This is a genomic window from Neolewinella agarilytica (assembly GCF_900110645.1).
Classification (GTDB): Bacteria; Bacteroidota; Bacteroidia; order Chitinophagales; family Saprospiraceae; genus Neolewinella; species Neolewinella agarilytica.
The window spans coordinates 1-53,331 of the sequence record NZ_FOFB01000036.1; the positions used below are offsets into that span (position 1 = coordinate 1).

45 protein-coding genes and 2 tRNA genes are annotated in these 53,331 nt (G+C 53.6%); 14 read left to right on the forward strand and 33 right to left on the reverse strand.

Annotation, left to right across the window (positions count from 1 at the left end; all coding sequences use genetic code 11):
• Positions 1-257 precede the first annotated feature (257 nt).
• Positions 258-1,892: a M28 family metallopeptidase gene (locus BM123_RS21815; protein WP_090172914.1), complete on the forward strand. Its 1,635-nt coding sequence runs from the start codon at positions 258-260 to the stop codon at positions 1,890-1,892.
• Between the two features lie 127 nt (positions 1,893-2,019).
• On the opposite strand, the gene BM123_RS21820 is transcribed toward BM123_RS21815, so the two are convergent.
• Positions 2,020-2,478: a YbjN domain-containing protein gene (locus BM123_RS21820; protein WP_090172916.1), complete on the reverse strand. Its 459-nt coding sequence runs from the start codon at positions 2,476-2,478 to the stop codon at positions 2,020-2,022.
• Positions 2,479-3,020: 542 nt separating this feature from the next.
• Between BM123_RS21820 and BM123_RS21825 the strand changes: the two genes are divergently transcribed.
• Positions 3,021-4,508 (forward strand): hypothetical protein, encoded by a 1,488-nt coding sequence (locus BM123_RS21825; protein ID WP_090172918.1) that lies wholly within the window; start codon positions 3,021-3,023, stop codon positions 4,506-4,508.
• 224 nt (positions 4,509-4,732) lie between these two features.
• Here the strand turns inward: BM123_RS21825 and BM123_RS21830 are convergent, their stop codons facing one another.
• Together BM123_RS21830 and BM123_RS21835 are read right to left on the reverse strand one after the other, a co-directional pair.
• A complete protein-coding gene (locus tag BM123_RS21830; RefSeq protein ID WP_245748651.1) occupies positions 4,733-5,926 on the reverse strand; it encodes a S1C family serine protease in 1,194 nt (397 codons plus the stop codon).
• A 215-nt stretch (positions 5,927-6,141) separates the two neighbouring features.
• Positions 6,142-8,634 (reverse strand): TonB-dependent receptor, encoded by a 2,493-nt coding sequence (locus BM123_RS21835; RefSeq protein ID WP_090172922.1) that lies wholly within the window; start codon positions 8,632-8,634, stop codon positions 6,142-6,144.
• 731 nt (positions 8,635-9,365) lie between these two features.
• Between BM123_RS21835 and BM123_RS21840 the strand changes: the two genes are divergently transcribed.
• The 4 genes from BM123_RS21840 (at position 9,366) to BM123_RS21855 (ending at position 12,351) form a co-directional block, all read left to right on the forward strand.
• Positions 9,366-10,394, forward strand: a complete 1,029-nt coding sequence (locus BM123_RS21840; RefSeq protein ID WP_090172924.1) for a DUF2279 domain-containing protein — start codon at positions 9,366-9,368, stop codon at positions 10,392-10,394.
• 212 nt (positions 10,395-10,606) lie between these two features.
• A complete protein-coding gene (locus tag BM123_RS21845) occupies positions 10,607-11,044 on the forward strand; it encodes a hypothetical protein (RefSeq protein WP_090172925.1) in 438 nt (145 codons plus the stop codon).
• The gene (gene dinB / locus BM123_RS21850) at positions 11,004-12,122 is read left to right on the forward strand and encodes a DNA polymerase IV (protein WP_090172927.1); all 1,119 of its coding nucleotides are present in this window, start codon (positions 11,004-11,006) and stop codon (positions 12,120-12,122) included. Before BM123_RS21845 ends, dinB begins: the two co-directional genes overlap by 41 nt.
• Positions 12,123-12,277: 155 nt before the next feature.
• A tRNA-Lys gene (locus BM123_RS21855) sits at positions 12,278-12,351 on the forward strand.
• A gap of 305 nt (positions 12,352-12,656) precedes the next feature.
• Here the strand turns inward: BM123_RS21855 and rpsO are convergent.
• The 5 genes from rpsO to dnaE all read right to left on the reverse strand — a co-directional run bounded on the left by rpsO (position 12,657) and on the right by dnaE (position 18,778).
• Positions 12,657-12,932, reverse strand: coding sequence for a 30S ribosomal protein S15 (gene rpsO / locus BM123_RS21860; protein ID WP_090172995.1), 276 nt, complete (start codon positions 12,930-12,932; stop codon positions 12,657-12,659).
• A 217-nt stretch (positions 12,933-13,149) separates the two neighbouring features.
• Positions 13,150-13,770 (reverse strand): chromophore lyase CpcT/CpeT, encoded by a 621-nt coding sequence (locus BM123_RS21865; RefSeq protein WP_090172929.1) that lies wholly within the window; start codon positions 13,768-13,770, stop codon positions 13,150-13,152.
• 102 nt (positions 13,771-13,872) lie between these two features.
• On the reverse strand, positions 13,873-14,340 hold the full coding sequence (locus tag BM123_RS21870; RefSeq protein WP_090172931.1) for a hypothetical protein: 468 nt from the start codon (positions 14,338-14,340) through the stop codon (positions 13,873-13,875).
• 106 nt (positions 14,341-14,446) lie between these two features.
• The gene (locus BM123_RS21875; RefSeq protein ID WP_090172932.1) at positions 14,447-15,100 is read right to left on the reverse strand and encodes an RluA family pseudouridine synthase; all 654 of its coding nucleotides are present in this window, start codon (positions 15,098-15,100) and stop codon (positions 14,447-14,449) included.
• Between the two features lie 105 nt (positions 15,101-15,205).
• Complete coding sequence (dnaE, locus tag BM123_RS21880; protein ID WP_090172934.1) at positions 15,206-18,778, reverse strand: DNA polymerase III subunit alpha; 3,573 nt, start codon at positions 18,776-18,778, stop codon at positions 15,206-15,208.
• A gap of 537 nt (positions 18,779-19,315) precedes the next feature.
• Between dnaE and BM123_RS21885 the strand changes: the two genes are divergently transcribed.
• Complete coding sequence (locus tag BM123_RS21885) at positions 19,316-19,513, forward strand: hypothetical protein (RefSeq protein ID WP_090172936.1); 198 nt, start codon at positions 19,316-19,318, stop codon at positions 19,511-19,513.
• A gap of 93 nt (positions 19,514-19,606) precedes the next feature.
• On the opposite strand, the gene BM123_RS21890 is transcribed toward BM123_RS21885, so the two are convergent.
• From BM123_RS21890 to BM123_RS21920, 7 genes are read right to left on the reverse strand one after another with little or no spacing between them, the layout of a single operon-like run.
• Positions 19,607-21,622 carry a TonB-dependent receptor plug domain-containing protein gene (locus BM123_RS21890; protein ID WP_090172938.1) on the reverse strand — a complete coding sequence of 672 codons (2,016 nt, stop codon included), beginning with the start codon at positions 21,620-21,622 and terminating at the stop codon, positions 19,607-19,609.
• A gap of 10 nt (positions 21,623-21,632) precedes the next feature.
• The gene (locus tag BM123_RS21895; protein WP_090172940.1) at positions 21,633-21,965 is read right to left on the reverse strand and encodes a DUF6686 family protein; all 333 of its coding nucleotides are present in this window, start codon (positions 21,963-21,965) and stop codon (positions 21,633-21,635) included.
• Between the two features lie 6 nt (positions 21,966-21,971).
• Positions 21,972-23,021, reverse strand: coding sequence for a hemin-degrading factor (locus tag BM123_RS21900; protein WP_090172941.1), 1,050 nt, complete (start codon positions 23,019-23,021; stop codon positions 21,972-21,974).
• Positions 23,009-23,863, reverse strand: a complete 855-nt coding sequence (locus tag BM123_RS21905) for an ATP-binding cassette domain-containing protein (RefSeq protein ID WP_090172942.1) — start codon at positions 23,861-23,863, stop codon at positions 23,009-23,011. The genes BM123_RS21900 and BM123_RS21905 overlap by 13 nt, the downstream gene beginning before the upstream one ends.
• A complete protein-coding gene (locus BM123_RS21910) occupies positions 23,860-24,882 on the reverse strand; it encodes a FecCD family ABC transporter permease (protein WP_245748653.1) in 1,023 nt (340 codons plus the stop codon). The genes BM123_RS21905 and BM123_RS21910 overlap by 4 nt, the downstream gene beginning before the upstream one ends.
• Before the next feature lie 4 nt (positions 24,883-24,886).
• Positions 24,887-25,777: a heme/hemin ABC transporter substrate-binding protein gene (locus BM123_RS21915; protein ID WP_090172944.1), complete on the reverse strand. Its 891-nt coding sequence runs from the start codon at positions 25,775-25,777 to the stop codon at positions 24,887-24,889.
• 2 nt (positions 25,778-25,779) lie between these two features.
• Entirely contained in the window at positions 25,780-27,048 is a 1,269-nt protein-coding gene (locus tag BM123_RS21920) for a T9SS type A sorting domain-containing protein (protein ID WP_090172946.1), read from the reverse strand.
• A gap of 280 nt (positions 27,049-27,328) precedes the next feature.
• Here BM123_RS21920 and BM123_RS21925 point away from each other — a divergent pair, with 280 nt between their 5' ends.
• Both BM123_RS21925 and BM123_RS21930 read left to right on the forward strand, forming a co-directional pair.
• The gene (locus BM123_RS21925; protein WP_090172948.1) at positions 27,329-27,862 is read left to right on the forward strand and encodes a TlpA disulfide reductase family protein; all 534 of its coding nucleotides are present in this window, start codon (positions 27,329-27,331) and stop codon (positions 27,860-27,862) included.
• A gap of 233 nt (positions 27,863-28,095) precedes the next feature.
• Positions 28,096-28,680 carry a hypothetical protein gene (locus tag BM123_RS21930; protein ID WP_090172950.1) on the forward strand — a complete coding sequence of 195 codons (585 nt, stop codon included), beginning with the start codon at positions 28,096-28,098 and terminating at the stop codon, positions 28,678-28,680.
• A gap of 138 nt (positions 28,681-28,818) precedes the next feature.
• On the opposite strand, the gene BM123_RS21935 is transcribed toward BM123_RS21930, so the two are convergent.
• From BM123_RS21935 to BM123_RS21960, 6 genes are all read right to left on the reverse strand, one after another.
• Positions 28,819-29,193 carry a hypothetical protein gene (locus BM123_RS21935; RefSeq protein WP_090172951.1) on the reverse strand — a complete coding sequence of 125 codons (375 nt, stop codon included), beginning with the start codon at positions 29,191-29,193 and terminating at the stop codon, positions 28,819-28,821.
• A gap of 156 nt (positions 29,194-29,349) precedes the next feature.
• Entirely contained in the window at positions 29,350-29,811 is a 462-nt protein-coding gene (locus tag BM123_RS21940; protein WP_090172954.1) for a hypothetical protein, read from the reverse strand.
• A gap of 94 nt (positions 29,812-29,905) precedes the next feature.
• Positions 29,906-32,218 carry a TonB-dependent receptor gene (locus BM123_RS21945; protein ID WP_090172956.1) on the reverse strand — a complete coding sequence of 771 codons (2,313 nt, stop codon included), beginning with the start codon at positions 32,216-32,218 and terminating at the stop codon, positions 29,906-29,908.
• Positions 32,219-32,779, reverse strand: a complete 561-nt coding sequence (locus BM123_RS21950; RefSeq protein WP_090172957.1) for a hypothetical protein — start codon at positions 32,777-32,779, stop codon at positions 32,219-32,221.
• A gap of 206 nt (positions 32,780-32,985) precedes the next feature.
• Positions 32,986-33,963: a serine hydrolase gene (locus BM123_RS21955; protein ID WP_245748654.1), complete on the reverse strand. Its 978-nt coding sequence runs from the start codon at positions 33,961-33,963 to the stop codon at positions 32,986-32,988.
• A gap of 332 nt (positions 33,964-34,295) precedes the next feature.
• Positions 34,296-35,882 (reverse strand): peptide chain release factor 3, encoded by a 1,587-nt coding sequence (locus BM123_RS21960; RefSeq protein WP_090172959.1) that lies wholly within the window; start codon positions 35,880-35,882, stop codon positions 34,296-34,298.
• A gap of 367 nt (positions 35,883-36,249) precedes the next feature.
• Between BM123_RS21960 and BM123_RS21965 the strand changes: the two genes are divergently transcribed.
• Positions 36,250-36,322: transfer RNA gene (locus BM123_RS21965), tRNA-Thr, on the forward strand.
• A 60-nt stretch (positions 36,323-36,382) separates the two neighbouring features.
• Here BM123_RS21965 and BM123_RS21970 read toward each other — a convergent pair.
• Together BM123_RS21970 and BM123_RS21975 are read right to left on the reverse strand one after the other, a co-directional pair.
• Entirely contained in the window at positions 36,383-36,628 is a 246-nt protein-coding gene (locus BM123_RS21970) for a hypothetical protein (RefSeq protein ID WP_090172961.1), read from the reverse strand.
• Positions 36,629-36,730: 102 nt separating this feature from the next.
• Positions 36,731-36,895 carry a DUF1328 family protein gene (locus BM123_RS21975; protein WP_090172963.1) on the reverse strand — a complete coding sequence of 55 codons (165 nt, stop codon included), beginning with the start codon at positions 36,893-36,895 and terminating at the stop codon, positions 36,731-36,733.
• Between the two features lie 140 nt (positions 36,896-37,035).
• Here BM123_RS21975 and BM123_RS21980 point away from each other — a divergent pair, with 140 nt between their 5' ends.
• Positions 37,036-37,629 (forward strand): M48 family metalloprotease, encoded by a 594-nt coding sequence (locus BM123_RS21980; protein WP_217642204.1) that lies wholly within the window; start codon positions 37,036-37,038, stop codon positions 37,627-37,629.
• A gap of 52 nt (positions 37,630-37,681) precedes the next feature.
• A complete protein-coding gene (locus BM123_RS21985) occupies positions 37,682-38,197 on the forward strand; it encodes a PepSY domain-containing protein (RefSeq protein ID WP_090172968.1) in 516 nt (171 codons plus the stop codon).
• A gap of 152 nt (positions 38,198-38,349) precedes the next feature.
• On the opposite strand, the gene BM123_RS21990 is transcribed toward BM123_RS21985, so the two are convergent.
• Together BM123_RS21990 and BM123_RS21995 are read right to left on the reverse strand one after the other, a co-directional pair.
• Entirely contained in the window at positions 38,350-39,678 is a 1,329-nt protein-coding gene (locus tag BM123_RS21990) for an ABC transporter permease (protein ID WP_090172970.1), read from the reverse strand.
• A 60-nt stretch (positions 39,679-39,738) separates the two neighbouring features.
• Complete coding sequence (locus tag BM123_RS21995) at positions 39,739-40,683, reverse strand: ABC transporter ATP-binding protein (protein WP_090172971.1); 945 nt, start codon at positions 40,681-40,683, stop codon at positions 39,739-39,741.
• Between the two features lie 137 nt (positions 40,684-40,820).
• Here BM123_RS21995 and BM123_RS22000 point away from each other — a divergent pair, with 137 nt between their 5' ends.
• Together BM123_RS22000 and BM123_RS22005 are read left to right on the forward strand one after the other, a co-directional pair.
• On the forward strand, positions 40,821-42,098 hold the full coding sequence (locus BM123_RS22000) for a diacylglycerol/lipid kinase family protein (RefSeq protein WP_090172973.1): 1,278 nt from the start codon (positions 40,821-40,823) through the stop codon (positions 42,096-42,098).
• Positions 42,099-42,236: 138 nt separating this feature from the next.
• Complete coding sequence (locus BM123_RS22005; protein ID WP_090172974.1) at positions 42,237-42,455, forward strand: DUF4177 domain-containing protein; 219 nt, start codon at positions 42,237-42,239, stop codon at positions 42,453-42,455.
• A 153-nt stretch (positions 42,456-42,608) separates the two neighbouring features.
• Here BM123_RS22005 and BM123_RS22010 read toward each other — a convergent pair whose 3' ends face one another.
• The 8 genes from BM123_RS22010 to BM123_RS22045 all read right to left on the reverse strand — a co-directional run bounded on the left by BM123_RS22010 (position 42,609) and on the right by BM123_RS22045 (position 53,076).
• Positions 42,609-44,435, reverse strand: a complete 1,827-nt coding sequence (locus tag BM123_RS22010) for a M61 family metallopeptidase (RefSeq protein ID WP_090172976.1) — start codon at positions 44,433-44,435, stop codon at positions 42,609-42,611.
• A gap of 108 nt (positions 44,436-44,543) precedes the next feature.
• On the reverse strand, positions 44,544-44,867 hold the full coding sequence (locus BM123_RS22015; RefSeq protein WP_090172978.1) for a hypothetical protein: 324 nt from the start codon (positions 44,865-44,867) through the stop codon (positions 44,544-44,546).
• An 81-nt stretch (positions 44,868-44,948) separates the two neighbouring features.
• The gene (locus tag BM123_RS22020; protein WP_175489509.1) at positions 44,949-46,925 is read right to left on the reverse strand and encodes a S8 family serine peptidase; all 1,977 of its coding nucleotides are present in this window, start codon (positions 46,923-46,925) and stop codon (positions 44,949-44,951) included.
• A 447-nt stretch (positions 46,926-47,372) separates the two neighbouring features.
• On the reverse strand, positions 47,373-47,735 hold the full coding sequence (locus tag BM123_RS22025; protein WP_139212038.1) for a hypothetical protein: 363 nt from the start codon (positions 47,733-47,735) through the stop codon (positions 47,373-47,375).
• Between the two features lie 5 nt (positions 47,736-47,740).
• Positions 47,741-48,004: a hypothetical protein gene (locus tag BM123_RS22030; RefSeq protein ID WP_090172984.1), complete on the reverse strand. Its 264-nt coding sequence runs from the start codon at positions 48,002-48,004 to the stop codon at positions 47,741-47,743.
• Positions 48,005-48,130: 126 nt separating this feature from the next.
• Positions 48,131-50,488 carry a beta-N-acetylhexosaminidase gene (locus BM123_RS22035; RefSeq protein WP_175489510.1) on the reverse strand — a complete coding sequence of 786 codons (2,358 nt, stop codon included), beginning with the start codon at positions 50,486-50,488 and terminating at the stop codon, positions 48,131-48,133.
• A gap of 563 nt (positions 50,489-51,051) precedes the next feature.
• Positions 51,052-51,387: a hypothetical protein gene (locus BM123_RS22040; RefSeq protein WP_139212040.1), complete on the reverse strand. Its 336-nt coding sequence runs from the start codon at positions 51,385-51,387 to the stop codon at positions 51,052-51,054.
• A gap of 225 nt (positions 51,388-51,612) precedes the next feature.
• Positions 51,613-53,076 carry a type 1 glutamine amidotransferase family protein gene (locus tag BM123_RS22045; protein ID WP_139212042.1) on the reverse strand — a complete coding sequence of 488 codons (1,464 nt, stop codon included), beginning with the start codon at positions 53,074-53,076 and terminating at the stop codon, positions 51,613-51,615.
• Positions 53,077-53,331 lie beyond the last annotated feature (255 nt).

Below are 53,331 nucleotides of genomic sequence, written 5' to 3' on the forward strand. Positions count from 1 at the left end.
AGTACGGGATCATCCTAGTCTCGTTGTAAATCTAAAAATAAGTCGGCAGATGCTTGCTTGTTATCAGTATAACTTCGCTGAGCCCTTCGGGGTTCTTGATTTGCTACCGCAAGTGACAGCTCACTGCGTTCGATCGAAACAAAAATCAACTATTAGATTACAGTTTTAGATTTGATGCGTTTGCCCTGGAGAAGAGGAGCGGGAGGAGAGACCATCAGTCACAAAACTGTACCTTAAGCTCCCAAATTAAAGTAACCATGCTGAAGCTCGCTTTCCCTTGCTTTCTCATTCTCCTCCTTGCATCCTGCGGCCCCGCGCCCGAAAACAGCTCGGCCACGGATGCTACGATCATCGACTCCGCCACCATCGACCGCCACCTGGCCGAACTGGCCAGCGATCGCTACGGCGGCCGCCTCCCCTTCAGCGAGGGCGAAACCCTAACGCTGAACTACCTCGAAAAAGAGCTCAAAGCCCTGGGCCTTAGCCCGGGAAACGGGAACAGTTATCGGCAGGAAGTGCCCATGGTAGAAATCACCGGAACACCGGCGGAAAGTATTGGGCTAAAAACCCGCAATGGCAATCTGTTGTGGGCCCTTGGCTCCGACTACGTCACCTACAGCGAAAAAGCACAGGAAGAAAACATGGTCGCCCAGTCTGACCTCGTCTTCGCCGGTTTCGGCATCGTTGCCCCGGAGTACGGCTGGAACGACTATGCGGGGATGGACGTGACGGGCAAAACCGTCGTCGTGATGGTCAACGACCCCGGCTACTACACCGAAGACACGACGCTCTTCAAGGGGAAAGAGATGACTTACTACGGCCGCTGGGATTACAAGTTCGCCGAAGCCGCCCGGCAGGGCGCGGCCGCCTGCCTGATCATTCACGAGAAAGGTGCGGCGGGCTACCCCTGGTTTGTGGTCGAGAGCTCCTGGTCGGGCACCCGGCTGACGCTGGAAGACGACGGCAGCCCGAAACTCGACGTTGCCGGTTGGATTTCCCTTGACGCGGCGAAGAAGATGTTTACCGCCACCCGACCGGACATAAGCGGCTGGTTCGGGCTGGCGACAAAGACTGACTTCAAGGCCATCCCCCTGAATACCCAGCTCAACACTCGGGTGAAAAACGAGCTTCGCCGCGATAAATCTTACAACATCATTGCGACCCTACCCGGCGCGGAGCGGCCGGAAGAATACATCGTCTACACCGCCCACTGGGACCACATCGGCGTAGGCCCCGCCGTCAATGGAGACTCGATCTATAACGGTGCGCTGGACAATGCCTCCGGCACCGCCCAGCTCCTGTCCATTGCCGAAGCCTACAGCCAATTACCGGAACCCCCCGCCCGGTCCGTCGTTTTTCTCTTCGTCACCGCCGAAGAACAGGGGCTCTGGGGCAGCGATTATTACGTCAAGAACCCCGTGTATCCACTAGCCAATACGGTAGCTAATATTAACATCGACGGCATTAACCCCATCGGCCCGGCGAAGGACCTGACCATTACCGGACTGGGGCATTCAGAAATGGATGCTCTGGCGGGCGCAGAAGCGGAGGCCCAGGGGCGCTACGTTCAGGCCGACCCCGAACCGGAAAAAGGTTATTTCTATCGCTCGGATCACTTCAACTTTGCCAAAGCGGGCATTCCCGTACTCTATGCTACCGGCGGCTACGAGCATGCGACGCTGGGTCAGGCCTACGCCAAAAAGCAACAGGATGAGTTCGTCGCTAACCGCTACCATCAGCCATCGGACCAATACGCGCCCGGCGAATGGCCGCTGGGTGGGGCCGTTCAGGACGGAGAATTACTCTTCAACATTGGTTGGAAGCTCGCCACTGGCGAGCGCTGGCCGGCCTGGGATAAGGGGTCAGAGTTTTTTGTGGAGCGGGGGCGGTAGGGAGTAGATGGTAGTGCGGTAGACGGTAGTGCGGTAGACGGTAGATTGTAGACGGTAGGGCTGTAGATGGTATACGCCTACAATTCTCCAGCCTACCGTCTACCGCTCTACCGACTACAGTACTCCCTTACTGCATCTCGTCCACGAACAACTCAATGGATTGCTCGATCACGTTGAGGTGGCGCTCGAGCTGTCCGATGAACTCATCGGGCTTATTGATAAAGAGTTCGACGGCAATCCAGACGTTGTCGTTCACAACGTAGGCTTTCGCGACCTTCTTGGTCATGTTTACGGTATTGACGGCTTTGAGCACGCTCAGGCGCTCCAGCTCTGACTCAATAGGCCAGATGTTTGGGATAACAAGGCGGTAGAATTCCGTATCGTCTTCGTTTACTTCGAAGAAATAAGAATGTTCTTCGTATTCGAAGGTTACATCGCCGTCACCGTCTACCTCGCTGTCCAGACCAATTTGCTTCAACACTCCCTGATAGAGTTCCTGTAATTCCGTTTCGCTTTGAGCGCTGACGGAGGTACTGGCCGAGAACAGGATGGCAATAAGGAGGAAGGAGGAATAGAGGAACTTCATGGTAAAGCGGGAGTATGGTTAAAAATTTCAGAGTGTTAATGCATCCTGCCCGCGTAAAATTGCGGTGAAGAGCAAAAAAGCCCCGGACGGGGCATAAATATAACCAAATCGTAAAAGCTGTGCGCTGGTGGATAATTAAGAATAAGCGAAACAGCGTATTCACTTACCGGCTTCAGTCCTCCTGCTGACTCTAGTTACAGCAGCGTTTTTCGGCAGAGCAATAACAGCTCGGACAGAGCTTATGTGCGGGGGACTCAAGACGTCAGTACCGCATAGCTAACACCACGTACTTACACCTGCTTTAATGCGATTAAACACCCGTTTAAATCGCTTTAAATTCCTTTTCAACCAAAAAGGCGCTTTTTTCACAGAACATTAAACGCCCCTATCCACAACGAAACACATAACCTTTTCACTTTGGTTGATCGCAGAAGGAATCTGTGAATTCCATCAGCAGGCTCCGGGGGAAACTCTTTTGGATTTTAAAGCTGGTTCCCTGCTGAGGTCTTTTACTACAACCATCAAAAAAAACGTATTACGCTATGCATTATCTAAAGTCAATTTCTCTTCTCTTCTTTTTCTTACTGGCGCTTGGAGCGGGCCTCCAGGCTCAGGATGACGCCAGGCCCACCTTATTCTATCAGGTGGTGAAGCTGGATGACCCCAATGGTGGCCTCATGGACGCTGAGCGCAAGATTATGCTCCCTTACTTTCAGGAGCGGGTCAACCGCGGCGAAATCATCTGGCACGGAATGTACCGCGTCAGATACCCAATGACCGGGCAGCAGGGCTACGACTACGTGTCCGTTGCGCTCACTGATAAGTTCGCCAGCCTCAACCTGAACAACGAGGACGAAGTGCTACAGGCAGCCCTACCCGATGCTTCCACCGCTCAAATGTGGAAAAAGGTACGCGCGGAATCAGACATTCACAGTAGTGAAATCTTCATCGGCGTCGACGGGCTCTCCCCCACTACGAATGAAGTGGAAAAATTTATTCAGGTAAACTTCATGACGGTCAAGCCGGACCAGACAGAAGAATACGTTAAAACGGAGTCTGGTATCTGGAAGCCCATCCACGCCGCCCTACTCAAAAAGAATGTCTTGGCATCCTGGTTGTTGGGACAACGCATCATGCCGGGTGGCTCAGACTTTGGTCCGAATTATGTTACCGTAGACGGTTTTACCGACTGGCCGCAAATCGAGAAGTTCAACCGGGAACTGTTTCCCGCCGCGGAAAGCGTTTATCCTGGGGAAGACCTGGAAAAAAAGCTGGGTGGTATAGTAGACCTGCGCACCAACAACCGGAGTGAGATCTGGGAGTTGGTTGCCTCGACGACCCTGCCCGTTAAAGATAAAGAAGTGATCTCCGTAACGGAAAAAGGTAGCGGACCTACCCCCATGCGGGGCCAGCAGGTGTCCTTTGATGTCAACGTTATGACAAAGGACGGCGCGCTCGTATATGATAACCAGAAAATGCTGGGTATTCCCATGGAAATGGTGTTGGGCAGTGACCCTTACGACGCCTATTTAACAAGCCACCTTAGCCAGGTTGGCACGGGTGGAAAAGTTACCGTTTCCGTCCCGGTCGCCGCTCAGAATATGGAAATGCGCGGATGGTCCGGCAATCAGGACGTGACCCTGAAGTACCACCTCCGGGAGGTGGGCCCACCTGCTATGGACGGGGTAAGTAAGCTAAGAGACAAGATTCACGAGAAAGGTTTATCCGCAGCTAAAGCCTGGCACAAAAAAGTAAGCAGCGAGATGGCGGATAAATATGCCTTCCATGAATTTACCATGAACGCGCTGGGCTACGATCTGATGGAAAGCGGCCTCCTGGAGGAAGCGCTGTACGTAATGGCCGAAAATCAGCGGGCGAATCCGGAATCGTTCAATGCTCACGACAGTCTTGCCGATGCTTACAGTGCTATGGGTAACGAAGTTATGGCGGCCAAGCACTACGGCCGGGCGGTTAAGATCAACCCTGCAGCTTCGGCCTCCAAGGAAAAGCTGGCGGCGTTGAAGAAGTAGAAATGCTTGAGTGGCAGCCCAGGCGCTCCCTTAACCGTGCCTGCACCTGCGACCGCGCCCCAATCGTAAGGACAATGAAAGTCTTATGCTGTTGGCTCACTTACTGAATAAAAGGTGTGCTTTTATAACAGAACTGGTTCCCGGGGATTTACCCCGTGGAACCAGTTTTTCTTATCGCCAGCCATAGATCATCCTCTGGCGTTCGCTACGAGGCTGGAGCCCATTTATTCCACTGTACTCCCCAACTGAACCTCAACTTTAACTTCCCGCTCATCCCGCAGCAGGTTGAGCGTAACATATTCTCCGGGGTCATACTTTTCCATTTCCAGGAAATACTCGGTGTTGTTAGTGATTGATTTCCCGTTGATACCTACCAGCACGTCTCCGAGCACCCAGTTACCCCGATTGTCCCGGCTAAGGCCACGGATGCCAGCCTTCTGGCCAGGCCCGTTGGCGGTTACGTCGTAGACCATCAGTCCGCCTCCGCGGCGAAGCTGTCGGAACTCGACGCCAACCGTTGCCCGTCGTACTTCACCATATCGAATCAGGTCGGGTACTACGTAACGAACCACGTCCACCGGAATACTGAATCCGATACCCGCCGATGCGCCGGAAGGGCTGTAAATAGCGGTGTTCACCCCAATCAACAGGCCTTTGCTATCCAGCAGCGGCCCTCCGGAGTTACCGGGGTTAATGGCAGCATCTGACTGAATGACACCTTTGATGGGAACGTTCGCCTGGCTGTTGATTTCCCGGTCGAGCGCAGAAACAATGCCCGTCGTGAGGGTTTGATCCAGGCCAAAGGGGTTACCGATAGCGTACACCGCCTGCCCGACCCGAATCCCTTCGGAGGAACCAACGGGAATGGGGATCAGCTCTCTTTCGGAGGCTTCGATTTTCAAAACCGCCAGGTCTTTCTCTTTGGCAACCCCCACCAGGCTGGCCTGATAACTTTCTCCGTTAGCCAGCGTGACTACCGCCTGGGTAGCACCACGAATGACGTGATAGTTGGTAATGATGTGGCCGTCTTCATCCCAGACAAAGCCGGAGCCAGAGCCGGAAGGCACCTCCGAAACATCCCTTGACCAAAAGCTCCGTTGCCGTGTCTTCGTGGTAATGTAACAAACCGAAGGAGAGGCATCCTCAAAGAGCCGGATGGTGTGTAGCTCGGTGTCGGTATAGGCCGTTGCTTCTTCATCCGTCAGACTTTCAGCAGCCAGCGCACTCGTTTGTTGAATCACTGGTGATTCCGTTGCAGAGACCGTTTGCTCAGCAGCTACTTCAGCAGGCGTTGACACTTCGGCGGGCTTAGCGGAATCCGCAGGTGCAAGGGAAAACACCGGAGAAGCAGGGAAAAGGTATCGACCAGCGGCAAAGGCCACCAGAATGATCAGGAAGGAAAGAAGAAAATTTTTCACGCTACGATTCATTTGGGATGTCCAAAAGTAACGCATTTGCCATGGGGCTTGGTTTACAAAAGCTCCGGGATATTACAAAACCGGGGGCTTCGGCACCGGAACGCTTGAAGGTCGCTTCGCAACGCTACAAGGTCCTTGCCATTTCTACGCAGGGACCTTGTAGCGTCCTGAAAGGACCTGCAAGCGTTCCGGGTTCTCTCCGAATCGAGGTTACATCAGAAATCTAAGCCCAGACCAACTAATACGTTTCGACCCGCCTGTGGGTACATACCCTTGAGCAGGGTTTCTTCACCAGCAAAGTTATAGCGATAGCTCCAGCCATTGGAGACGTATAGCTGATCGGTCAGGTTTCTGACCAGCAGGGTCAGGCGTAATTTCGGCCCCCGCTTGGCGGGCATCGTCCGGTCTGCGCCCGGGTTCATGGGTGACTCCGGTAGGGCGACATCACGGCGTGCGCCAAAGTCGAAGCTGTAGCTGAGGCGCAGGTCGGTGTAGTTATAGGCTTCGAGGGCGGCACCTTCGGTGCCGCTGTTGTCCACGAATCGTTCGCCGACGTACTTAGTCTGCAAGCCAGCCTCCAGCTTGTGCAGTCGGGTATTCACCATCCGGTAGTTCAGGTCGAGTGCACCCACAACGGAAGGGCTGAAGGCCAGCGGGGTGTCTTCCCGTTCTACGGCATCCTGACCGAGCCAGCCGAAGTTTTCGTCGTAGCTGTCCAGAAATTCCGTGTAAGCTTTCACCCGGTTGCGGCTCAGGGCCAGGTTACCGCCAATGGTAAAATCGTCAGATACACGGTAGCCGCCCTGCAGTTCCAGCCCGAGGCGGAAGCTCTCCGCTACGTTGGTCCGCACCAGCTCACCGACGTCGTTAAGTTCGCCGGTCACGACCAGTTGATCCTGGTAAGCCATGTGGTAAAAGTTGACGCCGTAGTTCAGATTTCCCTGCTGACGACGGATACCAATCTCCGTGTTGAGTAGTTTTTCAGGGCGGGGGCGGACTGATGCCGGGCTTTCGGTGAAGTCGTTTCGGTTGGGCTCTCGCTGGGCCACACCAAAGCTGGCGTAAGCCTGCCCGCCGCCGGGAAGTTGATAGAGCAGTCCGGCTTTGGGGTTAAAGAAGGTGTGGGTGGCCGTCTCGTCAATCCGGCTCAGGTCATTGGCGAAGCCAAGGAACTCGTAGCTGACGTGACGAACCTGAAGGTCGACGTAGGCGGAGAGGCCGTTGGCGACCTGGTAGTTGGTCCGCAGGTAATTGCTGAAGTCCCGCTTAGTGGCGTCGTTGTCGTAGTAACGGTCGCGGATTTCGGAGTCTCCGGCTTCCCGGGCCCAGATTACTTCGCCGTAGTGACCGCCCAGGTACTCATTGGCGGAGCCACCGAAGGTGATGTCCAGCAATGACGAGGGGCGATAGCGAAGGCTGTATACCGTACCGTAGAAGTGGTTATCGAGCCAGCGGCGGCGGATGAGGTCGGAGGTGTTGTTCATAGTGCCCGAGATGCCGTAATCGGCCAAATCCTCATCCGCCTTATATTGCTCGAAGTAGCCCAGGCCACGGGTGTAATGCCCGCTCAGCCCGAGGCTCCACTTGCCGCCGAATTCGTTGTTGTAGTGTAATTGGTAGTGGTTTTGGCGGTAGTTATCGACTTCGTTGTCGTAGGGTTCGCCTTCTTTTTCGGTACCGACGGAGTTGTAGGTCCGGCCGAACTCATTGATCTCGTCCTGGGTTACCCCGTTCCAGCTCTGGTAGGTGACTTCATTGCCGCCGAAGGCGTTAAACCGCCACACGGCACCTGCGTCCGCGCCCACATACGTCAGGCCGGCGTAGTATCCCTGCAGGTCCGCCGAAGCCCGATCCACGTAGCCATCAGAATAGGTCTTGCTGAAGCGGGCATCGATCTTCAGACCATTGCCCAGTAAGCCCGAAGTGTAGTTTACCGAACCCCGCCGGGTGCCGAAGCTGCCCAGGCTACCGTCCAGGCTAAGTTTGGGCTCTTCGCCGATTTGATTGGTATTGAAGTCGATGGTTGCCCCGAAGGCCCCCGCACCATTCGTGCTCGTTCCTACCCCGCGCTGAATCTGGATGTTGTCGGCCGAGCTGGAAAAGTCAGGGAGGTTCACCCAGAAGACACCCTGGCTCTCGCTGTCATTATAAGGTATGCCATTGATCGTCACGTTAGTCCGCGTCGGGTCGCTGCCCCGGATCCAGATGCCGGTGTAGCCCGTCCCCGTACCAGCGTCGGAGTTGACGACCACGGAGGGCGTCCACTTCAGCAGATAAGGCGCGTCCTGACCGAGGTTGCGCTTTTGGATTTCTTCTTTGGTAACGTTGGTGTAGGTGACGGGAGTTAATGAGGTTGCTCGCGTAGCGGTTACGGTTACTTCATCCACGGCATAGAAGGGCACTAAGCCTGCTTCGGTCCACTGAAGCGTTAAAACCTGCCCATCCAGAAACGAGCTTATGGCTATTCTACTAGGCGAATAGCCCGTATTGATGGATAAGAAGCCTGACAATTGATCCTGTGGCACGGTCATCGTAAACCTGCCGTCTATGTCAGTAGTGGTAGCAATATTCGTATTTTCAATGAGGACTGACAAGCCAAACATAGGGTCACCTTCATCTGAAAACACAATACCGTTAATCGTCTTTTGCCCCATCAGCCCACCGCAGCAAGCCAGCGCCAGGGCGGCGCAGAATAGAAATCGCATCATCGCGAGAATATTTTTCCCTTCCCGGCATTACCCGGGCAGGTTCCTGATTAAAAAAATCTAAAGGGTATAATCTCAGCCGTTCCGGAAGGACTCCGGAGTGGGCACCCCTGTTATCGGCGGCGAAGGTAAGAAGAGATTTTGAAAAAAAGACTGGAGCTTTGTCCAGAGCAAGTCAGATTCGATACAGCGGTACCCCTGCTTTTCCCGTACCTTACGGCGTAAACAAAAGAAACCGGTCAGCGATTGGCCGACCGGTTCGAAAAAAGAGCTTTGAGAGGCTATCTACATACCAAATTTCTGGAGGGCTAATCCTCCGTTGTCGTTATTTCTATGAGATTACGGCTTGTGCCTAAAATGAATTCGCTTTCCTTTTCTGAGATTACGGCTAGTTTGTGCCATTGTTACAAGTAATTCGCTTTATGTTATGTCGTCTGAGATTAAGGCTGTTTGTGCCTGAAAAATGTCGTTGAATAGCTCCTCTGAATCTTTAATGGGAGTAGAATTGTAAGTGGTGTCGTGGGCGTTTCCCCCTTTCGACATTACAAATGTGCAACCATAATCAAGTGATTCCATGTACAAACGCAAACTTTTTTGGACAAAAAAACACTACTCGTTTTTTCATAAAAAGTTGAAAATCAATTTTTTAAACAAAAATCAAACCTCTCAAAATAAATAAAAAAGGCCATGAACATATTGAAAAAACCTACTTTTCAGGGGTAAAAAACTTCACTTTGAAGGAAAAAATATTCTTTCAGACAGCAACCGTACGTTTAATCTGCTTTCTCTTCCTCTTTGGCGGCAGCCAAAGTCTGGTGCATGGCCAACTGACAGATTTCACCTTACGGGACCCACTGGCCCACACGGCGCAGGACAACTGGCTGCGGCCCGACTCTACTTTTAACCGATCGCGCTTCCGCATTGCCGCCGGCACGGGTACTGCGCTTTATGGTGTGGCTTCCATCGGGCTGTACCAAACCTGGTATTCAGATTTTGACATGACCGGCCTCCACAGCTTTAATGACTGGCCCCAATGGAACCAGATGGATAAAGCCGGCCATATGTTTACCGCCTATATGTTCACCCGCTATTCTTTCTCTGGCCTGCGTTGGGCCGGGCTTAAGCGGCCTGCAGCCCGCTATACGGCTATGGGGGTCGGCAATTTGCTCCAGGCAACGATTGAGGTCATGGACGGCTATTCCGCCGAATGGGGTTTCAGCTGGTCGGATCTAGGCGCTAACCTGACGGGTACGGTCGTTTTTGCAGCTCAGGATGCCTTATGGCACGAGCAACGCATCCTCATCAAGGTATCCAGTGATCTTCGCCAACACCCCGACATCCCCATTATTAACCAAAACGGGGCAATGTCTAATCTTGGGGACATCAGCCGGGAGCGATTTGGAACCAATTTTTTCGAAAAATACCTGAAAGACTATAACGCTCAAACCTATTGGTTGAGCGCTAACCCCAGATCTTTTTTGCCCAAAAGCAAGATCCCCCATTGGCTCAACATTTCTCTCGGCTATGGCGTAGAGAATGTTTATGGTGCTTACGGTAATACCTGGGCAAGAGGCAGGGAGCGCTTCAATTATCCCAACCAGCGGTACCGCCAGTGGTATTTGAGCCCTGACATCTACTTCAGCCGCATCCCTACCAAAAAAAGGGGCGTCAGACTTCTGCTGGGCATTCTGGACTCCTTTAAGCTTCCGGCACCCGCGCTTGAATTTAGCCAGGGCAGGTTTCGGGCGCATTGGTTGCAGTAACTATTTGAGGCGCGGGACCGCAGGTGCGAGGGAGAGTTGGATGTAGCATCGCTTTGTCGAAAAGAGAAAGGGTTTTCATTCGTTCCGCAGTCTTCCACCAAATTAAAAAGAATGCAGAAAGGAATCGGGTGGCTATTGGGCATTGCCCAAAAAGTAAAGCCCTTGACGCTGCAGCCCAAAACCTCTTATCTTAGCTCCTAAACTTTTGCAGCATGATAAAGACATTATTAAAACTTGGAGTTCTGGTCGTTCTCGGCTTATTGGGCTACAACTATATGTTCGGGGATGCCGAAGAGAAAGCCCAGAGCCGGGAAATCGTCGGCAAAGCCAGGGATCTCGGTCGGGATGCCTGGGACCTGCTCAAAAGCGAGCGCGACAAACTCAAAGAAGGCAAGTACGACAATGCCATCGAGAAACTGGACGGCCTCTACTCCACCCTGAAAGAAAAAGCCAACGCTCTCCGCGATTCCGACGCTCTCCAGCAACTTCGTGAGCTGGACGACCGCCGAACTGCCCTCGAAGAGTTACTCAACTCAAGTGAAGGTGAACCCTCCGCCGAGGCCAAGCGTAAACTAGATGACCTCACGGCTGACACCGAGGAGCTGATGAATGAAATGGAAGCGAAAGGCCAACCGGCTCCCCCCCAATAAAGCAAGAAAGATCATCCATGTCGACATGGATGCCTTCTTCGCTAGTGTGGAGCAGCGGGACAACCCCGAGCTGCGCGGAAAGCCCATTGCCGTAGGTGGCAGCAAAATGCGGGGAGTCGTCGCTGCAGCCAGCTACGAGGCCCGCGTATTCGGCGTACGCTCCGCCATGCCCAGCGTTACGGCTAAACGCCTTTGCCCACACCTCATCTTCGTAAAGCACAATTTTGAACGCTACAAAGAAGTCTCCCACCAGATACGGGAGATATTTCTGTCTTACACCGACCTTGTAGAACCACTTAGTCTGGACGAAGCCTTCCTGGACGTCACGGAGCCCAAACGCGGTCCGGCCAGCGCCACCCTCATCGCTAAAGCCATCCGCCAGGAGATCTACGAAACCACTCAGCTCACCGCCTCCGCCGGGGTAAGCTTTAATAAGTTCCTGGCCAAGGTGGCCAGTGACATCAATAAGCCCAATGGCATGAAGGTCATCACCCGGGAAGAAGCCCCTGCTTTCCTGGCCAGCCTCCCCGTCAAAGACTTCCACGGAGTGGGCAAAAAAACCGCTGAGCGAATGGGGCGGATGGGCTTCCGCAGCGGAGCCGACCTGATGGCGCTCTCGGAGTTAGAAATGGCCAGTCGCTTCGGCAAAATGGGACGTCACCTCTACAAAATTGTCAACGGGCTGGATGATCGCCCCGTCAACCCCAACCGCATCCGCAAAAGTGTCGGGGCGGAGCGGACCTACTCTGAGGATGTCTCCACCCGCGCCATCATGCGCGGCAAACTGGACTGGCTGGCCGAAAAAATTTTCTCCTACCTCAAGGAGCGCGATAATTACGGCCGGACGATCACCCTCAAGATGAAATCTCCCGACTTCATCATCCACACCCGCAGCAAAAGCTTCTCCGGAGAAGTACGCAGCCTCTCCGCTCTTAAAGAAATTGCCTACCAACTCCTGGACGAAAACATTGAAGATGTCCCCGTCGTCCGCCTCCTTGGCCTCAACGTTTCCAATCTCGAGCGGGAAAATCCCGACGGCGTACAGCTACTGATTCCCTTCGATGGGGAAGAAGAATAGATTTTTGGCCCGGCACACCATAATTTTCGCAACCTTTAGGCTAATCGAGCCGTTGAACCCCCGCAAAGAAATATTTGCTGTAATTAATTTGTCAACTGCTTGCACAGGTTTAATGACCGACTTACCTTTGCGTCGCTTTTGTAGAAAAGCACTTTGATCCTTTAGCTCAGTTGGTTAGAGCATCTCACTTTTAATGAGAGGGTCCTGGGTTCGAGCCCCAGAGGGATCACGCAGAAAAAGCCTCCTTCACTTCGGTGAGGGAGGCTTTTCTCGTTGGGGTAGGTTGCAGGGGTTCAAGTTGCAGGGGTTCAGGTTGCAGGGGTTCAGGTTGCAGGTTGCAGGTTTCAAGTTGCAGGTTTCAAGTTGCAGGGGTTCAGGTTGCAGGTTGCAGGTTTCAGGTTGCAGGGGTACCTGTACCTCCCAACTTGCAACTCACGCGCAACCTGCAACGTGCCCCCCCTGCAACTCGCAACCAAAAAAAGCCCCATCACGAGTATCGCGATGAGGCTTTTTAATTGTCTTTGCAGACCTTGATTACTTACGGATGCCGAGTTCTGCGATCAACTTACGGTAACCCATCAGGTCTTTTTTCTGCAGGTAGGCCAGGTGGCGACGACGCTTACCTACGAGGGTAAGGAGTGCCTTCCGGCTGCTGTGGTCTTTGCGGTGAAGCTGCAGGTGGTTGCTGAGCTCCTGGATACGGAAAGTGAAAAGTGCGATTTGCGCTTCGGTAGAACCGGTGTTCTTAGCGGTGCCGCCGTACTTAGCGAAAATTTCTTCTTTCTTTTCTTTGGGGAGATAAACTGCCATAATATAATAGCCTTTAAGGATCTCTTGGATCGGGTAAAGCAAAATTTGCGGCTGCAAAGGTAAGACTTTCCTGGATAGGGAACAAATTTAGTGTGGTAGTCGGTAGACGGTAGAAAATAAATCTGTGGCCTACCGCTCTACAAGCTACCGCCTACAGCACTACCGCTCTACCGACTACAGTCTACCGTCTACCGATTACCATCTACCGTTCTACCGTCTACTTCTTAAAAAACATATATCCTCCCTCCGTAGCGCCCCACACTTGCTCGTCGGCATCATTAAAGCCCTGGTCCCAACTCTGGACAAAAGAGCCCGTGATGGAGACCCGGCTGGTGGCGTAGGTAGCCCCGCGAAGCGTACTTTTGCAACGTTTTTTCTTGGTGCTTCCCCGGTAGATTCCGGGGCCATCCGGCTTGAGGTAAACGGCACAGCCCTTACGTTCAATAAGATCTTCGGGGGAGATGGCGTTGAGCCTGGAAGGATCCTCATGAGCGCCGATGAAACGGTCCGGGTCGGGTAGTTCATACACGCGGCTAATGAAGCCCCTCCCCTTCTGCTCCAGACCATAAATACGCTGGCGGTAGGGTTTATCGGCGGCGTCCGCTACGGCTTGCTCTACGTAAAGATATTTCCCCGGCCTGTCCGTCCACACCGGCTCCATGTGCAGTAAAATGTTGTAGTAACTATCATCGGAGCTCGCCTGTGCAGAGCTGTCGAAGCTGCCGGTCATGGCTGCTTGTAGTTCATCAAGGCCGTTTTTTCCGTCACTCGTTACGGGCCGGGTACAGGCACTGAAGAAGAAGAGGAGGCTAAAAAGAAGAGAAAGACGTACGGGCATATCGGAGAGTTTAAGACTTACTAAGATAAGGGCGCCGGGGCGCAGGTGCACACCTGGCTTTTCAAAGAGCAGGGGTTGCGACCGGACGGACCTCCCGGACCATTAGTCCGCCAGGCGGACTTCAACACCCGCCATATCCGCTGCCCGCTTCATCCAGGTAGGATGGGTGATGCCCTGAAAGGAATCCAGTGCATCTTTATCTCCAAGGATAACAGCTACCGTAACATCCCGATCCTCGGTCGTCTTGTAGAACGTTTTGACGAGGCTGAGCTTAAGAATATCCTGACAAATCCGCCGTTTCACCCCTGAATTAAGCGGTCCGGGCTTCGGGTGAATATCGAAAGCAAAGCCAGCCGCTGCGTTCATCGCCCCGACCTTTACCAATGATTCATCGATCCGGAACTGCGTCGGGTCCAGTTGGCACTTATGCTTCGCGGACAGCTTACTGACGATGGCCGTCGTCAACTCATTTTCATTCAACGAACCTGGCTGTGGGCCACGGTCCTTCGCCTGCGGTGCAATGGGTTTACGGACCGTGCGGGCACGGCGCTTTTTGGGGGAGTCTTCCATGGCGGCGAAGGTACGCCTAATTGTTCTCTGGCAATCGGATGATTTCCTCATCCGTTACATCTTTTGACCTGACGAAGTCGGGCAAAAGTCCATCCGATGGGTAAAATCACCACTCCGGCACATCCACTTCCACCGTTATCTTTCCCGGAGCATTAGGATCAGGGAAAACGAGCTTTCGGGCATGAAGGCAAATGCAGTTCGGCTGAAAGATGCGCCCGGAGCCGTAAGTCGAATCTCCGATGATCGGCGCACCCGCCGTAGCCAGCTGCACCCGAATCTGATGGAAGCGGCCGGTGATGGGCCTGATCTCCCAGAGGTAGCGGTCAGCGTGCCCTTCGAGCAATCGGTATTCCAACACGGCTTCTTTGGCACCGGGTATGGGCCGGGTAGCGGCGATGGCCTTCCGACCGAATTTATCCCGGGCGATGAAGTGTTTCAGCTTGCCGGCCTCCGCCGGCAGTGGCCGCTCCGTCAGTGCCCAATACGTTTTGTCCACCTTCTTTTCTTCAAAGGCCTTGTTCAGAAATACGAGCGTAGACTTGTTTTTGGCCAGTAACAAACATCCACTCACCGGCCGGTCCAGCCGGTGAACAATGCCCACAAATGCCTGCTTTACGCTTCGCGGTCTCTTCCATTGCACCTGCGCGCGCGCCTCCACTGTGTCATTGTTGAAGTTCCGTTCCGTGGCAATGCCCGCCGGCTTGTTAATGACGACGTAGCCGCGGCCTTCGTGAAGGATGTCCAGAGGTTGAAAGTTCATGGAACAAAGGTAATCGGTAGTTCGGTAGACGCTGCTACCTCCGGGCGCTGTTGTCTTGAATTTCAGCGCAGCACCATCTCAGAAACTAAATCATCTGCTTCAAACCTAAGCCCCTTCCAACCGGTACTTAATGCCCATTTTTTCGATTTCTTTGACGAAGTCCGTATCGGCCAGCACCATGCGCTTAAGCGAGAACATTTTGAGTTTAGAGTCTTGCTCGCGGTCATAAAAGACCATCCGGAGTTTGGCATCGCCCTGGAAGCGCTGACAGAGTTCATCCAGCGCCACCACCTTGGCCGTTGTTAGCTCTTCGAGCGGCATTTTCAGAATGATGGCCTTGGTCAATTCCTCCCCGACGCCTTCGAGTAGCTTGATCTCGGAAATTTTAAGTTCCAGCTCTTCACTCTGCCATTTCTTCTGGAAGGTAGCCGTCAGGAACAAAGCTGTGCCCTGAATGAGCACGTGCTTGAACTTGAGGTAATCATCTCCGAAGAGTTTAAACTCAATGGTGTCATCGTAGTCTCCCAGCTCGAAGATGCCCCAGCCATTGCCGTTCTTACTCACCAGGTGGCGGGCGCCAACGATCATACCGGCCAGCTTGACCGTACTGCGACCGTACTTGCGCGGATCCAGGTCCGCCAGACCGCAGGTGACGTAGTTATCAATTTCCAGCTTGTAGCCATCGAGCGGGTGGCCGGAAACGTAGATACCGGTTACATCCTTCTCTCTGGCCAGTTTTTCGGGTAACAGGTAAGGTTTTGCGTCCGGCGCCTTAGGGGGCTCTACGGCAATTTCATCCTGCACTTCAGCAAAGAGACTACTGGCGGCTTCCGCCTGCCGGGCCAGGGTTCCGTTGGCCGTTTTAACGGCGTCTTCCAGGTAGGAGTCGAACTTGTCCGTAGGAGCGTAGTACTGCGCCCGGTGCATATCTTCGAAGCAGTCGAATCCACCGGCGTCCACCAGGGCTTCCAGCACCCGCTTGTTAACCGAGCCGGGCTCGATGCGCAGCAGCATATCGAAGACCGACTCAAAGTCTCCCTCCTTACGGGCATCCAGAATAGCTTCCACCGGGCCTTCCCCTACCCCCTTCAGGGCGGTCATCCCGATGCGGATAGCACCGTCTTTGTTTACCGAAAAGTCAGCCTGGCTCTCATTGATGTCAGGCTGCAGCACCGGTACATCCATCCGTTTACACTCCCGCAGGAAGAAGCTCATTTTTCCCTGATCTGACTTGTTATGCGTCAGTACGGAAGCCATGTACTCCGCCGGATAGTGCGCTTTGAGGTAAGCCGTGTGGTAAGCCACCAGCGCATAGCAGGTAGAGTGAGATTTGTTGAAGGCGTAGGAGGCGAAGGCTTCCCAGTCTTTCCAGATTTTGCCCAGTTTCTCTTCGGGGTGGCCGTTGGCCGTTCCGCCTTCGACGAACTTGGGATACATCTTATCCAGAACGTCCTTTTTCTTCTTACCCATGGCCTTCCGCAGCACGTCGGCCTGGCCTTTGGAGAAATTGGCGATGGACTGCGAGAGCAACATAATCTGCTCCTGATAGACGTAAATACCGAAGGTCTCCTTCAGGTATTGTTCCTCGGCATCCAGCGTATACACGATCGGCTTCCGCCCATGCTTCCGCTCAATGAACTCCGGGATGTACTCCAGCGGGCCGGGGCGGTAAAGGGCGTTCATGGCAATCAAGTCGTCGAAGGTCGTCGGCTTGAGGTTCTTCATGTGCTTCTGCATCCCGCCGGACTCGTACTGGAAGATACCGTTCGTCTCTCCGCGCTGGAAGAGCTCGTAGGTCTTCTCATCGTCCAGTGGCAACTCATCGACGTCGATATCGACGCCATGGTTTTCTTTGATCATCCGGAGGGCGTCCTTGATGATGGTCAGGGTTTTGAGGCCCAGGAAGTCCATCTTCAGCAGACCGGCGTCTTCGGCGACGGAGTTGTCGAACTGAGAGACGTACATCCCCGTGTCCTTGTCGGCCGTAACGGGCACGTAGTCGGTTACGTCGTCGGGGGTGATCACCACGCCACAGGCGTGGATGCCCGTATTGCGGATGGAGCCTTCCAGCTTCTTGGCCATCCGGATCATCTCCCCGATCTGATCGGGCTGTTCGGCCAGTTCCCGGAAGGCGTAGGCTTTATCCACGTCTTCGCCGTTCATCTTGCCCTTCAGCTTGGGGCTAATGTCGCCATCAGCCAGTACATCGCGCAGCGAGGCACCGAGCTGCTGGGGGAAAGATTTGGCTACGCGGTCTACTTCGCTGAGCGGTACGTCCATTACCCTGCCAACATCGCGCAGGGAAGACTTAGCCGCCATCGTGCCGTAAGTGATGATCTGGGCAACCTGTTCCTGGCCGTATTTATCGATCACGTAGTCGATCACCTTCTGGCGGCCGACGTCGTCGAAGTCAATATCAATATCGGGCATCGACACCCGCTCCGGATTGAGGAATCTCTCAAACAGGAGGTCGTATTTAATCGGGTCCACGTTCGTAATCCCGACACAATAGGCCACGGCAGAGCCCGCGGCCGAGCCCCTTCCCGGGCCTACGCTCACGCCCATTTCCCGGGCGGCGGTAGTAAAGTCCTGCACGATCAGGAAGTAACCGGGGTAGCCGGAAGCCTTGATGACGTCGAGCTCAAAGTCGAGCCGTTCGCGGGTTACTTCGTTGATTTCACCGTAGCGTTTCCTCGCCCCTTCGTAGGTGAGGTGGCGCAGGTAATCATCCTGGGTAGCGAACTCCGGCGGCATGGGGAAGTTGGGCAGCAGTACGTCCTGTGCCAGGGTGAGCACTTCAATCTTATCGTAAACCTCCATCGTGTTGGCCACGCTCTCCGGATGATCGTGGAAGAGGTTAGCCATCTCGATCTGCTTCTTGAAGTAGAAGTCAGAGCTGGGGAAGCTGAACCGCTTCGGGTCTTCCTTCAGGGAGCCGGTGTTGACGCAGAGCAGCAGGTCGTGCGGCTGATAATCTTCTTCTTCGACGTAGTGACTGTCGTTCGTACAGATCACCTTCACGTTGTGCTTCATGGCCAGGGCCATGAGTTTCACGTTGATGTCCTCCTGGCTTTTGCCGGAATAGATCGTGCGCCCCTCACGGTCTTTGCCGAGGTCAATATCATCAATGCCCCGGTGCCGCTGAATCTCGATGTAGTAATCGTCCTCGAAAATGTTGAGCCACCACTTCAGCGCCTCTTCGGCCTCCTCGTCCTTACCCGCAATCAGCAGCTGGGGGATTTCGGCACCGATGCAGCAACTCGTCACGATCAGCCCTTCGTGGTACTTCTCGATCAGCTCCTTATCGATTCGGGGGTACTTGCCGTATAGCCCTTCGATGTAGCCGATGGAGCAGAGCTTACAAAGGTTCTGGTAGCCCTTTTTGTTCTTGGCCAGCATCAGCTGGTGGTAGCGCTTGTCCTTCTCGCCCGCCGCCCGGCTGAAGGCTTTTTTATGGCGGTCTTCCACCAGGTAAAACTCACAGCCGATCATCGGTTTGATGTTCCGTTTGCGCGCTTCATTGACAAACTTGAAGGCCCCGAACATATTACCGTGGTCGGTCAGCGCCACGCCCTTCATACCGTCGGCCACCGCTTTGTCCATCATCGTCCCGATCTCCGACGCACCGTCGAGCAAAGAGTACTGAGTGTGGCAATGGAGGTGGCAAAATTCTGGCATAGGGGATAGCTTACTGGATCGTTTTCACAAGGTACAAAGGAGACGCCTTTTTCCAACAAATAGTTTTCCACAGTTTAGTCAAACAGTCAGGCAGTCAAGGAGTCAAGCAGTAGCTACCGCAGGGGATGTTCGCTTCGCTCGTAGGGAAGCACTGCTTGACTGCTTGACTATTTGACTTTCAGACTGCCTGACTGCCTGACTATTTAACTAATCGTACATATGGGTGAACTTAGTAACTATCCCCCTCAACAAGCTCTTCCCTGCTTCCCACGGACTTCCCCTTGCACCTGCGTGCGCGCCGCTGAAGTATTCACTCTTCTCACACCGCTTGCCGTCAATTCTCCACGATACTCGTTTATGGACAGGAAGCAGCTATTCCCGCCACATTCGACAAACAATAATTTGGCAATTCACCCCACAAACCTATTTAGTCTTTTTACAAATTAGATGAATGCCGCAGATAAACTAAACCTTCACCTCATTTCCCCACTTTAAATAGCAGTTCTAATTTTTATAACAATTAAAATCTTAGCTATTATGGAGTCCACCTGTAAATCATGTAACCACTGGGAAAACGATGCGCCTGCTGTTCAGAATCAGGACAACTTCGGCGAATGCGAAGTGCTCACCGATAGTGGTATGAAGTTCGTACTTCCCGTTATCCAGAACCCCTCCGCGCAGAGCACCGGAATTATTACGAGTGCCGACTTTGGTTGCAATCAGTTTGCTGCTTAAAAAGAGTAGTGCTGTAAAACAGAAGCCCCTGCTTACATCGGTAAGCAGGGGCTTCTGTGCTTCTGCTAACTACCGCCACTTTTTATGGATGCCTTACCAACGGACGGTGAGCCCCAGGAAAGCACTTCTTCCAAAATCAATCAACTGCCCCGCCGAACCACCGGTATGGGCATCACCGCCCGTGCCACCAGTAACGGGCACCCGGTCTCGGTTTAGGAGGTTTTTCACGCCAGCGGTCAGCTGAATTCGGTTATTCAGAAAGCCCTTATTCAAGCTGACGTGCAACAGGTGATAATCACCGATGAACCCCTGGCTGAGTTGGCCATCAGCTCCGGCCTGATAACGGTCTTGCCGGCCCACGTAGCGGTGATCTAAGCGGATACTCAGGTGAGCCTTTGGCAAACGGTAGCTTAGCTGATTGTTTGCTTCGCCCAGCGATAAAAATTCTGGAGATTCGTTCTCGGGAGTAGCCAGTGTATTGAGCAGTCTGGTCATGGCATCACCAGTGGTGATTGTCCACCGTTCGTTAGGTGTATACACAAACTGCACGGTAGCACCGTGCGTCCGGTACTCTTCCAGATTTACGTAGGAGAAGCGGCCGTCGGCTACGTCCGCCAGGGTGATCCGGTCACTGATGCGATTGTAGAAAATGGCTCCACTAATGGCCAGCGGCCATTTCTTGTTGCCAGACCACTCCCCATTCAGGCGGAAGTTATGACTGCGCTCAGCGGTGAGTTCCTGGCTACCGATGATGTAGTGGTTGACATCAATGAAACTGAAGAAAAGCTCCTGAATAGCCGGCGCTCTGAAACCAGCAGCATAGCCAAGTCTCCATCGCCAGGCGGGAGAAGGTTTCCACAGCAGGTGAAAGGCGGGAACGAAGGGGTGTCCGTAGCGACTGTTATACCCTGCCCTGACGGTTGCCTCGGCCGTCCAGTCGCGTTGCAGGCGATAGCGAAGCCCGATCCACGCAGCCAGATTATTGATGGCCGGTTCATTCGATAAAGAAGCCGTATCTAGGATTCTTCCTCCTGCGCCGGACTCTCTCCGGTACTCCAGCCCAATCTGTCCGCTTAATTTACCCCGCATACCGTCTTTTGCAGACAAACTCAGCCTGAGCAGACTACCGGTATAGCGAGTCGTGTCCTGTCCGTCAATGACCAGACTGGTCGTGTCGGGCTCCAGGTCGCGGCGTTGCGTCTGTTTGTGGCGATCAAAAGTGTTCCAGCCGGCCGTAAGGTCGGCGTTGAGCTTCGGAGAGAGGCGATAGTTGACGGACAGGGCGTGATCTTCCCTCCAGGTGTCAAATATCTGATCCACAACGTAAGGGAGAAATTCCGGGCGACGCACCTCCCCATACAAAGTCAGGGTCTCTGAGAAGGATCGATAGCCATACCGGAGGCTGAGGGAATCAGAGGGCTGGTACCGGAGGTTAATATCATAGCCAAACTGGTCTTTAGGGTTCCACGTGGAGGCTCCTGCCCGCAGGCTGTCAACCGAGCCGAAACGGGCACTGTACCGATCTAATCCGCCATAGATTTGAAAACTCCCCAGCTGCCTGCCCAGTCGCAGAAACTGCCGGTCAAGATCAACTGTTTCGTACCTGCCTCCGGCTTCCGCTTTCCACTTATCGGCTTGCTCCCTGGCGGTAACCAGGTTAATGACGCCGCCAGCAGCATCACTGCCGTAGCGGGCAGAAAGCGCCCCGGCAATCACTTCCACCCGGCTGAACCGCGCCAGATTGAGCTGCGTCAGATCAATCTCTCCCCCCAGCCGGCCAATCACGGGCACGCCGTCGATCATAACCTGTATGTTCTGCCCGCCAAGCCCCTGTATCGACAGCCCGTTACCGAGAATAGGGTCTGGGCTTACGCGCATCGTGAGTTGCCGTTGCAGTAATTCCGACAAATCACTTATCCCCTGTTCACGCCATTCTTTTTGGGTCAGCACCGTCACTTTGTGGATGGCGTTTCGGGCCTCCGTTGGTGCGTACTCAGCCGTCACAACGATGTCCTTCAGGTTGACGGACAAAAGGAGGCTATCCGCTTGTGCTCCGATGACGGACACGGCGGCTCCCGAAAAGAATAAGCATAAAATAAGCTGCTTCATGGAGGAGTAGCTATTGTTGTGAAATGCGATCTCTGGCTTGCACAATCAGCAGCCCGTTCTGAAGCATTGTATTGAGCCGCTCCAGGTCTTCGGAAGAAAGCAGTATGCCAAATCCGGCATAAGGCGTTTCGAGATAGACATCCCGTCTCTTTCGATCCTTACGAAGCCCGTACTTGTGGTAATAGCGGTTGACCGTGCTGGTGAAAGACTCCATATCCTCCAGGCTTTGGTTGAGAAAAAAGGTACCGTAAGCAATCTGAAAACCATAGCACTTAGGGCAGTAGACCAGGTAGCCGTACTGATCCTTATGGAGTATGGTTGCTTGATGATCGTGGTGAGCCATAACAGATTATTTAGTGGATGCCGAAAGCGAAGAAATTGCGAGTTCCTCGAGAGTATCCGTCCAGCCTTCCAGCTCCGGTTGCCCGGGCTTACGGGCGCCAAAGAAATAAGTGATCATCTGGCCTTCAGCGTCGAATAATTCCAGGCTGGTGACAATGCCGTCATCCGTTGGTTTCCGTACGACGTAAGCCGAAGAAATAGCCTCCGTATCGAGATGCAGATTGAAAGCAGGGTCTAACACATTAAACCATTTGCCCATCCATTTCAATTGCTTAACCGGCCCGCTATGGATCTGAATACATCCAGCACTATGCACAAAACACATAATCGGTATGGCGCGCTCCGCGGCGGTATTCAAGACAAACTCTACGGAAAGATTATCCACCGCCGTCACCATGCCTTCCGGTGCCAGCCTTAGTGCCTGGGTACGGCTCAGGCCGTATTTCCGGAGCATGCCGAAGAACTGATGGGTATCTTTCAGGTCGAGCCAATCCTGTTGAAAGGCTGACTCATCTACCTCCGAGTCGGGCTGTTCCGGGTCCGGGACGGGGCGGCTACGGTCCGTGATCATGATGGGTTCCTGAGCACCGCGGTATTTCTCCACCAGATAGGCCCACCCCTGCATATCGCTTTTCGGTGTACTGTAAATTTTATGGACGGCTTCTCCCCGTGCATTGAAAAACTGCAGGCCGTGCAAGTCTCCTCCCTTTTCCCGATGTAGAATTACCGCTAGTGCATACACCCATTCATTCATGAACAGGCGCAGGTCAATATCGGGGTTTACGGCCACGCCCATATTGTGCGCTCCTCCGTAGAAAGTCAGGTTGTCATAAACTCCTTTCCGCTCGTGGACGACGTGGTCGTTACGGGTGAGGGCCATCACGTAGCCCATCCGTTTTACGTCTTTGAGCAGTTCTTTGAAGTCCCCCTCAAGCCGGATGACATTTTCACCTAAGCCCAGGCTTAGCAGTTCGGCTTCACTGACGCCCAGGCGTTCGGCCTGGTCCCGCGCACGAAGGCGAGGCTCTTCAGTTCGTAGTTTCTTCAAGGCGCGCACGCAGGTGCGATGTTTGGTTTTCCATAAGGCAAAGTGGTGATGAGTGGGCAGTTGAAACAGGGGTGAGGCTGAATCAGGCAGTCCACGTTGAAGGTTGCTTGAATGATGGTTTTGGTTAAAACCTCAGCAGGAGGCCCGGAGGCGACGGTCTTACCATCCCGAAGGAATAGCAGATGGTCGGCGAAGCGCGCCGCGAGGTTAAGATCGTGAAGAACGGCCAGTACCCCCAGGCCCCGTTCCCGGGCCAGGCGGGTGGCCAGGTCGACAAAGCGGTACTGTTGCTCCAGGTCAAGGGCTGCGGTGGGTTCATCGAGTAACAAATAGCGGTTCGTGGTCAGGTTGGGGTTTTCAGCGTCGAGCTGAAGCAGGCATTTTGCCAGTAAGACCCGTTTTTGCTCTCCTCCAGAGAGGGTGAGAAATGACCGGTCCCGCAGCGGATTAAGATCGAGCAGGTCGAGGTAATTGTCTACCGCTTGCTTTCGTTGCAGCGCCGTTAGCTGGTGGTAGCGGCCGTAGCAACCCAGTTCAACGACTTCGGCTACGGGCAGTGGAAACCCGAGTTGCACCGACTGTGCAAGCACCGACCGGCGACCGGCCAGATCCGCAGGAGCAATGTCCTGCATGGCTCTTTCGTCTAACCACACTGCACCTGCGACCGCGCCCCCCGCTGCTGAGCCCTTACCGGCAAATACCTGCCCGGCCATTATTTGTAGCAGCGTAGATTTTCCCGCACCGTTTTTACCCATCACGACCGTTACCTGGCCGGGAGTAACCGTACAGTTGACACCGTGTAGAATTTCCTTACCGTTCAGGCGCAAGCCAACTCCTTCTGCTCGCATCATATCCAATTGGTTTTACGGCGCTCACGCAGGAGTAGCCAAAGGAAAAAAGGCGCGCCAACGAGGGCAGTAAGAATGCCAATGGGGAGTTCCGCCGGCGCTACAATGGTTCGTGAAAGCGTATCCGCCAATAGCAGAAAACTCGCCCCCAGCAACGCAGAATAAAGTAATAACCGGCGATAATCCGTTCCCATCCACAAGCGCAAAAGGTGGGGAATGACCAGACCAACAAAGCCAATCAGGCCCGTGAGCGAAATGCAGACGCCTACGATCAGCGCCGTCCATACGATTACCCTTTTCTTCACTCTTTCAACGGAAAACCCCAGCTGGGCGGCTTCCCGTTCTCCGAGCAGAAAGGCGTTCAGGGCCAGGGCGTCCCGGCGCAGGAAAAAGCTACCGCACAACACAATGGGCGCGGCGATGGCGACCTGCGTCCAGTTGGCTCCGCTGAGGCTGCCGAGCGACCAGAAAGTGATGTCCCGCAGTTCGTTTTCGTCCGACTGATAAATGAGCAATCCCGTGATGGCACCGGTCAGAGCAGCAATCGCGATACCCGCAAGCAGCATGGTCGCCACATTCAACCGCCCCCTGCCGGCAGCCAGCCGGTAAACGATGCCAGTGGTGAGCAATGCGCCCAAAAAAGCCGCCAGACTGACGCTGACCTGCTGGATCCAGAGTGGGAAAAATGCCAGTAAGCGAGCGCTTAGAACCAACATTCCCACGGCAAAAAGCATGGCGCCACTGGTAACACCAATCAGGGTGGGCTCTGCCAGTGGGTTGCGAAACAGCCCCTGGGTCGCCGCTCCGGTAATGGCCAGCGCTGAGCCAACGATAATGGCGAGAAGTAAACGGGGTAAGCGAACGTGCCACACCAAAAATTGCTCCAACTCCGCGGCCTGTCCGGTAAGCGCCAACCACAGGTCAGCGGAGCTGAGGTCATAAGCCCCGGTCGCCATTGCGCTCACCGAAGCAAGGGCAAGCAACAAGAACAACAGGACGGGAAGAATGGAGTGGCTAGACACGGAATTACTTGCTTATGCGGTTATGAAGTTTTCCGGCCAGCTCACCAGCCGCCTGAGCGGCACGAGGGCCAAAACCGAGGAGGTAATGACCATCCATGGCAATAATCTGGTCGTGCTGGAAAGCAGGTGTCTGACTGATGCCAGGGATATTAGCCAAGCCAGCCTTACCATCAAGGCTCGCCAGGCCCGAGGTGAACATCAGAATAAATTCGGGGGCAGCTTCAACCAGTGCTTCGGGGGTGAGTGGTTTAAAATCACTGAAGGACTGGATGGCGTTTTCCCCACCGGCCAACTCAATGATGGCGGCGGCTTCAGTATCCGTGCCGGCAACCATCAACTGCCTCGCTCCCCGCGCATAAATGAAAAGCACCCTTGGCCGTTCGCCTTCGTTTGCGGCCAGCTTTTCTTCCAGTTCGCGTTTGTCTTTTTCAATCCCGGCGGTGTATTCCGCTATTTTTTGTTCATCGATGGACAGATGGCGGGCAAGGACGGTGGCAGCGCGGGCGGCATTATCCAGGGTCGGATACATGGTTACCGGCACGACGGTGACTCCTGCATCTGCCAGAGTTTTAAGGGCAGGCTTGTCTTTTGCTTCCTCCGCCACAAACACCAGTGTAGGATGTAAGGCGAGCAAGCCTTCCACGTTCAACTGGCTGACGTGGCCAAGTTTCGGCACGTCGTTTACCGCTGACGGATAAGTGCTGGTAACGTCTACGCCAACGAGCTGGTCTCCGAAGTCTAAGTCGTAGAGCAACTCCGTTAGTGTTCCGCTGAGGGAAACAATGCGGTGAGTATCCGAAGTGCCCGGCTCGCTATCGGCAGCAGCAGATTCCGCTGCCGGGCTGCAGGCACTCAGCCCTGCAAAGAGGAGGAAAAGTATTGGTAAGAACTTCATGATTATTGCTTGATCAGGTGATGGGTAAGAACGCCGGTGCTGCCGCTGAGGCGGACGAAATAGTGACCCGCCGGAAGGTCAGTAAGCGGCACGTCTATTTGGTTAAGGCCGGTATTGAGGGCGCGGACGCGGGATGCCGTGAGGGTTCGACCAGCAGGGTCTATCACCTCCAGACGAAGATCTTCAGCGGGCTGGCGAGCGGATACTTCCAGAGTAACTTGATCCGGAGCAGGGTTAGGGTAAATGCGGCTTTGGTCGATCCCTACCGGCAAAGTGGTAGTAGCCGTGGTTTGCTCGGTACTCAGGCGAAAAGTAGACACTCCGGTAGAACTCCCTTCAAAATCGATGAACTGCATCCGGTAGAGGCTGTCCGGCGTCTGGACGAAGTATACCAGATCATCCGGAACAGACCACTGAAAGGTGCTGAGGTCGAAGCTTTTCCAGTCATAACCGATGGTAGCTAGGGAATCAGAGAAGGCTGCTTCGTCAGCTGGCGCAACAGCAGTTTCCGGATCGACACCAGACAACTTAGCCACGCTGACATCTTTGTTCTGCAAGACGCCGGTAACCGTATAGTCGAGAATATTTCCTTCCCCGTCGGGTAAAGGCGTTACGTAGCGGGTGAATAACAGGTCCCAGTTGTCTGGTTCCAGGTCAAGGACGCCATCATCAAAAGAAAAGTACGCCAGAGTTTTACCGACAAAGTCCGCCTTATCAATGCTTACCGTATCCGAAGTGCTCCCCCCAAGTGGGCCATGAATAAAAGTGTACACCCCACCCGCCAGAGACTCCACAAAGACCTTGTGGTATGCTCCGTCCCGGGTGGCAACAAAGAATACGCAGGAGCCGAAAACCGTCTGGGTGGCGGGGCTGTAAGTTCCCCACCCCAGGTCAAAAGGGTTGCCGGGGTCAGCAATGGCGTTGAAGCCTCCATCGTCCCAACTGCCTTCCCCGTTGTAGAGCCGTTGAACGACCTGGTTGGTATCTGCCGTACTAAAATCCGTTGCGCTACCAGCGTAAAGTTCCACTTGTAGTAAGGGATTGGCCTGGGAGGAGGCAACGCCCTCGTTCACCAGAATTCCGGAGGAGCGTCCGCCTACGTTGAAGGCAATGTCCCAACTCGTATGCGAAACCGCTGAAGAAGTGCCCCCTTGCAAGTCAACGTAGACCGCTGAAGCATAACCCGGCCCCTGAATGACCTGCTCAAATTGCGCCAACAAAACGGTCGGCAGTAGAAGAAAGACAAGAAGAAAGGTAGTAGCTGATTTCATTGTTTACATTTGGTCTAAATAAGAATAGCGCAAATGTAACGGCGACCTACCCGCATGTCCAAGCAATTTTTGAATTTGTTGAGAATAAATCTAAATAACGAAATGAAAATCAATCTGCACTCAACCTTTCTGTACTTACAGTGATGCGGCTGTCAGGTTAATCCGGGCAAGGGCTGATGTACGGTGCAAGTATGATTTTGCCAAAGAAAGCTCCGGAATACATCATAATTTCGCATCCAATTAAGGTTTCCGCCGTTTACCTTTCCTAGCCAAGCCATTCATGCGACTCCTCTCCCGTCTCCTTTCCCCCTTACTCCTTTTAACCTTACTCTGCACCTGCGGCCCCGCGCCCAAACCTGACGCTCCTCTTCCCCGCCTCGGCTCCGCCGATGCCCCCACCCGCTACGATAACTTCGCGGAGCTGGAACCTTTGTTTTATCAGTCAACAGACACCGCCTACGTCATCAACTTCTGGGCCACCTGGTGTAAGCCCTGCCGGGAGGAAATCCCACTGCTGGAAAAACTGGCCGGCGAACACCAGGGAGATCCCCTGCGCATCGTCCTCGTTAGCCTGGACACGGAGGAAAGCGCCATCAGGCGCATCCCGGCTTTCCTTGCGCAACACGCCCCTTCCCTGAACGCGGTTATCCTCACCGACGAAGACCCAGCCTGGGGCAAAACCATTGATCGGGTGTGGACGGGCTCCCTGCCCACCACCATCCTCTACCGCGGCCAACGCCGCTACGTCTACCGACGCAACTTCCCCACCTACGTTGACCTGAAGGGAGCCGTGGCTCCCTTATTTCTTAGGTAGGACTGGCCATCTCTTTTGTGCCCTTTGTGCCTTTGTGATCTACGTGTCACATAGCTGCGAAGCAGCCCTCCGCCCTTCTCTAACCTCCACGATCTCCGCGCGCAAACACCACCGCTGCGAAGCAGCCCTCCGTATTCAACCGTCAATCCCCGACAAGAAAGCCATTTACTTCCCCCCTAAGCTGAACCACTTCCAGCTTTTTCGTATTTTGAGTTCGCACCCGATCATCAGCTATGCGTAAATTCTATTCTCTTTTCCTGCTGCTAGCCCTTTCTGCAACGCTGAGTGCCAGCGAGTTTCGTGGTTTCTTACTCACCCGCGACGGCCTGCAGCTAACCGGCTATTTCAACTTGATTGAGTACAGCCCTTCGGGCAACTACATCACCTTTACCAATGACTTTGGAGACATCTACTCCATTCACCCGATGCTCGTGCGGGGCTTCGGCTTTAGTAAGGACGGCACAAGTTTTCGGTACATCAGCCGCTTTCACAACGGGCAATGGTATTTCCTGCGCGAGGAGATTTATGGCCGAACGCTACGGCTCTACCGCTTACCCGACAATGAAAATCATTGGGTAGACGATAGCCTGCTCAAACTCTACACTGACCCTCCGCCCACCTTTTATATCGGCTACGGAGAAGGTCAGTTATTACCCGTTCCCCGAGCAGGGTTTAAGCGCATTCTACGCGACTTCCTGTCTACCGCCAGCCCTGAACTAGCCGGTAAAATCGGTAAAAAAGGATATCGTTACCGAGACCTTTACGCCATTATTGGTCAAGTCAATGAATTGACGGGACGGCAACGGAGGAGGCTGTAGGTAGTCTGGTAGATCGGTAGTCTGATATAGCTACCGCTCGTTGGAAGCGTTGGAGAAAAAGTACAGCTGTCACAAACTTGCCGCCTGTGACAGCTGTAAAGTGCGGTAGCCTACAAGACTACAAGCACTACAAGAAGACTACTTCCCTCCCGGTCGGTGCCGGCGCCGCATCTTCGCTTTTTCTTCTTCGCGAATTTCAAGGTATTGATCCTTCTGTGCATCGGATAGCAGATCAAGGATCGCCCGTTCACGGTTAGCGCGTGCCATGCCAAGATCGGCCAGCGCGTGCTCCTTATTCTTTTTATTGGATTTGCGGACTTTTTTATAAGCCTCCAGGTAAGTATCCTGAATGTCCTGCAGAGCTTCTGCCTGATCGTCGTCCAACTCCAGCCTTTCAGCCAGTTGTTCGACATTGGCCCGATGAATGGCCTGCGCTTGGACATTCACCGGGCTTATCATAAAAATGGTAATTAACGCAACTGCAAAAAGCAGTCTGGAAAAATCGTTGTTCATAACCTCAATATTCGTTGTTCACAGTAACCACTTAAAAAAGCTGTTCATAGCATTAGTCACTCAGCGTAGTTCTTGTCAATTCGCTTCATGGCTATGACGGTAACAAATGAAAAACGACACATCAATATTGAAATTAAATTCGTTTCTAACGATTTTTTAACGACCACCACCTGGGCGACCACCGCCTCCGGGGCGACCACCCTGGCCTCCGCGATTGCGGCGCTGGGCTTCCGCTTCTTCCTGCATTTTAGTGTAGGCCGCCAGCTGGTCAGGGGTTAAGATGGCACTCATCTCTTTGGTCTGGTTAGCTCGCATTGCTTCCATTTTGCTGCGCATGGCCTGGCGGTCACCGCCAGCAGATTCACGCATTTCACGGGCCTGGGTAGCGTAGCGCTCGGTTATCTCCTTGAACTTGACGGTTTGCGATGCGTCCAGGCCAAGCTGCGCCGCCATGGCGTCAAGATCCGGGCCGGGACGGCCTTGCCGGGCGCCCGCACGACGAGCGTCGGTGGCTTCAGTGTTCGTTTTCGCAGGAGTCTGAGCCGTAGCTTTTGAACTATTACAGGAAGTGGTCATCAAGCCGCTGACTAAAAAAATCAGCATAAAAAACTTTTGCATTAGATAAGTATTTAAGATGCTCCAACGGAGCGATTCAAAGGTTTGACGCTTTGACGCACAGGAATGTCAAATCCTTCGCACTTATTCTTTTATTTTACCACTCGTAGCTAATTCTCAGTTCCACATTACGTCCGGAAGCGTCCGCGAAGTAACGCTGGCGGTCCAGATAATCCCGATATTGGGTATTGAAAAGGTTTTGGGCGGCGGCGCGCAGGTGCAGAGAACGGTTAGAAGGCAGGGGGATTTCCCGCTCCAGGCTAAGGTCCAGCAAACTGTAAGCGGGTGGTGGCACGAGGAAGTCCTGCTCGGGATCAAGCCGGCTTTGCCGGCTAACAAACAAAGCTTCTGCCCGTAGCTTCCAATGCTCTGCGGGGTAGTAATTAACGCCGAGGCGAAGGTTATCCGAAGGAACGTAGACCAGAGGCCTCCCTTCCGTTCGGTTGCGGCCCCGGACGATGGCCAGGCGGCCATCCACTTCCCAATCCGGGCGGGGTTGCCACCAGCTCTGAAAGCTTCCGCCATAAAGGAAAGCATCCCCCGCACGATAAAGGAAAAGAGGAAAGGCCCCACGGACGGTAAGCCGAAACTCTGGCTGCGGCTCCAGAAAAATGTAGTCACTAATCGGCTGGGCAAAGCCCGTAGCTTTGAGGCTAAAGCCTGCTCCGTTCAGCTGTAGCCCCATTGTCATTTTCAGCGATCGCTCAGCTTGCAGCGTACGATCTCCCTCTTCAATACCACTAACGCCCTGGTGCAGGCCATTGCTGTAAAGCTCGTTGATCTGGGGGGCACGTTCCCGGAGGGTCAGGCCGCCGGTAATGCTCAGGCGATCATTCGTCCGCCAGCGACCTTCCAGGCTTCCGCCGAAGGTTTGGAAAACGTGCTCGAAACGCTCCACTACCCGCGGCAGACTGCGGGTAATGGTGATGGCTTCGTAGAACTGCCGGTCGTAGCGCAGACCCGCATGGTACTGAAACCGGTCTTTTTCGTAATGGTAGGCAAGGTATCCGGAAGCCCGGTTAGCGTTGTAATCCGGGATCAGGGGCAGCACCCCCGTTCCGGGTTGGTTATCGTTGAAGGCAAAATCGTATTGCACGTTCGCGTCCAGATGCCGGCCGGAGCCCAATTCGCGATGCCAGGATCCTTCCAGCAGGTGGGTCCATTGCAGGAGGCTTAGGGCGGCCCGGTCGTCGGGGCTACCCCGGCGGACGTCAAACTCCTTCCGGTCATTGAGCTGTCCGCCGTAGCGTAAGGTGAAGCGATTCTCTTCGTTGGGACGAAACTCCGTCTCCGCTTTGAGCAGGTGGTGGGTCACCGTCTGCCGGGGAGAGGCGACGTCGTAGGAGAATTCCTCTTCGGTAAAAAAGGGCTCCTCCCGCCCGATGGCCAGTTCAAGGTCGGTCAGATTACCGACCTGGCTTCCACGGAGAACCCCAATCTCCGCATTGAAGAGGGAGTAGTAGAGCCGGCTCGTCCAGCGTTCGTTGTGAAAGCGGGCAAACTGCAGCGCCGCATTGGCTTCGCGGCGGCCGGTATTGCGGAGGTAGTAGTCCGGGCTTTGCTGATCTCCCCGCAGCTTTCCTGTCGCACTCAGGCGGTAGGCTGTCTTCTTTCCACTGTCCCCGATTCTGGCGTTGAGCACATGCCCGAGGCCATTGGACTGGAAGCCATAGCCGACCTTTCCCTCCGCCTCACCGTTAGCCCGCAGGGGCGCAGGTTCGATCAGCACGGTGGCCGCCACCGTGGGGCCGGCATAGCGCAGGGCTTCAACGCCCTCTACCACGCGGACGTAGGCCGCGACCCAGGGGTCAATCTCCGGGGAATGATCATTGCCCCACTGCTGCCCGCTCTGGGCGATGCCGTTGTTCTGGAGGCTGAGACGATTGCCGAAGAGCCCGTCGTGGACGGGCTTGGCGGCCGAAGTACCGCTGCGTAAGCTGCTTACCCCCGTGATCCGTTCCAGCGCATCGGAGAGTTGCCCCGTAGCCTGCTGGTCTTGTTCACGGGAGTAAGTAGCGTTCGCGGCGGCGGAGATGGTGACCGTCTCCGTGTAATTATCATGGTGGTGCAGGTAGACCGTCAGCTGTGTGTCCCGCTGCAGATCAATTGCCAGGCTTTTGCCGTCGCAGCCCAAATGGCTGAAGCGGAGCACCTCCGAACCGGCACAAAGGCCGGTAAACTCGAAGTAGCCAGCACTGTCTGCCTGAATACCAAGGCCGGCACCTTCGGCATAGATGGTGCCGTAGCCCAGGGCTTCCTCGTCGTGTTCACTAAGCAGGTAGCCGGAGAGGGTAAGCTGACAGCCGGCTTGCCCCTGCCTCCCAACCTGCTGTGCACCCGCGTCCGCGCCCCCGCCTAACAGCAGGGCGATACAAAGCATCAGGCGGTAGGGGACGACGGACTTTAGCATTTACTGCAGTTCGATATCAAAGGTAATCTCAGCGTCAATGGATCCGCCCGCAGCGGCGGGATTATTGATGGCAGCACCCATGGCTCCTTTGGTGGGTTCATGGCGCAGGGTAACCGTGAGGGTTCCCGTACCCGCGTCACCCGTAGTAAGCATGGTTACCAGTCCGATTGGATCGCCGAACGCGTCAGCGTCGTCATAGCTGAAGCTCAGGCTGGCTCCGCCGTCGCTGACGTAGAATACCTGGTGCTCCGCACCTTCCGTAACAATTTCTGAAACAATACTCCCCTCCTCGTTGCCAAAAGCCATCTGGCCGCGGTAGCTGGCATTAGCCATCAGCTGTCCGGTAGTAGTGAAGGTTGGTGCATTACCTCCCTCTCCGTCCGGGTCAGAAAACCCAAGGGTGACCATCTCTTGCGGACCGTTAGGGAAAAGCGTCAGCGTAGCGGTGGTGATCACCTCTTCTTCGTTCTCGATGATGGGATCATCGTCGTCTTCACAGCCAAAGGTGAACAGGAGGATGCTGAATGCAAACAGGAAAGGAATTAATCTAAGGTTTTTCATTTGGTCTTGTATTTAGGACCGCAAGGTAGCGGAGTTTTTCGCTTTATTGCAACAAAGTCGCAATAATAATTTTAGAAAGGTCGCCTGACAATTGAACTTCCTGGCAGAAAGCCAGGGAAGTGCACCACAAAAAAGCCCTTCCCGCCAGGCGGGAAGGGCAAACAACAGTCATGTGTATTGTGGGTTGAGATCAACCTCTCAAAGCTCTACGACCGGGCGAGCTTGTCAAGGACAAGCCCCAGGTCGCGAATAATCTGTTCACCGTCCGGATCTTCGACGATGGCAGTCATAATGTAATTTCTTTCGGGGCCCTGTACCATCGCCACGTCAGCGTGGAAAACGGACCAGGAACCAGACTTGCGGTATACTTTGGCGTTGGGGGCTACGCGGTCCAGCACGCTCACAAACTTGTGGTGCAGAGCGGGATCAACCAGGTAGCTCATCATGGTGGCGCTACTCTTCTCACTCACCAACTCTCCGTTGGCGAGCAGGTAGAAGTAACGGCAGATCTGTTCGGTGGTGGCAGCGTGGCTGATTCCTCGCATGGGGTCCGGGTAACGGCGGCCGCCAGCGGCGTAGCGCTTACCTACCCACAATCCTCCTCCGAATTCGGGATCGTAGAGACGGTAGTTGGGGTCCGTCATGGTACGTTCGATGTTCTCGAAGCCTACGCGGTCGATCATCCGGGTTGTAGCGGCATTATTAGACTTGGCGATCATGAGTCGCATATCGGCTTTCACCGCAGCGGTTTCTTTCAGCTCTCCACGCTCGATGGCGTCTTGAGCAGCAGCCAGCACCGCAATCTTGGGAAGACTTGCGGCATACATCATATGACGGCCGTTGAGGGTGCCGAAGCGAGGCTGGTCTTCGTTGCTCATATCCACAAGACCAAGAGATAATTTCTTGTTGCGGTAAAGCTTAGACCAAACCGGGTGGGCCAGAATCTTAGCCTTCATACTTGCTTCCAGTGACTCATCCTGAAAACTACGGAGGGAGGCAGTTGGCTCTTCCATAACGGGAAAAGCAACTTCCTTGAGTTCAGCAGGAGCTTCAAAAGGAATGGGCATGAAGAACGCCGAGCTAACACTCAGCTGAGAATTCAAGCGGTTGGCATCGAAACCAGTGCTACTCATGAAGAGGACCGCAACGATGGAAAGAGATAAAGACAAAAAGCGTTTAAACATACAGTATTATGTGGTGAATATATCCGGGCCTTCCAAAACGAAAACCCGATGAACCTAACTGTCAAATGTTTGCGGGGAAAAGGTATGTAGAGCGCTAAAAAATGATGAAAGAATGTAAATGCGCTTCTATTGTAGACACCCAAAGGTAATCTTTGTTGACCAAAGGCCAAAATCATGGGGTGTGAATGGGGTGTTTAACGTTTTTTTAAGGGTGCAGGTTGCAAGTTGCAGGGTGCAAGGTTTTGCCAAACTTGCACCTTGCACCTTGCACCTTGCACCTTGCACCTTGCAACCTGCAACCTGCAACCTGCACCCTGCAACCTGCACCCTGCCTAAAGTTCACTAGTCTCATGGAAGCGAATATCCGGATGGTTATCGCGGGCCATCTGCAGCGTCCAGGCACTGTCGGCCAGGTAGACCAGACGGCCTTCTTTATCGTGACCGATATGCTGGCGGCGGCGCTCTTTGAAGGCCTGGAGTTCTTCGTTACTGTTGGCCGTTACCCACAGAGCCTTATGCAGATTAATGGGCTCGTACTTTACCGTTGCGCCATACTCATGTTCGAGGCGGTACTGGATGACGTCGAACTGCAGTGCACCGACACAACCGATGATCTGGGCGTTGTCTACGTCCCGGGTAAAAAGCTGGGCAACGCCTTCGTCCATCAGCTGATCGATGCCCTTCGCCAATTGCTTTGACTTGAGCGGATCACCATTGTATACCCGGCGAAACTGCTCCGGGCTAAAGCTGGGGATGCCCTTGAAGTGCAACTCCTCCCCTTCCGTGAGGGTATCTCCGATTTTAAAGTTGCCGGAATCGTAGAGACCGACAACGTCGCCGGCAAAGGCCTCGTCCACTACTTCTTTTCGCGCCGCCATGAAGCTGGTGGGGTTAGCGAATTTCATCTTGCGCCCCTGGCGTACGTGCAGGTAGTTGGTATTTCGCTCAAAGGTGCCCGAGCAGATACGCAGGAAAGCGATCCGGTCGCGGTGGCGGGGGTCCATGTTCGCGTGAATCTTGAACACGAAGCCGGAGAATTTATCTTCATTGGGCAGCACATCCCGCTCTTCCGCATTCCGGGGGCGGGGCTCCGGGGCAATCTGGACGAAGCAGTCGAGCAGTTCCTTTACGCCGAAGTTATTCACAGCGGAGCCAAAGAAAACGGGGCTGATGGTCTGGTCCAGGTATTCTTCCCGTTTGAAGGTCGGGTAGACTTCGTTGATCATTTCCACTTCCGAGCGAAGCTCTTCGGCGGCGTCTTCGCCTACCAGCTGGTCCAGTTCCGGATCCGCCAGATCATCGAACTCAATCGTTTCTTCGGGGCGGCCCTGCTTATTATCGGGGCGGAAGAGTACGAGTCGTTGCTCGAAGATGTTGTAAACACCCTTGAAGCGTTCTCCCATGCCAATGGGCCAGCTCAGGGGCGTACAGGGAAGTTTGAGTTTTTGCTCTACTTCGTCGAGCAGGTCGAAGGCTTCCTTGCCCGGCCGGTCCATCTTATTGATGAAAACGATGACGGGGGTTTTGCGCATACGGCAGACCTCGACGAGCTTTTCGGTTTGTTCCTCGACGCCCTTGGCGACGTCAATGACCACAATCACGGAGTCCACTGCCGTCAAGGTCCGGTAAGTATCCTCGGCAAAGTCTTTGTGCCCTGGTGTGTCGAGGATGTTGATCTTCTTCTCCGCATAGTCGAAGGCCATCACCGAAGTGGCAACGGAGATACCCCGCTGGCGCTCAATCTCCATAAAGTCGGAGGTCGTGCTCTTCTTGATCTTATTGCTCTTTACCGCACCGGCTACCTGGATAGCACCACCGAACAGCAGCAGCTTCTCGGTGAGCGTAGTTTTACCTGCATCCGGGTGAGCAACGATGCCGAAGGTGCGGCGACGGGCGATTTCTTTGGTCTGGTTGGTCATAAGCGGGGGCAAAGATAAGTGAAAGAGTCAAGCAGTCAGAGAGTCAGGGAATCAAATAGTGGCTGCCGCGAGGGAGAGGCACGCTCAACCAAAAGGTGCTATGATAAAATTTGAATACACCAATAAGACTTGGTTTTACGTCTCTTTAGGAAGCAGGTGAAGGGGACAAGTACGCACCTGAATACAATGAGAGTATGCGTCTTTTCAACGACTTCAACTAAAACCCTATCGACAGAAGCCTGTAACTCAAAGCCGTAGGTCAGGCTATTAGACACCCAAGACCATAGCTGATTTGCTCCAAGACTTTTTGACTCTAAAACTGTTTGACTATTTAACTCTTTCACTTATCTTTGCGCACCGCAAATAAGCCGTCCTAGCTCAGTTGGTAGAGCAATTCATTCGTAATGAATAGGTCGTCGGTTCGAGTCCGATGGACGGCTCATAGAAAAAGCCCTTCTCTGCATCTGCAAAGAAGGGCTTATTTTTTTCTCGGAATGCGTCTAATACTTATGCAGACGGCCCGTGGTGGCTGACTTTCCTTTACGGAGAAAGAACAGCACGCCTATCAAAATGAAAACGATCAATCCTAACCATAGGAATGGAGTTTCGTACCATTCGACCGGCACTTTGGTGGTCGGGCTGTTAACGTTATAGGGGGACTCCTGGTCAGCTTGCGCCAGCAGAGAAAAAGCTCCCAGGGCAAGGAAAAACAGAAGGGTTAGTATTTTACTTAAGGCAGAAGACATCATTACGGTTTTTTGGCTAATGTTGGAACTGCACCTGACTACGAGTCAGGTGCAGTTTCGCTCAGGTAATTTCATTTAAGCGGTGATCCGGCAATCGGGCATCTACGCCTTTTTCAGAAGACCAGATAACAGACTGACAACAAGCAGTACCAGAAAGATATAAAAGACGATTTCTGCGATTCCTGCCATTGCACCGGCGATGCCGCCGAAGCCGAGAACACCGGCGATAATAGCAATGACGAAAAAGATGATGGCGTAGCGTAACATAATTGATAGTTTTATTAAGGTTTTGACTAATGAACTGTTTTCCAGTTGCTTACACCCCTTTAAACGCGAGCCCAAATCTGGATGTTCGGCCAGGTTAAAAAAAAACCAACACCAGGCGGATAATTTCCGTTACCTAAAGTATGACCCCAAAGGAAACTCCCGTTATTTTTCAAAACGTTCAAAGCTCGCTTTTACGAGAATGGTTTTCAGAGACCCTTGCAGCATACCCTGAGCTGAAGGGAAGAAATATTTATCTGCGAAAACTATCGATGAAGCGAAGTACGATGCGTGCTCAGCCGGTGTTCAACTGTTCTTTTTTCCGGCGGGCTACCCGCCACTACCGGGTCGACTTTAGTGACCACCTGGAAGTAACCCGCCACGTTTGTGTACAGGAACTTCCTAAAGAGGTAGTCATCGGTTGGTTCGCGCATGAGCTGGGCCATATTATTGACTATCTGAACCGGCCAGTATTGGGCATGATCAGCTTCGGACTTGGCTACGCTCTGTGGTCCAGGTACATGCGCGAAGCGGAACGCCGGGCAGACACCATTGCCGTCAACCACGGCTTCGGGCAGGAGATTCTGGCCACCAAGGAATATCTGATGAAACACACTACCCTCCCACCCCACTACAAAAGCCGGCTAAAAAAATACTACCTCTCTGCTGACGAGATCGAAGGCCTCATTCTCGCCTGGGAAGAAAGCAGAGAGATGCCAGCGGTAGTGGAACTCTGATTTCACTATTTAGATTCAGTCTACCTATATTTGCCGCTCAATTGAAAATACCATGGCAAAGAATAGTGATATCAACATCAAAGCGAGGGTCATCCACCGCTACCTCGGCTTCTTCCTCGCTGGCATTATGTTCGTCTATGCCCTGAGTGGTATAGTTCTGATTTTCCGCAAGACGGATTTTTTGAAAAAGGACGTGCAGGTGGAGCAGCAACTCGCCACTAAACTGCCGGCTAATGAGGTAGGCAAAGCACTCAAAATCAAGGACTTTACCGTAGACCGTTCTGAAGGGGACACCTATTACTTCAAAGGAGGAAGCTACAACGCTGCCTCCGGTGTGGCCGTACAGACCAAAAAGCAGCTCCCTTTCGTCCTTAATCAGATGACCCACCTGCATAAGGCCACGACGAACGATCCGCTCTACTACCTTAACATCTTCTTCGGCTTTTCCCTGCTCTTTTTTGTGCTTTCCGCCTTCTGGATGTTCCGCCCCAACACGGATGTTTTCCGCAAAGGGATGTACTTCACCATTGGCGGGATTGTGCTGACGTTGATCTTATTGTTTGTGTAAAGAGAGGAAGAGTGAACAGTCTCAGGTCAGTTCACACTGCTCCTTTAACTTTCCCTGCACCTGCGGTCAGCGCCCATCTGCCTTTCAGGTATTCTTCTGCACGCTGTTGCGACGACCTCCGCGCGAATACCCCTTAGCTGCGCAGCGGCAGATCAGTACTTAGAGAACAACCAGCGCCCCATATCCCGCAGGGAGCTCTTTTTTCCGTAGTTCAGAATACCGACGCGGTAGATCCGCCCCGCCAGCCATACCATGGCTCCGGCAAAAGCGACCACAATGATGAGGCTAAGGACGATCTGCCAAACGGGCGGTTCGAAGGGTAGCCGGGCGGGCATCACGATCGGCGCGAAGAGCGGAATAAAGCTGGACCAAACGGCCAGGCTGGAATTCGGTGCCTGCATGGCTGCCATCATGATGTACAGCGCCAGAATGACGGGAATCGTGATCGGAATGGTAAGACTCTGTCCTTCGCCGAGGTCGTCTCCCATCGCCGAACCAACGGCGGCGAACAGGGCTGCGTACATGAAGTAACCACCCAGAAAATAAATGATAAAACAGGGGATGATGACCCACCAGTTCATCTCCATCACACCGGCCATCACCTGCTCCACCATGCTCTGCATTTCCTCGGGGTCCATGTCCGGGCTCTGCGGCATTTGCTGAGCGGCGTCGGCGTCAAAACCGAAGAAAATCGTGACCAAGAAGATCACGCCGGGGATCAGAACCATCCAGGCCAGCACCTGCGTAAGCCCAACCGCACCGACTCCGATGATCTTCCCGAGCAGCAGTGTAGTGGGTTTCACCGAGGAAATCACCACCTCTACAATCCGGTTCATTTTTTCTTCCATAACGGAGCGCATCACCATCATACCGTAGATAAAAATCGAGAGGTACATCATGAAGCCCATGATGGTGCCCAGGCCCGCACCTACGACACCGGCCATGCTGGTATCTTCGTTTTCGCCCTCGGCGACGGTGATCTTTTTAGACCGGATGGCAACATCCGTATCCAGCGCTTTCAGCGCAGTTTTATCCAGCTCCAGCTGCCCGATTTTATAGTCACGCATGGCCTTTTCAACCCGCCGTTTAATGGCGATTTCCATGTCGAGCGACATCGGTTCATCGCTGAAGTATTCAATGCGAAAGTCCCGTGCCCGCGGGTTTTTCACCACCGGAATGTGCAGGATTGCGTTGTAGCCACCCTCCTGGCCTTCCAGTATTTCGGCTTTTATGGTCTCGACATCGTCATCGACGAACTTAAAAAAGAGTCCCTTTTCGTCGGGGATGGGCCCGCTGAAAACGTCTCCATCGTCGACCACCGCAATCCGGCTCACCTCATCGTTTTCGTAGCTGAAAATAAACTGCACGACCACAAAAAAGACCGCCAGCCCCAGTGGCGTCAGCAGGGTGGCCAGGATAAAAGATTTCCGCCGTACGCGGGTGATGTATTCACGTTTGATGACCAGCCAAAGGTTATTCATAACAACTTATTTTAGGGCGCTTACCGCAGGATGCAAAGAGGGGTTATAAGAGCAGTGAGCTTAAGCTTCCGCTGAGTCAAAAGGGTTCGTATTCGTAGGGTCAAGCTGGGTTACCTGCTTGATGAAGACCTCGTTGAGGCTGGGGAGCAGCTCCTGAAAGCCGACGATGTGGACGTCGTGATCGAGCAGGTAGCGCAGCAGGTCGTTGGCCTTCTGGCCGGGGCGCAGCTGGATATCCACGCCGGAGGGCGTAGGGTTAATCAGCTCATACTGCCCAGCCAGGCCGGGCGGCAGATCTCCCTCGAATTCCAGGTGGAATTTATCATCCTGAAACTGCCGGCGGATCTCCGCTACCTTTCCCTCCAGGATGTTCTTGCCCTGGTTGATGAGGACGATATACTCACAGAGTTCCTCCACCTGTTCCATCCGGTGCGTGCTGAAGATGACGCCCGTCCCCTGCTCCTTCAGGCGCAGAATTTCGGTACGCATACGCGTGGCGTTCACCGGGTCCAGGCCGCTAAAGGGCTCATCGAGGATCAGCAACTTAGGGTTATGGATCACCGTAGCGATGAACTGAACCTGCTGCTGCATACCCTTACTGAGCTCTTCGACTTTTTTCGACCACTGATCTTCCAGGTTGAATTTCCCCAGCCATTCGCGGGCTCTTTCCTCAGCCTCTTTTTTGCCCAGCCCCTTCAGGCGGGCCAGATAGAGCAATTGCTCTCCGACGTACATCTTCTTGTACAGCCCACGCTCTTCGGGCAGATACCCGATCTGCGTCGGGTGGTAACCACTGAGTGGTTCACCCTGAAAGAAAATTTGCCCGGCATCCGGAGCCGTAATCGTAGTGATCATCCGGATGAGCGAGGTCTTGCCCGCACCATTCGGTCCCAGCATCCCGAGGATGGCATCGGGCGGCATGGCGAAGGTTACGTCGTCAACGGCGACTTTTTCCCCGTAAGCTTTACGGACGTCTTTAACTTCAATAATGGGAGGTGTACTCATGTTTACCAGTCTTCAGAACTAGTGAAGGCCAAAAAAATTAGCCGTTAAGGATTCAATGCTTGGCCGAATGTCCGAAAATAAATGGGAAGCACAGCTTTCTCCCGACGAATTGCTGCTAAAACTCGACCTTTAACACCATGGATGCACCTTCCACCTCGTGGCACTTCCTGCTAAACCCCGCGGCTGGCCGCGGGAAGGCGAAGCGGCGTTGGCAAAAGATATTACCTCGTTTACAGGCCACACTACCGGGCATGAGCTGGGCCGAGAGCACGACCGAAACCGGGCTGGCAGCGCTGGCCGAAGCTGCCGTACGGGCGGGCCATACTCACCTCGTGGGTATAGGTGGTGATGGCACTCACCACGATATTCTCAATGGCATCGTTGCCGCTAACGGGCTGGGGCAAGTTACTTACGCTCCCCTGCCGCTGGGCTCCGGTAATGACTGGGTGCGGACGCTGCGAACGCCCCGCAGGCTGGAAAACTGGCTCACGATGCTGGAACAGGAAAAGACCATTGAGCATGCCGTTGGGCAACTCTCTTTTAGCGACCAATACCAGGACCTCGAAGCGTCACGCAGTGACCTTCGAGCGTCCGGGTTGAAGCGGACGCTCGAAGACCCCTCAGGATCAAACAAGCGGACGCTCGAAGACACCTCAGGATCAAACAAGCGGACGCTCGAAGACCCCTCAGAATCAAACAAGCGGACGCTCGAAGACCCCTCAGAATCAAACAAGCGGACGCTCGAAGGTACCTCAGGATCAAACAAGCGGACGCTCGAGAACACCTCAGGATCAAACAAGCGGACGCTCGAAGGCACCTCAGGATCAAACAAGCGGACGCTCGAAGGTACCTCAGGATCAAACAAGCGGACGCTCGAAGGTACCTCCGCTTCGCTACGGGACGCTTCGAGGTCCGCTTCCCAAGTCCGTTACTTTCTCAACGTTGCGGGCATGGCCTACGACGCGGAGGTTCTCCGCCGCGCGGAGAAGAGCCCCATTAAGCATCGGCTCATCTATCCGGTACTGACGCTTCTTTTCCTGCGGGATTTTGTGGCCCCGACCGTACGCATCACCTACGACGGGCAGCTGTGGGAAGGCCCCGTGCATACCATTAACCTCGGCATCGGCCGCTACAGCGGCGGCGGAATGCGCTTAGTCCCCCAGGCGGAGCCGACGGCCAGGACGCTGGCCCTCACCTTCGCCCAGCGGCTGTCGGCCTGGAGAATCATCGCCGAATCCTGGCGGTTTTACGCCGGCTCCATCGGACAAGTGAAGGGGGTAACCTTAACCTCCGCTACCTCCGTTCACATTACCCCGCTCAGCGGCAGGCTGGAGCTGGAAGCGGACGGAGAATGGTTGGGAGATGGGCAGGTAAAAGCTCGATTACTGGACGAAAAGCTTAGGGTCGTCATTTAAAGCTACAAGCAGGCCATTACGGCAAAATGATCTGAGGGATAACGCCGTTACGGACTTCATCGATTATTCCTTTGCTTTGATCGAACACTTTTTCCTGCGTTCAAAGCTAAGCTATCTTGCTGGCAAATCCATTTACCCATGTCTAACTACGAGCATAAATCTCTTATCTATTCCACCAAATTCCGGAGCGCTACCGACACCGAGGCATTCGATAAAATCATCAATGATTCGGCCAGCAATGGTTGGGAGTTCGTCTCCGCCACCTCGCTGGCCACCAACATGTGGGATCACGGCAAAACCAGTGGTGTACTGCTCACTTTCCGCCGGGAAAAATCCTATCGCAGCGACCTTATTTAGTATGTTGGTTCTTTGGGCTGCCGCACGTTGGATGCACCCTTCTATGCAGCTGGGGTAAGCGGGCTCAAATTATAGCAGGTTTCAGGATACTTTCACCTGAAACACCTCCCAAATTCGGCAGCCCCAAAAGACCGACGAACCAAAAGACCAATTCTACTCCGTCCAGAACCAGGCCTTCCGCGCTTTACGGGCTTTCCCGTTGGGCTTTTCATCCACGGAAAGAAGCAGGGTCGGGCTGGAGGCCGCCTGAAAGCGGCCCGTTTTCTCCTGTCCCAATTGCCGGAAGGTTACCTCATAGAATTCTCCGATTTTCAGCTCTGAGGTTAGTTTATCCCAATCTTTGGTGGAGGTTACCGGCTGCCCGTTGAGGCTTAGGATTTCGCTGTTTTCATCAAGTCCGGCAGCGTAGAGCGGGTTGTTTTCTGCAATACCGCCGCGGACGGACACCACCCCATCATTCTCCCGCAGGCGCAAGCCCATGAAGCCAACCGAGTCTGGTTCTGCCTGCGTCAGTTGCAGGCCGTAGTTGTCCAGCAAAGCGCCGATGTCGGGTAATTCGCTGCGGTAGACATGATCGGCAAACCAATCTTCCGCCCACTGCTGATCGCCAACGACATCGCCGAGGGCCAGTTGCAGATCACGGATGTGATAGGGGATTTCAGTTTTACCGTAGCGCTTCCAGATTAGCTTCATTACCTCATCCAGGTTGTGGCCCCGTTCGCGCAGGGTCAGGTCGAGGGCCAGGGCAACCGTGGCTCCGTAGGGATAGTAGCTCACGAAAGTATTCGAGAAATTATCCGGATCATTTGCCGTAGCAGCATCCACAAAGGGTGCCTGCTGGCTCATTTCCACGGGGCTCCGGTAGCCTCTTCCCGGGCGCAGCAACACATAGTTGAGTTGGCCGGTCAGGCCCCTGGCGTAGTCTTCCAGGCTCAACACCCCGGCGCGGACCAGTGAAAGATCATCGTAGTAACTCGTAAATCCTTCGGCGAACCAAAGCTCCCCACTCATATTAGCGTGGTCAAAACTGAAGGGTTCCAGGCTGGCCGGCCGGATGCGTTCTACGTTCCAGCAATGGAAAAACTCGTGGCTGACGGTACCGATGAGTCGGCTCGCAAATTTTTCCAGCCCAACGGGCGCTGAGCAGATAGTGGAATTGCGATGCTCCATACCATCGCCTCCGATCCAGGGATTATAGCTGCACAGGAAGGTGTACTTGCCGTAGTCGAAGTCCGGCAGTTCGCCGTATACCTTTTGCTGGGCGAGCACGATGTCTTTCGTCCAGGCCAGATAGTCATCGAATTCTTCCTGGCTTCCTTCGTGCATCATGGCCACTTCGATGGTTTGCTGCTTACCGTCGGGGTTTTCTACCCTGAAGTCGCCGCGCATAATGTCGCCAACGATGGTGGGCGAGTCGAAGAAATAATAGTAGTTCGGCGCTGCGAAGCGGCGCTGACCGAGGTCTACCAGCTGAGTAGCTACTTCCCAGCCGGGCCGCTGCCCCGCTTTGATTTGCAGCATGACCGGCCGGTCATTGAGTTGCTCACCGTACAGGAAGCTCGCCGGCATATTGAGGTGCAGCTTACGATCGTCAATACCGGAATAAGTGCCGTCTCCACCATTAGCGAAGAGCGTGTACTCCAGCCGTACGAAACCGTCGTGGCCAGTGATGGCCCATTCCGTCAGGTCTTCCTGACTGAGATCCAACACGGAGCCTTCGGAATCAAAAGCAGAGAGCTTATAAACGTTCTTGGCAAAGTTGTGCACTGCATAGCGCCCGGGGCTGGACTGCGGCATCTTAACCGTAAACACTCCCGGCTTTACGGCCGGGAACTCGACCGTGATACGGAGTTCATGCTGCTGCACATTGCTTAGATCGAGGGTGTACGTGATGGTTCCCGGGTGATCAGCGACCCAGTCGAGCTGGGCAGTGAGCGTCGTCAGGCATAAGCAAAAGAAAAGGGCGAAAAGAAGGCGCATAAGGGCAATGGATTGATCAGGAAAGCGAAGGTAAGCAATGAGGGGAAGTCACTCTGCTCTGCCTTCCAACCATCATTGGACCTGCGTATGCGCCGCCTTATATGCTGATCAATTACAAAGCTCTGCCTCCAGGTCAGCCTTAGCCTCATCCACTGCCTCTCGCCAACTGGCGGTATAGAGCACGGTACAATTTTCGTAAGCCCTGATGGCATCCAGCCACGCCAGGCCAGAATCTTTGTAAGCTGCGCAGTTGGCGGGCGTGGGGTCATTGGAGTAGGCCGATGCAGCCTCCTGCCACGCCGTCAGAGCCGGGTTAACCTCGTCATTAAACAAGGCAGCATTACACCCATCCGGGTTGACCACATTTTTAACGCATCCGGAGCTTAAAGTGAAAAGGAGGGCAGTAGCACAAAAGAGGAATACATTTTTCATTCGGTATATGGGTTTGTTTGCCCCTTTATACCAACGAAAAGAGAAGCGTTACAGGCTCCATCCGATTTTTTTGCCCCCTCTTTACAAAGTATTCAATGGCCGCAACCAGGGTTCGCGGGCGCCCATGCTCACCATTTTTTGCTTAGCGCTATCAGCGGCAGCACGGGTGGCATAAGGGCCTGCGAGAATCTTAAAGGCCGTTCGCCCGTTGATGCTGCTGATGTTAACCAACACTGGCAGCTGGTATTTACGCTCCAGGTTTTCTACTTCCTTAAGCACATTGGCAAATTCGTTATTCACCGAAATTTGCAGCCCGAAACCGCTACGTGCCTGTCCCTGAACACTGAAACGGAAAAGATTCGTGCCGGTGACGGAGGGAGCAGAAGGCGGCGCTGGCGCAGGTGCTGTGGGAGTTGAAGGTGCCGTGGGAGTTGTCGGTTGAGTGACCACCGGCGGAGTTGGAGTGGGAACGGTTGGCGTTGTTGGCGCAGTTGGCTGTGTGGGTTGTGTCACCGTACTTCCGGTGCCTTTCAGGCGCAGGGCTTCCGTGACCGCCCGTTCGGCGTTAACGCGGCCGTAGCCATATTTGGTGGAGTAGCCGGAGGAGTCATAGTCCCAACGATTACCGATTTTATCAGCCGTGCTTTCCAGAATTTGCTTTACCTGAACGCTGGTGAGATTGGGATTGGCGGACAGGATAAGCGCACAAATACCGGCAACCAGCGGAGTGGCCGAGCTCGTCCCCCCAAAATGCTTATAATACGGCCCGCGATCAATGCCATCCACATAGTATCGCTTGTTGACGGGCATGCCGGCATTTCCCTGGTCCCAGCTGGCGCGGGCGGCCAGAATCGGCCAGCCACCGTCAGAAGGTGCGACGACGCTCAGTCCCCGCCCCCGGTTACTGTAATTAGCGTGAGTGTCGGAGCTGGTACTGGCCCCTACGGCAATGACGCCCGGAATGTTGGCGTAGTAATTGATGTATTCCCGCCCTTCGTTGCCTGCGGCGAAGACCACCACACAGCCCTTACCGTTACGGCCGCTGGTGAGTGCTTTTCGGATAGAACGTTCGTGCTCTGCGCCCGGGCGGTAGCGCGGGTCGATGGTTCCCCAGCTGCAGGAAATAACGTCTGCCTTGTTGCGGATACAGTGGGTAAACATCCGCTCGGTGAGAAATTTAGAGAAGGTTAAGCCGTGCAGGGGCATCAGCCTCGCCAGGGGTGCGGCACCTACCAGACCGCTGCCATTGGCGGCGGCAACGGCCACACTTGCGCAGGGGGTGGCGTGATCACCGAAACGGGAGCCCGTTGGCAGGGTACTGCCACCACTACTAATGCTTAGCGGTGCTACGGACTTGCCGCGCAGGTCCGGATGGTTGAGATCAAACCCATTATCGATCACCGCAACGATGATGTTGGAGGAGCCAAGATTGCCCAGTTTTCGCCAGGCACCCTGAACCCGGGCATCAGCCCCGACTTTCAGCGGAAAATTGGGCACATCCGCAACGCGGCCATCATTCTGCAGGTGCCATTGGTGGCCCAGGAGTCCGTCCCGGGGCGCAACGAAGTATTGATCCAGGGGCACGTCCAGGTCAGGATAAGCCTTCCGTATCATACTCAGTTTCGTCAGCGCCGCAGATACCTTGAGTGGGTTGGGGCTGTTGGCGGTTACCTTACAGACTACGACGCCATCTTCGCGATCTTCCAGGATGTCGAGTGCGAAGGCATCGAAGATGACCTGTCGTTCGTCCATCCCAACCCCTTCGGCCATTTCTACGTAAAGAACACCGGTGGCCACCACCGGGCGGTTGTCTCCTTCCGCAAAGTAAACGTGGGTCCCGACCTCTACATCATCGTGGGCCCGGGCCCGGTCCAGCGCCTCGTCAACGTTTTCATTCGGATCAAGCGTAACGACCTCAAAGCCCCCCAAATCCGGGATCACTTTGCTTTCTACCGCCTCCATATCAGTCCCCTCTACTTTCTTCTTCAGGCCAACTAATTTAGTGGACTTGGTAAGCATCAGGTTACCGTTCTCTGAGGGGATATTAATCTGGGACATGGGAGGAGTGTAGTCTTGTGGTTCAGTAGTCTTGTTGGCTGCCGCAACCTGGAAGTGCGGTTTTAACTCAGCAGGCTTACGGCGGGTAAGATAGGGCTTTGAGACAAAACGCGTTTTTGGTAATATGAGCCTTTCCCTGTCTGCCGCTTCTGATCTCACATTAGCCCGGGGATAACGTACAGCATTTCTGTAATCAAACAGATTTTCCTGCCGGCTTACTTGCAACAGGCTTTTACCCAACAGTGATTTTTGCCGCTGGACTGGTCGCACGATTCGATTACGCACCAATGGCTTTTTCTGCCAATCTATCCGCACCAGTCTTTTTTTCATTAGGGTATTGTTTTGCGTGCTTATCAAGGATAGGCCACGCTGAATCGAGGCATAAGATACTGCGTGCGGCCTTTTCTCAGCGGATACACCAGGGCAAAAGATACAGCGGATGAGCCGTCAGCCTTTCGTTTCAGCCAGTTCTTTTCCCGGATTAATGGCCCACCAAAACCAACCGAGCCCCAAGGCATAAAAGAGATAATCCCGTTGATCGTACACAAAGGCAGGTTGCCAAAGCGGCAGGAGTTCCTCCGCTGCCAGTGCAAGCGCCAGGCCGGCAACGACGGTTTCCAATCCACTCATCCGCCGACGCCCAAAAAACCACCAGCGCTCCTGCAGGAATAAACCCAGCATAATGGGCAGAAAAAGCAGTGGGTCCAGGTAGGCGTCTGCTAAAGCCAGTCGAATGCCAAAGCCATATTGCAGCATCTGATGGGCGGCAAAGACCAACGCCGGCCCCCACCAGGTGTATTTGCCCAGCACCCTCATCAGGCTACGGCCAGAAAAGCGAACATAAAGCCTAGAATAATGAGCGGAGAAAGTGCCAGAAGTACCAGTATACCAATTACCCGAACTAAAATCTTCACCCCACCCAACCACAGCGGATCATTGGGGTGAAAGGTGGCCAGATTATCCCACCATTCATAGGCGGCTACTGCTTTGGAGCTGAGTTCTTCGCTGGCGGAGGGGGACGGTTCAGTGGGTTTTTCGGAATCAGCGTTTTCGGGCTCTTTTTGGTTATTGGTTTCCATCGTAAGAATTGAATGACTGGAGGTAAAATAGCGATTATGTGATTAGGAAACAATGGTTTGTAGCGTCGACTTCCGTCGACGAAAAGCTGCTCGCCACGCCGACTGAAGTCGGCGGTACAAGCAGCCTCACTCCACCACCAACTCATCCAAATAAATTCGAGCCCGGCTCCCAGCTTTATGATGGCCAGCGGGGATGGAGTTGAAAGTCTTCAGTTTCACCCGCAGACGCGTAACCTCCGCTGCTGGAAAATCAATTTGGCTTGAGACTTTGTTTCGCCCCTGGAGCGCAGCCGCAGCGGCTTGATCCAAGCTTGCCAGAGAACTAAACTTTGCACCTGCGGCAGCGCCTAAAACTTCGACCTCCACTAGCGGATAAATACCAGAAATGGTGTAGCGCAGCGTCGAAAATTGTAGCGAGCTCACCTCCGTTGGTTCATCAAACTGCAGCGTTAAGGTAACCTCATTTGCCGGAAACTTATGCCAATTCGTATCCACCGGCGTCAGGCGGGCATACTGAAGATTGCTCAGCTTGGGCAAAGCCTTTCCTTCAGCATCTGCAACTGCCATGCCGGCCGCTTTATGAATGGGCAAATCAAGACTGGCCGTATAGCCCACCGGTTCGCCGTTAATGAAAGATTGCGCCCGGACGATTCCTTCAGGACCAATCCGAAAGGGCATGGTGTACGGAGCAGACGAGGTGTCCGGCACACTCCCGTCCAGGGTGTAATGGACGTCCAGCCCATTGGCTTCCGTTTCCAATCGCACCTCAATACCATCCCCCACCCCAACATGATGTATCCACGGAGTGAAGGCACTGCCGGCATAACGAATCCCCTGCCCATCAAGGCGTTCATTGGCGTGTAAAAGACGTTGAATGAAGTCGTCCCAATTCTTCCGTTCCGGGCTTGTCCAGGCATTTTCCGCAACGGCAAATAAGCGCGGGTAGGTCATGTAGGTGTACTTGCCCCAGTCGCTGATGGACTCCGTCCACATGTTCGCCTGAATTCCCTTGATCATGGCGGCTTGTTCCGGCGTGAAGCCCTCGGGGATAACCTCGTAGTTGTAAACAGTAGACAGATGGGCTTTGGAGTAGCCGAGGTTCGGCTCCATATCATCATGCCCTTGTTTCAAATCGAGATAAGTGTATTTGCTCGGCGTCATGATGACCTCGTGACCTGCCTTCGCTGAGGCAATGCCCCCTTCTTCGCCCCGCCACGACATTACAACGGCGTTGGGGGCCAGACCGCCTTCCAAAATCTCATCCCAACCGATCATCTTTTTGCCCCGGGCGTTGATGATTTTCTCCATTCGGCGGATGAAATAACTCTGTAATTCTTCTTCCGTTTTCAGGCCCTGCTCCTGCATCATCCGCTGGGCGTCAGGATCAATTTTCCATTGCTCCTTATTGCATTCATCACCGCCGATGTGGAGGTAGTCATAAGGAAAAAGGTCCATCACTTCATTGAGTACCGCTTCGGCGAAAGCGTAGGTTTCTTTCTTACCGGGGTTAATGGTGTTGTATCGAAAAACACCACCGGTGGCCACCGCGGGAAGCGCCTTCACGCAGCCGATTTCGGGGTAGGCAGCCACGGCGGCCTGGGCGTGACCGGGCATATCAATTTCCGGAATAACTTCAATGTACCTGGCCTTGGCGTAGGCGACGACCTCGCGGACTTCATCCTGGGTATAGAAGCCGCCGTAGGTCGGCTTTTCGTCAGGCTGCAGCGGGGCGCGGCCCCACCAGTCGGAGATATTTTCATCAGTATTCGTTCGGTCAGCGCGCCAGGCGCCGACGCTGGTCAGTTTTGGGTAACTCTTGATCTCGATTCGCCATCCCTGATCGTCAGTCAGGTGCCAATGGAAGCGGTTCATCTTTAGTTCGGCGATGTTGTCGATCACCTGCTTGACTTCTTCGACGGTGAAGAAATGACGGGAGACATCGAGCATATAGCCGCGCCAGCCGAAGTTGGGCGCGTCTTTGATGGCGACGGGGGGGAGGGCGAGGGCGGGTGCCGGGTGCGGGGTGCCAGATGCGGGGTGCGAGGTGACGGGTGCCGGGTGCGGGGTGCCAGATGCGGGGTGCGGGAGTAGTTGATGTAACGTTTGAATGGCGTAGAAGAAGCCGGCATTATCGGCAGCCTTTATCTCCACCTCTTCAGGCTTGACGTCAAGAAGGTAGCCTTCTGGTGGTAAGCTGCTATCGGTCGTTAGCCGGAATTTCGTATCCCCCTTTACCATTACGCCGGGCCGTCGGCCAGTGATGTCGTTGACCTGGTCCAGAAAAGAGACCAGCAGGCTACCCTGGGTTTCATTTTCAACGCTGATGACCAGGTCTTCAGCAATCGCGAAGTGGCCCTGGCCTTCGGTTTGCTCCAGGGGTTGTGGTATGATCAGCGTTTTCCCAACGAGGAGCTCACTTTTCGGGGCGCGGCCGCAGGTGCAGAGGAGGAAAATCAGGAGCAGGGGGAAGAAGAATCTGAGCATGGGCTCGAAGTTAAGGGTTCCGATTCTGTTCTTATGACACATTTCAGGGCCGGAGGCCGGTCAACTGATCGGGGCGACGGCCCGGGGCGGGCTGGTGAAGTCTTCCGTACACTGCGGCCTCCTCGATGGTGGCGCGCTCACTGTGCCGGACCTTACGGTTTTACACATCGATGAACTTTTGCGACTCCGTCAGCAAAAGATGCAGCCGATGAGAAAACCTGGCGAGGGCAATACCGCTGAAATAAAAAAACCAGCATCACTTCACCTCCGATGCATCGAGCCGGTGGCGGATGAGGGGAGCTCATCGGTTCTTTAGTTAAGAACTATGCTTTTTTATGCGTTTGTATCCACAATCTGAGATCACAGGATTTCAGAAATTTGAATAAGGTACGCTCTAAGCATCTGGAAGTCCGGAGACAAAATTCAAGAGTTACTTCCTCACAAAAAAGTCGTTTAATCATACTGCCTCTCAGCTTATGATTAAACGACGTGAAATTCCTGAGTCTTTCGCTGTAGCCACTTTTTCCCAACAACGGGATGGAAGCTTAATGCTCATCCTGTCTTTATTCCCCAAACGAAGCGAGATCATCTTTTTTTTCCTTTTTAGGAGGATCATCTTCAATATCTGCGGGAACAACCTCGTCGGGGGGGTGATCTAATCTGCTTTGCTCAATGGCTGCTTTCAGGTCATCAAACAAGCGAGTAACCCGGAAGTCCGGAGAGATGAGAAAGTGTAGCATGCCAGCCATGACAACAAGTAGAAGCACCCATCCCACTAAACCTCCGTCTCCGGAGGTTGACTCAGCAGTTTTGCCAAGGTTTAGCCGGCGCAGGGTGTAGCCAATTCCTGCAATAAAGAGGATCAGGCCACCAACGATAAGTAATAGAAATTGAATCATGTTGAGTGAATTTTGCAATCTAAGTCCGGGAAATCCGGTATAGCAAAATTCCTCAGCGAGGCATTCTAAGTCAAGGATGTCGTACTTCATCGTGGGGACCTGAAGCAGCCTTTATCTGCCCCGAAAGTTCCTGCTTTTCTGCCTGATAACCCTGCGACTGCACTCTTTCCCTTCGGTACGGACATAGAACGACCCTGACATTGGCAAAACGGGAAAAAGATACTCTTACTTAAATTCAAAGTACTCCCGCAGGTAACGTCGGTGCTCGTCGTTGTAGTTGCTGTTAAACAGTAAAGAATGCAAAAAATAATCGCGCCACCATTTAGGCAGACAATCTCTTTCAAAATCGGACGCTTTTTCCAAGATACTCATTTTATCAAGAGAGGACAGTCTCCCTTCTCCGGGTAGCCCATAGATAAAAAAGGATCTCCGCAAAAAGCGAATAGCCGTTTCAGGTTCTCCTGGGTTGGCAAGTCGCTTATCAGAAAAGCTGGTTACACAGTTTCGTGCTTCTACAATGGAGAAGCGCAAGAACAGCAATAGCCCCATCACCACCATCCGGCCAAAGCAACGATCAGTAAACAGATTAAGCCCCGTCGCATCAGTAGTTGTAATCTGTGATGAATACCGAGTGTTCCCTCGCAGATTCATCGCCTGATTCCGTAGCGTTTTTATCCGGAAATCCATGTCTTTATTGAACTTCCCAGCAACAGCTTTTGCCGCTTCCAACTGTGCAATTACCGCAAGAAACTGAATAGATTCATTAATTCGTTCGTGCTGCTGGCGCATCAGTTTATTCTTTCGGACCCCATTAATAAAAATTCCATTATACAGCGCCAGTGGATCTACCTGTATTCTCGTCCCGCTCCAATCTTGAGCTCCCGCAATTTTTTTAGGCCTGAAATAGTCGACAGGATACCCCCGATTCAGGTTCCAGCTTACAACATCGGGAGTTTCGAAGCTACACTCATCTCCAATTATACTATGCTGGTAATACCATTTTTTCACGTCACCTAGCCCTTGTAACTCCCGGTCAAGCGTAGGATGCAAAACATACCAACCGGAATGAGGTAATACCCTCTCCTTCCTAAAAGCAAAAGTGGAGCCAGGCACAAACCGCTGTACTTTCCCATCAATTGAGCCTAATAAGCCAACCCGGTATAAGTAATCTGTGGCTTCTCTTGAAACCTTGCGTAATAGTGTACTACGGTCAGCGGCATTACTGACTATATTAGTCACAAACTGCTGCACATAATCATTCCTAAACCCTAAAATAAATTCCTGTTTATAGCCATGAAGGATTTCTGACCAGGCTACATCATTGACCTGTTCCCTGATGCTTTCTATCAGGTTGTCCGTAACGGGTAACTTTACCTCAGCGGTTCGATTGAATTTATCATACAATCGCTTTCCAATCATCACTATTTCACGCGGCCGGTGGAAGGTGTGCCGAAGAATGAAATCGAAGACAGACTCCGTTTGCGCCTCTCCGTGTTTATCGCACGCTGCAACGTGCCTGATTTTATCAAACCCAAAAAATCGCATAAAAGGCGAGTCCCCTTGTTTACCCCGCAGTTCCCGTTCGCGCATAGCAGCTACGTTATGAATGAAGATCTCCTTCAGCGCTTCTTTGCTGTATTTCAGTCGAACACAATAATCCTTGATATTAATAGCTTCCTGAGTTGGCATAGTCAAGGCATCTTCTCTGGCAGTAGAATATATTCGTACTCTTCCCTTATGCTTGGTATTGAGAGAATAGGCTACCCGCAGCAGCGCATATTGAGCATTTCGCCAGATCAAATAAAGGGTGTCGGGCGCATCTTCTATTAGGTACTTGTAATCTTCATTAAGAGCGTGTCTAAAATTATGATTTCTTCGATATAAAGGCTGTCAGTCGTATTTTGTAAGTCGCCAAACTATACAGAATATGACCAAGCAGTGGGC

Excerpts from the sequence above, each read along its gene's own strand:
- BM123_RS21815 (WP_090172914.1), top strand. The coding sequence starts at position 258 with ATGCTGAAGCTCGCTTTCCCTTGCTTTCTCATTCTCCTCCTTGCATCC.
- BM123_RS21820 (WP_090172916.1), bottom strand. The coding sequence starts at position 2,478 with ATGAAGTTCCTCTATTCCTCCTTCCTCCTTATTGCCATCCTGTTCTCG.
- BM123_RS21825 (WP_090172918.1), top strand. The coding sequence starts at position 3,021 with ATGCATTATCTAAAGTCAATTTCTCTTCTCTTCTTTTTCTTACTGGCG.
- BM123_RS21835 (WP_090172922.1), bottom strand. The coding sequence starts at position 8,634 with ATGATGCGATTTCTATTCTGCGCCGCCCTGGCGCTGGCTTGCTGCGGT.
- BM123_RS21845 (WP_090172925.1), top strand. The coding sequence starts at position 10,607 with ATGATAAAGACATTATTAAAACTTGGAGTTCTGGTCGTTCTCGGCTTA.
- dinB (WP_090172927.1), top strand. The coding sequence starts at position 11,004 with ATGAAATGGAAGCGAAAGGCCAACCGGCTCCCCCCCAATAAAGCAAGA.
- rpsO (WP_090172995.1), bottom strand. The coding sequence starts at position 12,932 with ATGGCAGTTTATCTCCCCAAAGAAAAGAAAGAAGAAATTTTCGCTAAG.
- BM123_RS21865 (WP_090172929.1), bottom strand. The coding sequence starts at position 13,770 with ATGCCCGTACGTCTTTCTCTTCTTTTTAGCCTCCTCTTCTTCTTCAGT.
- BM123_RS21870 (WP_090172931.1), bottom strand. The coding sequence starts at position 14,340 with ATGGAAGACTCCCCCAAAAAGCGCCGTGCCCGCACGGTCCGTAAACCC.
- BM123_RS21875 (WP_090172932.1), bottom strand. The coding sequence starts at position 15,100 with ATGAACTTTCAACCTCTGGACATCCTTCACGAAGGCCGCGGCTACGTC.
- dnaE (WP_090172934.1), bottom strand. The coding sequence starts at position 18,778 with ATGCCAGAATTTTGCCACCTCCATTGCCACACTCAGTACTCTTTGCTC.
- BM123_RS21885 (WP_090172936.1), top strand. The coding sequence starts at position 19,316 with ATGGAGTCCACCTGTAAATCATGTAACCACTGGGAAAACGATGCGCCT.
- BM123_RS21890 (WP_090172938.1), bottom strand. The coding sequence starts at position 21,622 with ATGAAGCAGCTTATTTTATGCTTATTCTTTTCGGGAGCCGCCGTGTCC.
- BM123_RS21895 (WP_090172940.1), bottom strand. The coding sequence starts at position 21,965 with ATGGCTCACCACGATCATCAAGCAACCATACTCCATAAGGATCAGTAC.
- BM123_RS21905 (WP_090172942.1), bottom strand. The coding sequence starts at position 23,863 with ATGATGCGAGCAGAAGGAGTTGGCTTGCGCCTGAACGGTAAGGAAATT.
- BM123_RS21915 (WP_090172944.1), bottom strand. The coding sequence starts at position 25,777 with ATGAAGTTCTTACCAATACTTTTCCTCCTCTTTGCAGGGCTGAGTGCC.
- BM123_RS21920 (WP_090172946.1), bottom strand. The coding sequence starts at position 27,048 with ATGAAATCAGCTACTACCTTTCTTCTTGTCTTTCTTCTACTGCCGACC.
- BM123_RS21925 (WP_090172948.1), top strand. The coding sequence starts at position 27,329 with ATGCGACTCCTCTCCCGTCTCCTTTCCCCCTTACTCCTTTTAACCTTA.
- BM123_RS21930 (WP_090172950.1), top strand. The coding sequence starts at position 28,096 with ATGCGTAAATTCTATTCTCTTTTCCTGCTGCTAGCCCTTTCTGCAACG.
- BM123_RS21935 (WP_090172951.1), bottom strand. The coding sequence starts at position 29,193 with ATGAACAACGATTTTTCCAGACTGCTTTTTGCAGTTGCGTTAATTACC.
- BM123_RS21940 (WP_090172954.1), bottom strand. The coding sequence starts at position 29,811 with ATGCAAAAGTTTTTTATGCTGATTTTTTTAGTCAGCGGCTTGATGACC.
- BM123_RS21945 (WP_090172956.1), bottom strand. The coding sequence starts at position 32,218 with ATGCTAAAGTCCGTCGTCCCCTACCGCCTGATGCTTTGTATCGCCCTG.
- BM123_RS21950 (WP_090172957.1), bottom strand. The coding sequence starts at position 32,779 with ATGAAAAACCTTAGATTAATTCCTTTCCTGTTTGCATTCAGCATCCTC.
- BM123_RS21955 (WP_245748654.1), bottom strand. The coding sequence starts at position 33,963 with ATGTTTAAACGCTTTTTGTCTTTATCTCTTTCCATCGTTGCGGTCCTC.
- BM123_RS21960 (WP_090172959.1), bottom strand. The coding sequence starts at position 35,882 with ATGACCAACCAGACCAAAGAAATCGCCCGTCGCCGCACCTTCGGCATC.
- BM123_RS21970 (WP_090172961.1), bottom strand. The coding sequence starts at position 36,628 with ATGTCTTCTGCCTTAAGTAAAATACTAACCCTTCTGTTTTTCCTTGCC.
- BM123_RS21975 (WP_090172963.1), bottom strand. The coding sequence starts at position 36,895 with ATGTTACGCTACGCCATCATCTTTTTCGTCATTGCTATTATCGCCGGT.
- BM123_RS21980 (WP_217642204.1), top strand. The coding sequence starts at position 37,036 with ATGACCCCAAAGGAAACTCCCGTTATTTTTCAAAACGTTCAAAGCTCG.
- BM123_RS21985 (WP_090172968.1), top strand. The coding sequence starts at position 37,682 with ATGGCAAAGAATAGTGATATCAACATCAAAGCGAGGGTCATCCACCGC.
- BM123_RS21990 (WP_090172970.1), bottom strand. The coding sequence starts at position 39,678 with ATGAATAACCTTTGGCTGGTCATCAAACGTGAATACATCACCCGCGTA.
- BM123_RS21995 (WP_090172971.1), bottom strand. The coding sequence starts at position 40,683 with ATGAGTACACCTCCCATTATTGAAGTTAAAGACGTCCGTAAAGCTTAC.
- BM123_RS22000 (WP_090172973.1), top strand. The coding sequence starts at position 40,821 with ATGGATGCACCTTCCACCTCGTGGCACTTCCTGCTAAACCCCGCGGCT.
- BM123_RS22005 (WP_090172974.1), top strand. The coding sequence starts at position 42,237 with ATGTCTAACTACGAGCATAAATCTCTTATCTATTCCACCAAATTCCGG.
- BM123_RS22010 (WP_090172976.1), bottom strand. The coding sequence starts at position 44,435 with ATGCGCCTTCTTTTCGCCCTTTTCTTTTGCTTATGCCTGACGACGCTC.
- BM123_RS22015 (WP_090172978.1), bottom strand. The coding sequence starts at position 44,867 with ATGAAAAATGTATTCCTCTTTTGTGCTACTGCCCTCCTTTTCACTTTA.
- BM123_RS22020 (WP_175489509.1), bottom strand. The coding sequence starts at position 46,925 with ATGTCCCAGATTAATATCCCCTCAGAGAACGGTAACCTGATGCTTACC.
- BM123_RS22030 (WP_090172984.1), bottom strand. The coding sequence starts at position 48,004 with ATGGAAACCAATAACCAAAAAGAGCCCGAAAACGCTGATTCCGAAAAA.
- BM123_RS22035 (WP_175489510.1), bottom strand. The coding sequence starts at position 50,488 with ATGCTCAGATTCTTCTTCCCCCTGCTCCTGATTTTCCTCCTCTGCACC.
- BM123_RS22040 (WP_139212040.1), bottom strand. The coding sequence starts at position 51,387 with ATGATTCAATTTCTATTACTTATCGTTGGTGGCCTGATCCTCTTTATT.
- BM123_RS22045 (WP_139212042.1), bottom strand. The coding sequence starts at position 53,076 with ATGCCAACTCAGGAAGCTATTAATATCAAGGATTATTGTGTTCGACTG.